Annotated in this window: 55 protein-coding genes (2 of these 55 only partly in view); 19 read left to right on the forward strand and 36 right to left on the reverse strand. The window is 63.3% G+C overall.

Features of this window, described 5'->3' with window-relative positions:
- Positions 1-27: the 3' portion of a transketolase gene (locus ACEN42_RS27960; protein ID WP_371883766.1), read on the forward strand. The gene continues 816 nt to the left of window position 1, outside the view; 27 of the gene's 843 nt are visible here — the last part of the coding sequence; its start codon lies off the left edge, out of view; the stop codon is at positions 25-27.
- Positions 24-1007, forward strand: coding sequence for a transketolase family protein (locus ACEN42_RS27965; RefSeq protein ID WP_371883767.1), 984 nt, complete (start codon positions 24-26; stop codon positions 1005-1007). Before ACEN42_RS27960 ends, ACEN42_RS27965 begins: the two co-directional genes overlap by 4 nt.
- A gap of 41 nt (positions 1008-1048) precedes the next feature.
- On the opposite strand, the gene ACEN42_RS27970 is transcribed toward ACEN42_RS27965, so the two are convergent.
- The 21 genes from ACEN42_RS27970 to ACEN42_RS28070 all read right to left on the reverse strand — a co-directional run bounded on the left by ACEN42_RS27970 (position 1049) and on the right by ACEN42_RS28070 (position 21682).
- A complete protein-coding gene (locus ACEN42_RS27970; protein ID WP_371883768.1) occupies positions 1049-1630 on the reverse strand; it encodes a DUF2894 domain-containing protein in 582 nt (193 codons plus the stop codon).
- Positions 1623-2270 (reverse strand): OmpA family protein, encoded by a 648-nt coding sequence (locus ACEN42_RS27975; protein ID WP_371883769.1) that lies wholly within the window; start codon positions 2268-2270, stop codon positions 1623-1625. The genes ACEN42_RS27970 and ACEN42_RS27975 overlap by 8 nt, the downstream gene beginning before the upstream one ends.
- A complete protein-coding gene (locus ACEN42_RS27980) occupies positions 2267-4513 on the reverse strand; it encodes a DUF802 domain-containing protein (protein ID WP_371883770.1) in 2247 nt (748 codons plus the stop codon). The genes ACEN42_RS27975 and ACEN42_RS27980 overlap by 4 nt, the downstream gene beginning before the upstream one ends.
- A gap of 10 nt (positions 4514-4523) precedes the next feature.
- Positions 4524-5219, reverse strand: coding sequence for a DUF3348 domain-containing protein (locus ACEN42_RS27985; RefSeq protein ID WP_371883771.1), 696 nt, complete (start codon positions 5217-5219; stop codon positions 4524-4526).
- 99 nt (positions 5220-5318) lie between these two features.
- Positions 5319-6404 carry a linear amide C-N hydrolase gene (locus tag ACEN42_RS27990; RefSeq protein ID WP_250485415.1) on the reverse strand — a complete coding sequence of 362 codons (1086 nt, stop codon included), beginning with the start codon at positions 6402-6404 and terminating at the stop codon, positions 5319-5321.
- Positions 6405-6658: 254 nt separating this feature from the next.
- Positions 6659-8128 carry an alkaline phosphatase family protein gene (locus tag ACEN42_RS27995; RefSeq protein WP_371883772.1) on the reverse strand — a complete coding sequence of 490 codons (1470 nt, stop codon included), beginning with the start codon at positions 8126-8128 and terminating at the stop codon, positions 6659-6661.
- A 144-nt stretch (positions 8129-8272) separates the two neighbouring features.
- Positions 8273-8644, reverse strand: coding sequence for a GFA family protein (locus tag ACEN42_RS28000; protein ID WP_371883773.1), 372 nt, complete (start codon positions 8642-8644; stop codon positions 8273-8275).
- Between the two features lie 29 nt (positions 8645-8673).
- Positions 8674-9066, reverse strand: coding sequence for a tautomerase family protein (locus tag ACEN42_RS28005; RefSeq protein ID WP_187604140.1), 393 nt, complete (start codon positions 9064-9066; stop codon positions 8674-8676).
- A 108-nt stretch (positions 9067-9174) separates the two neighbouring features.
- Positions 9175-10341 carry an ABC transporter permease gene (locus ACEN42_RS28010; RefSeq protein ID WP_371883774.1) on the reverse strand — a complete coding sequence of 389 codons (1167 nt, stop codon included), beginning with the start codon at positions 10339-10341 and terminating at the stop codon, positions 9175-9177.
- 9 nt (positions 10342-10350) lie between these two features.
- Complete coding sequence (locus ACEN42_RS28015; protein WP_371883775.1) at positions 10351-11505, reverse strand: ABC transporter permease; 1155 nt, start codon at positions 11503-11505, stop codon at positions 10351-10353.
- A gap of 6 nt (positions 11506-11511) precedes the next feature.
- Complete coding sequence (locus ACEN42_RS28020; RefSeq protein WP_187604137.1) at positions 11512-12204, reverse strand: ABC transporter ATP-binding protein; 693 nt, start codon at positions 12202-12204, stop codon at positions 11512-11514.
- Between the two features lies 1 nt (position 12205).
- Complete coding sequence (locus ACEN42_RS28025) at positions 12206-13360, reverse strand: efflux RND transporter periplasmic adaptor subunit (protein ID WP_255503556.1); 1155 nt, start codon at positions 13358-13360, stop codon at positions 12206-12208.
- A gap of 193 nt (positions 13361-13553) precedes the next feature.
- Positions 13554-14426, reverse strand: a complete 873-nt coding sequence (locus tag ACEN42_RS28030) for an oxaloacetate decarboxylase (RefSeq protein ID WP_371883776.1) — start codon at positions 14424-14426, stop codon at positions 13554-13556.
- A gap of 16 nt (positions 14427-14442) precedes the next feature.
- Complete coding sequence (gene leuD, locus ACEN42_RS28035; RefSeq protein WP_371883777.1) at positions 14443-15060, reverse strand: 3-isopropylmalate dehydratase small subunit; 618 nt, start codon at positions 15058-15060, stop codon at positions 14443-14445.
- Complete coding sequence (gene leuC / locus ACEN42_RS28040; protein WP_371883778.1) at positions 15057-16463, reverse strand: 3-isopropylmalate dehydratase large subunit; 1407 nt, start codon at positions 16461-16463, stop codon at positions 15057-15059. Before leuC ends, leuD begins: the two co-directional genes overlap by 4 nt.
- A 2-nt stretch (positions 16464-16465) precedes the next feature.
- Entirely contained in the window at positions 16466-17242 is a 777-nt protein-coding gene (locus ACEN42_RS28045) for an ABC transporter permease (RefSeq protein WP_238288875.1), read from the reverse strand.
- Positions 17239-17997: an ABC transporter permease gene (locus tag ACEN42_RS28050; protein WP_371883779.1), complete on the reverse strand. Its 759-nt coding sequence runs from the start codon at positions 17995-17997 to the stop codon at positions 17239-17241. The genes ACEN42_RS28045 and ACEN42_RS28050 overlap by 4 nt, the downstream gene beginning before the upstream one ends.
- The gene (locus ACEN42_RS28055) at positions 17994-18854 is read right to left on the reverse strand and encodes an ABC transporter ATP-binding protein (protein ID WP_238211285.1); all 861 of its coding nucleotides are present in this window, start codon (positions 18852-18854) and stop codon (positions 17994-17996) included. Before ACEN42_RS28055 ends, ACEN42_RS28050 begins: the two co-directional genes overlap by 4 nt.
- Before the next feature lie 7 nt (positions 18855-18861).
- On the reverse strand, positions 18862-19812 hold the full coding sequence (locus ACEN42_RS28060; RefSeq protein WP_371883780.1) for an ABC transporter substrate-binding protein: 951 nt from the start codon (positions 19810-19812) through the stop codon (positions 18862-18864).
- 240 nt (positions 19813-20052) lie between these two features.
- On the reverse strand, positions 20053-20757 hold the full coding sequence (locus ACEN42_RS28065) for a GntR family transcriptional regulator (RefSeq protein WP_187604130.1): 705 nt from the start codon (positions 20755-20757) through the stop codon (positions 20053-20055).
- A gap of 49 nt (positions 20758-20806) precedes the next feature.
- Complete coding sequence (locus tag ACEN42_RS28070; protein ID WP_371883781.1) at positions 20807-21682, reverse strand: LysR family transcriptional regulator; 876 nt, start codon at positions 21680-21682, stop codon at positions 20807-20809.
- 123 nt (positions 21683-21805) lie between these two features.
- On the opposite strand from ACEN42_RS28070, the gene ACEN42_RS28075 reads away from it, so the two are divergent.
- Entirely contained in the window at positions 21806-22606 is an 801-nt protein-coding gene (locus tag ACEN42_RS28075) for a glutaredoxin domain-containing protein (RefSeq protein ID WP_371883782.1), read from the forward strand.
- 206 nt (positions 22607-22812) lie between these two features.
- Complete coding sequence (locus ACEN42_RS28080; RefSeq protein WP_371883783.1) at positions 22813-23508, forward strand: GntR family transcriptional regulator; 696 nt, start codon at positions 22813-22815, stop codon at positions 23506-23508.
- Here ACEN42_RS28080 and ACEN42_RS28085 read toward each other — a convergent pair whose 3' ends face one another.
- Positions 23509-24003 (reverse strand): universal stress protein, encoded by a 495-nt coding sequence (locus tag ACEN42_RS28085; protein WP_371883784.1) that lies wholly within the window; start codon positions 24001-24003, stop codon positions 23509-23511. It lies immediately after the preceding gene.
- A complete protein-coding gene (locus ACEN42_RS28090; protein ID WP_371883785.1) occupies positions 24000-24149 on the reverse strand; it encodes a hypothetical protein in 150 nt (49 codons plus the stop codon). The genes ACEN42_RS28085 and ACEN42_RS28090 overlap by 4 nt, the downstream gene beginning before the upstream one ends.
- Before the next feature lie 12 nt (positions 24150-24161).
- Here ACEN42_RS28090 and ACEN42_RS28095 point away from each other — a divergent pair, with 12 nt between their 5' ends.
- The 5 genes from ACEN42_RS28095 (at position 24162) to ACEN42_RS28115 (ending at position 28276) form a co-directional block, all read left to right on the forward strand.
- Positions 24162-25430, forward strand: coding sequence for a LysR family transcriptional regulator (locus ACEN42_RS28095; RefSeq protein ID WP_371883786.1), 1269 nt, complete (start codon positions 24162-24164; stop codon positions 25428-25430).
- An 82-nt stretch (positions 25431-25512) separates the two neighbouring features.
- Positions 25513-26178: an O-methyltransferase gene (locus ACEN42_RS28100; protein WP_238288862.1), complete on the forward strand. Its 666-nt coding sequence runs from the start codon at positions 25513-25515 to the stop codon at positions 26176-26178.
- A 107-nt stretch (positions 26179-26285) separates the two neighbouring features.
- Positions 26286-26927, forward strand: a complete 642-nt coding sequence (locus tag ACEN42_RS28105; protein ID WP_371883787.1) for an anti-sigma factor — start codon at positions 26286-26288, stop codon at positions 26925-26927.
- Positions 26928-27446 carry an RNA polymerase sigma factor gene (locus tag ACEN42_RS28110; protein ID WP_371883788.1) on the forward strand — a complete coding sequence of 173 codons (519 nt, stop codon included), beginning with the start codon at positions 26928-26930 and terminating at the stop codon, positions 27444-27446.
- Complete coding sequence (locus tag ACEN42_RS28115) at positions 27443-28276, forward strand: anti-sigma factor (RefSeq protein WP_371883789.1); 834 nt, start codon at positions 27443-27445, stop codon at positions 28274-28276. The genes ACEN42_RS28110 and ACEN42_RS28115 overlap by 4 nt, the downstream gene beginning before the upstream one ends.
- A gap of 4 nt (positions 28277-28280) precedes the next feature.
- On the opposite strand, the gene ACEN42_RS28120 is transcribed toward ACEN42_RS28115, so the two are convergent.
- Both ACEN42_RS28120 and ACEN42_RS28125 read right to left on the reverse strand, forming a co-directional pair.
- Entirely contained in the window at positions 28281-29858 is a 1578-nt protein-coding gene (locus ACEN42_RS28120) for a SulP family inorganic anion transporter (RefSeq protein ID WP_371883790.1), read from the reverse strand.
- An 84-nt stretch (positions 29859-29942) separates the two neighbouring features.
- The gene (locus ACEN42_RS28125; protein WP_371883791.1) at positions 29943-30590 is read right to left on the reverse strand and encodes a carbonic anhydrase; all 648 of its coding nucleotides are present in this window, start codon (positions 30588-30590) and stop codon (positions 29943-29945) included.
- Between the two features lie 226 nt (positions 30591-30816).
- Here ACEN42_RS28125 and ACEN42_RS28130 point away from each other — a divergent pair, with 226 nt between their 5' ends.
- On the forward strand, positions 30817-31644 hold the full coding sequence (locus ACEN42_RS28130; RefSeq protein WP_371883792.1) for an alpha/beta fold hydrolase: 828 nt from the start codon (positions 30817-30819) through the stop codon (positions 31642-31644).
- 20 nt (positions 31645-31664) lie between these two features.
- Here ACEN42_RS28130 and ACEN42_RS28135 read toward each other — a convergent pair whose 3' ends face one another.
- Positions 31665-32420, reverse strand: coding sequence for a FadR/GntR family transcriptional regulator (locus ACEN42_RS28135; protein WP_187604120.1), 756 nt, complete (start codon positions 32418-32420; stop codon positions 31665-31667).
- A 567-nt stretch (positions 32421-32987) separates the two neighbouring features.
- Here ACEN42_RS28135 and ACEN42_RS28140 point away from each other — a divergent pair.
- A complete protein-coding gene (locus ACEN42_RS28140; RefSeq protein ID WP_371883793.1) occupies positions 32988-33410 on the forward strand; it encodes a hypothetical protein in 423 nt (140 codons plus the stop codon).
- A gap of 30 nt (positions 33411-33440) precedes the next feature.
- On the opposite strand, the gene ACEN42_RS28145 is transcribed toward ACEN42_RS28140, so the two are convergent.
- Positions 33441-33695 (reverse strand): hypothetical protein, encoded by a 255-nt coding sequence (locus ACEN42_RS28145; protein WP_371883794.1) that lies wholly within the window; start codon positions 33693-33695, stop codon positions 33441-33443.
- A gap of 151 nt (positions 33696-33846) precedes the next feature.
- On the opposite strand from ACEN42_RS28145, the gene ACEN42_RS28150 reads away from it, so the two are divergent.
- Positions 33847-36531, forward strand: a complete 2685-nt coding sequence (locus ACEN42_RS28150) for an excinuclease ABC subunit A (RefSeq protein ID WP_371883795.1) — start codon at positions 33847-33849, stop codon at positions 36529-36531.
- Here the strand turns inward: ACEN42_RS28150 and ACEN42_RS28155 are convergent.
- Entirely contained in the window at positions 36511-37050 is a 540-nt protein-coding gene (locus ACEN42_RS28155; protein WP_371883796.1) for an HD domain-containing protein, read from the reverse strand. The two genes, ACEN42_RS28150 and ACEN42_RS28155, sit on opposite strands and share 21 nt — an antisense overlap.
- Positions 37051-37110: 60 nt before the next feature.
- Entirely contained in the window at positions 37111-37827 is a 717-nt protein-coding gene (locus ACEN42_RS28160; RefSeq protein ID WP_371883797.1) for a YdcF family protein, read from the reverse strand.
- A gap of 412 nt (positions 37828-38239) precedes the next feature.
- Between ACEN42_RS28160 and ACEN42_RS28165 the strand changes: the two genes are divergently transcribed.
- The 5 genes from ACEN42_RS28165 (at position 38240) to ACEN42_RS28185 (ending at position 44359) form a co-directional block, all read left to right on the forward strand.
- Positions 38240-38491: an acyl carrier protein gene (locus tag ACEN42_RS28165; RefSeq protein WP_187604115.1), complete on the forward strand. Its 252-nt coding sequence runs from the start codon at positions 38240-38242 to the stop codon at positions 38489-38491.
- Positions 38488-39741: an acyl-CoA dehydrogenase family protein gene (locus tag ACEN42_RS28170; protein WP_035504018.1), complete on the forward strand. Its 1254-nt coding sequence runs from the start codon at positions 38488-38490 to the stop codon at positions 39739-39741. The genes ACEN42_RS28165 and ACEN42_RS28170 overlap by 4 nt, the downstream gene beginning before the upstream one ends.
- A 4-nt stretch (positions 39742-39745) precedes the next feature.
- Positions 39746-40819, forward strand: coding sequence for an amino acid--[acyl-carrier-protein] ligase (locus ACEN42_RS28175; RefSeq protein ID WP_371883798.1), 1074 nt, complete (start codon positions 39746-39748; stop codon positions 40817-40819).
- The gene (locus tag ACEN42_RS28180) at positions 40816-41820 is read left to right on the forward strand and encodes a DUF1839 family protein (RefSeq protein ID WP_187604113.1); all 1005 of its coding nucleotides are present in this window, start codon (positions 40816-40818) and stop codon (positions 41818-41820) included. Before ACEN42_RS28175 ends, ACEN42_RS28180 begins: the two co-directional genes overlap by 4 nt.
- Positions 41821-41893: 73 nt before the next feature.
- Positions 41894-44359 (forward strand): glycosyl hydrolase 2 galactose-binding domain-containing protein, encoded by a 2466-nt coding sequence (locus tag ACEN42_RS28185; RefSeq protein WP_371883799.1) that lies wholly within the window; start codon positions 41894-41896, stop codon positions 44357-44359.
- On the opposite strand, the gene ACEN42_RS28190 is transcribed toward ACEN42_RS28185, so the two are convergent.
- The gene (locus ACEN42_RS28190) at positions 44356-45291 is read right to left on the reverse strand and encodes a Gfo/Idh/MocA family protein (protein WP_371883800.1); all 936 of its coding nucleotides are present in this window, start codon (positions 45289-45291) and stop codon (positions 44356-44358) included. The genes ACEN42_RS28185 and ACEN42_RS28190 overlap by 4 nt on opposite strands.
- 60 nt (positions 45292-45351) lie before the next feature.
- Complete coding sequence (locus tag ACEN42_RS28195; RefSeq protein ID WP_371883801.1) at positions 45352-48888, reverse strand: indolepyruvate ferredoxin oxidoreductase family protein; 3537 nt, start codon at positions 48886-48888, stop codon at positions 45352-45354.
- A 104-nt stretch (positions 48889-48992) separates the two neighbouring features.
- Here ACEN42_RS28195 and ACEN42_RS28200 point away from each other — a divergent pair, with 104 nt between their 5' ends.
- Positions 48993-49898, forward strand: a complete 906-nt coding sequence (locus ACEN42_RS28200; protein WP_238211257.1) for a LysR family transcriptional regulator — start codon at positions 48993-48995, stop codon at positions 49896-49898.
- An 18-nt stretch (positions 49899-49916) separates the two neighbouring features.
- Here ACEN42_RS28200 and ACEN42_RS28205 read toward each other — a convergent pair whose 3' ends face one another.
- The 5 genes from ACEN42_RS28205 to ampC form a co-directional block, all read right to left on the reverse strand.
- A complete protein-coding gene (locus ACEN42_RS28205) occupies positions 49917-51359 on the reverse strand; it encodes an MFS transporter (RefSeq protein ID WP_371883802.1) in 1443 nt (480 codons plus the stop codon).
- Positions 51360-51411: 52 nt separating this feature from the next.
- Complete coding sequence (locus ACEN42_RS28210) at positions 51412-53373, reverse strand: aconitase family protein (RefSeq protein WP_371883803.1); 1962 nt, start codon at positions 53371-53373, stop codon at positions 51412-51414.
- A gap of 93 nt (positions 53374-53466) precedes the next feature.
- The gene (locus ACEN42_RS28215; RefSeq protein WP_371883804.1) at positions 53467-54360 is read right to left on the reverse strand and encodes a LysR family transcriptional regulator; all 894 of its coding nucleotides are present in this window, start codon (positions 54358-54360) and stop codon (positions 53467-53469) included.
- Positions 54361-54450: 90 nt separating this feature from the next.
- Complete coding sequence (locus ACEN42_RS28220) at positions 54451-55419, reverse strand: ferritin-like domain-containing protein (protein ID WP_371883805.1); 969 nt, start codon at positions 55417-55419, stop codon at positions 54451-54453.
- Positions 55420-55699: 280 nt separating this feature from the next.
- Complete coding sequence (gene ampC / locus ACEN42_RS28225) at positions 55700-56869, reverse strand: class C beta-lactamase (RefSeq protein WP_371883806.1); 1170 nt, start codon at positions 56867-56869, stop codon at positions 55700-55702.
- A 108-nt stretch (positions 56870-56977) separates the two neighbouring features.
- On the opposite strand from ampC, the gene ACEN42_RS28230 reads away from it, so the two are divergent.
- Positions 56978-57671, forward strand: partial view of a LysR substrate-binding domain-containing protein gene (locus ACEN42_RS28230; protein WP_371883807.1) — the 5' portion only. The gene runs 188 nt beyond the window's last position; the window shows 694 of its 882 coding nt (coding positions 1-694); the start codon lies at positions 56978-56980; its stop codon lies off the right edge, out of view.

Here is a 57671-nt window from a genome sequence, read left to right on the forward strand (position 1 = left end):
GCACTCGAAGCAGGGAGACAAGCATGAGCACCCGTCTGAAAACTTCCGCGATGATCGCGTCGATTGCAAGCGAAGGACAGCTCACGCGTTCCGCGCCCTTCGGTCATGCGCTCGTCGAACTGGCGCGCACTAAATCGAACGTCATCGGCATGACGGCCGATCTCGGCAAATACACGGACCTGCATATCCTCGCGAAGGAATTTCCCGAGCGCTATTACCAGATGGGTATGGCCGAGCAATTGCTGATGGGCGCGGCTTCGGGCTTCGCGCATGAAGGCGCGCAGCCGTTCGTCACGACCTATGCGGTGTTCGCGACGCGCCGTGCTTATGACTTCATCCATCAGACGATCGCGGAAGACAATCTCGATGTGAAGATCGTCGCCGCGCTGCCGGGTTTGACGACCGGTTACGGCCCGAGCCACCAGGCCGCCGAAGACCTCGCGCTGATGCGCGCGATGCCGAACATGACCGTGATCGATCCGTGCGATGCGCTCGATATCGAGCAGATGGTGCCCGCTATCGCCGCACACAAAGGTCCGGTGTATGCGCGACTTCTGCGCGGCAACGTGCCCGCCGTGCTCGACGAATACGATTACCAGTTCGAATTGGGCAAGGCGAAGCTTATTCGCGATGGCGGCGATGTGCTCGTCATCTCGTCCGGCATCATGACGATGCGCGCGCTCGAAACCGCCAAGGCATTGCAGGCCGATAGCGTCGATGTGGCGGTGCTTCACGTGCCGACGATCAAGCCGCTCGATACGGAGACGATCATCCGCGAGGCGAAGCGTTCGGGTCGTCTCGTGGTGGTGGCCGAAAACCACACGACGATAGGCGGACTGGGCGAAGCTGTGGCGACTGCCCTGCTTACTGCTGGCGTCACGCCGGCATATCGTCAGATCGCGCTGCCCGATGCGTTCCTCGATGCGGGCGCGCTGCCGACTCTGCACGATCGCTATGGCATCTCGACCAATGTGATGTCGAGCACCATTAAAGGTTGGCTCGCATAATGAGTCTGCGCCGCGCGTTCGATGAATCGCGCGGCCCTCTGTCACTTCTTCTTGCGCCCGCTTTTCTTCGCGCCCGCCGCATCTTTCGCGACGACCACGCCCAGGCCGTTCATCGCTTCCATCCACGAGAGTGCATCGGCGTAAGCGAGGAATTGCTGGAAATAGCCCGGCGATACTTCGCGCATGAGCGACAACGCACGATGCACGAGACTGCTCGAATTGAGCGGTCCCGCATTCCTCGGCACTTGCGCGAGCGAATCGCGCAACTGCTTTTCCGCGCTGACTTTCGACCACACCGCGCGGAAGTATTCGAGCAACTCCGCATGCGATGTCGTGTGAGCCGATGACGACTGCGCGATGTCGTCGACGAGCGTGGCAAGCGGCCCGCGTTCATCGTCATTCTGAATCGCGGCGCGTTGCAACACAGCACGTTCGATATCGCTTCGATAAAGATCGAGCAACTGCGCGACGCGTGCATCGAGCATGCGACGCGCTTCGCCGTCGTAAGCAGCCGCGCGTTTGTCGAGCGCATCGATGAGATGAAAGCGCACGGGATTTGCGCGATCGTCGCCATTCGCGCGCCATGCGTCGAGCGTCGAGCGTGCGGGCGCCACCTTATTCATGCGCCTTCACCGCGCCATCCGATGACCGCGGCACAGCGGAAATCTCCACGCGACGATTCTTCGCGCGCCCGACTTCATCGGCGTTGGAACTCACGGGCTGCTCGGAACCGAACGCAGCCGCGAACACCGACGACGACGGCACGCCCGCATCGATCAACGCGCGCGTGACGGTCAGCGCGCGTTTCGCGGAGAGCTCCCAGTTGTCCGCGAAGCGCCGGTTGCCTTCGTGCACCTGCTGATCGTCGGCGAAACCGCTCACCATGAGAATCTCCTCATGCGCATGCAGGTACGAGGCAAGCGGCCCGGCGAGGCTCTTCAGCACATCGCGGCCCTGCGGCTGCAACTGATCGGAATTGAGCGCGAAGAGCACGCTGCCGCTGATGCCGATGCGCCCGTTCACGAGCGTCACGCGTCCCGACGCGAGCGGCCCCGCGAGCGCCTGTTCCAGCGTCTTGCGGCGCTGCGTTTCTTCCTGACGATGCTTCACCTCTTCGTCGAGCTTGTTCTCGAGCTGCAACTGCACGCCGATCACGCCGACGAGTATCAGCACGAACGCGCCCAGCAGCACCGACATCAAGTCGGCGAACGCAGCCCAGATCGGCGCGGCGTGTTCCGCGCCGCCGTCGATTTCCTCGTTCATGCCGCCCGCGCTCCGGCCACGCGCTGACCCGCGATATGCTGCAAGTCCTCGACGATCTGCTTCTGCGACATCATGCTCAAATCGATCACTTCCTTCGCCTGAGCCACGTAATACGCGAGTTGCTCGTCGCTGCGCGCGAGCGATTTGTCGAGCGCGCTTTCGATCCGTTCGAGATGCGCGACGAGCTTGTCGTTCGATGCGCCGAAGGACTGCACGGCCGCACCGAACGCGTCCGACAGGCTCGCCATTTCGACGGCGCTCGCCGTCACTTGCGCGGCCATCGCGCCGAGCTTGCCGGCTTCGGTTTCGACCGTGCCGGTGAACTGCGCGCCGACGCGTTGCAGCAGCGTCGCCGATGTATCGACCAATGCGTCGATCGCGGTGCGTTGCTCGTTCGATGCATGATTCACGGCATCGAGCAGCGTTTCGACCGTCGCGAGCAGACGGCTGCGTTCGTCGAGCATGGCGGTATCGCGGACCATCGAATCGGAGAGCTTCTGACGCATCTCGGCGACGACTTCAGCGGCCGCCTTCGGTGCTTCCGACGCCGCCTGAACAAGACGCTCGATCTCCGCGATGGTCGCGCTCGCGTGCGCCTGCGATTGCGCGGACATGTCGTGCGCGGTCTGCGCGAGCGCGTCGCAAATGTCCTTCTGACGATCCGCCGCCACGGCGCTCGTCTGCTGCCATTGCTCGCGCAACGAGCTAGCGATCGTGTCGAGCGCGCCGCTCCATGTCGCAAGGCGCTCGTCCGCATGTTGTGCGAGTTCTACGCGCAGATCGGCATGCGATCGATCGACCGATTGAACGAACGATGCCGCATGTCGTTCGAAGCTCGCGGCCGCGGCCGTCAATGCGTTCTGGTTCTGCGCGGCGCTTTGCTCGCTTGCGCGCGCGTGCTGTTCGAGCGCATCGCGCCATGTTTGCGACATGTTGCCCGTAGCGGTTTCGAGGCGCGCGGATACATCGTCGATCAGACCGGAAGAACGCGCTTCGAAGGTTTGCGCAAATTGCGCCATCGATGCATCCATGCGTGCGACGAGCGCATCGCTCGATTGCTCGTGCTTCGCAACCGACGCTTCCAGCCCGCCCGACACGCGGTCCATGTGCGCGGACACGCCTTCGACGAGATGCGTCGCGCGCTGATCGAAGGCTTGTGTGAAGCGATAGAGCGATACGCCCATCTCGCCCACGAGCGCCGCATTCGATTGCGCGTGCTTCGAGAGCGACTCGCTCCAGATCTCCGCGACCTTCGCCGACGATGCCTCGAAGCCGCTCGACAAGCCTTCCAGTTGACGCGCGACCGCGTGCTCGACGCTGCCATGCAAGGCGGTGACTTCGCGCGCGATGCCGTCCATCGTCGCCTGCATGACGGGCTGCAATGCGGCGCTCGCGGCACGCGCGCTGTCGGCGACGCTCTGTTTCAGCGACAGTTCCACCGATGTCGCGAGCCGCCTATACGACGTCTCCGCTTTCGCATGAAACGCATCCTGACCGGCGAGCTGGCGTTCGCTTGCCGCGAGGCTTTGCTGCTCGATTGCGATGGTCATCGACTGAAGACGATCGACGAGCTTAGGCATCAGTTCGGTCTGAAGCTGCAGCAGTTTGAACGTCTCCTCGCGTTGATGCGCCTGCGTGAACGCGCGCAGCGTTGTCGCGATCTTCACGTCGAGTTGCTGCGTGACATGCAGGCGCTCGCTGCGGCATAGCGCGGACAACAGGCCGAGCATCGCGGACGTTGCGACACCCGCGATCGACGTGCCGAACGCGAAGCCGAGGCCCGTCACCGGCGCGGAAAGCGACGCGCGGATCGCCGTCAGATCGGATGCGCTCTGCAACGCGGTGCCGGTGCCGCGCAATGTCGCGACCATGCCGAGCAGCGTGCCGAGCATGCCGAGCAGCACGAGCAGGCCAACGAGATACGGCGCGAGCACGGGACCGGGCAACGCCGCGCGCTCACCCTCGACGCGCAGGCGCACCGCATTGCGCAGACTCGGATGCAGGCTGTCGAGCCACACGGCGAAGCTGCGCGGCGCGCTCGCCAGTTGCGCGACGGCCTGTTCGAGCGAGCCGGTGATCTGTTGATAGCGGCGCAATTCCGCCGCGCCCGCGAGATAGCATCCGGCGATCACGAGCGTGACGGCGAACGCGATCGCATTCGATGCGATATACGCGATGCCGATGCCCAGCACCGCGGCGAGGCCAATCGAGAAGACAACGATGTTCAAAAGATTTCGGGGCATAGCGAGCCAGTTAGCGGGGGCGAAGAGCCGCGAGCAAGCCTTCGATCGGTTGAAAACGAACATCCAGTTCGGCGAGCAGCACGCTTTGCAGATCCTTGCGAAACACGTCGAGCCATGCGTTGGCCATCGGTGCTTCCACCGCAGCGTGCGCGCTTTTCAGGCGCTCGAAATGCTTGCCGAGCAAGGTGGGGACGCTTGCGAGCAGACAGCGTTCGCGCGCGCTCAGAGCCTGTTCCATGACGGCATCGACGACGGCGAGCCGCGCCATGTCCGGCGATCGCGCCGCGAGCATCGATCTCAAACGCGTGCGCAGCGCGCCGATGTCGGATTCCATCGACTGTTGCAGCGACACGTAGCGCTGGCGAAAATCCGCGTAATCGGCCGGGAGATCGTCCGGCGACGGCTTTACGTGCGCACGATGCCTGCGGCGCGCGACCGCTTCCTCGCGTGCGAACGCGCCGGCGAGCGAGGTCCGCACGCGCGCGCACTCTTCCTCCACGTCGCGGGGCGCGGATCGCGCGCCGGACATGGCGGGCGGATCGGTCGCGAGCGCGGTGGACAGCGCGATCGCATCGGTCCAGCCGAGCCATTGACTCAGGCGGTCCGCGAGCGATTGAGCGGGTTCGTGAACTTCGAGATCGGCAAAATGTGCCAGCAGCCGAACGAGCGCCGGGCCGCTGAATGCCGTGCGTTTCAAGCCTTGCACAGTATCACCGGGGGCAAAAAGGACACTATTTTACCTGTGCGGGCGAAGTCGCTGCCCCGTTTCTTGTCGATTCGATGCAACGCGGCTGTGAACGCCGCGTCAGGGCGCCTTCGCGGGCATGAACGCGAACGGCTGCGTCGCGACGAAGCTGCCCGCCGTTTCGCCCGAGAAAACCTGGCCCGCGTCGATGGTCAGCTTCATCACCGGCGCGCCGGGGTTCAGGTTGAGTTTTTTCAGCGAGACCCAGAACGTATCGGGCCGCGTCGCGGAATCGAAGTAATAGATCAGGTTCTGCTGATCCGATACGGTGCGCCATATCGTCGATGAAAGATTGGGCTGCTCCGGCGTGCTGATGCCGAGCGGCACGCTCACCGAACGCATCACGCTCATCACGCTCGCCACCGCCTGAAACGCATACGACTTCTGCGGCACGCCCGCCATGTAGTTCGGATCGGCCTGCTTCGGAATCGCATCGAGCAGAAAGGATGCGCGCACGAAGCGGTCCGCCGCGCGGTTCGTGCCGGGCAGGAAACCCAGACCGCCGACGCTCTTCCAGTAAGTATCGATGGCAAGCTGTTCATCGTAGATCGGCGAGTTGGTCATCACCTTGTACTTCTTGCCCTGATGGATGAGAAGCTTGCCATTGATGTATTCGAAGATGGCCGAATCGCCGCGCGCGTCCGAAAGCGACAGATGAATCGTCAGCGGCTTGCCGTTGGGCAGCGGCGGCGCGATGATCTGGAACGGCTCACGCGAAAGCACATACACCGCCTGCCCGACGGTCGCGAAGTTATCGAGCGCATATTGCGCCCACAGGCTGATCGACATCGGATCGCGCTTCGGGTCCGGCTTGCCGTAATCGGTTTCCGCGAGATAGAGCGCATTGGCGACGAGCCCGCGTTCGTTCATGCCATCCACCGTGCCGATCTCATAGCCCGACACCACCACGCTGCCGTACTTCGATTTCCATTTGACCGATCGCGGCCCGGCATTGCCATCGCGTTCGATGCCCGCGGGCATCACCCACAGGTTCGAGCGCATGTCCTCGGACCAGTCCATCGTGCGGCCTGTGATCACGAGGCCTTTGTCGCCGACATAAAGTGCACGCGTGCACGCAAGCGCGAGCGATGTCGAGAGCAATGCCAGCGCGGCGAGGCACGCGATCTTTCGAGTCAGACGGGTCATGGCCGTGTTCCCTCTGTCGTGGGTCGAAGAGCGGGTCTCGTCCTTTCTTGGGCGGTGACAGGAATATCGGAATCCAGCGGCTTTGTAAAGGCGCACGCGGCGCGACAGGCTCATCATGAGCCTGCTTGACTACGAGCTTGACTTCACCTAAAGAACTTCAGTCCATTTCGCGTTCAAGAATTGATTTTCCGATCGTTGCCGATAACGCCGTATTCGGCGGCTATCAGTGTCGATGACGCTGCCAGCGCTTCGCTTCATTGCGCAGGAAATCCCAACGTCGTCGCTTTGGTGCGCAAGTCGGCGAAGCGGCCGCCCGCTGTCGGCGTTTGCGATGCGCCCTCCGCTGCTTTCGCCGTCTGCGATTTATCGACGGTGCCGATGCCCGTTCCGGTGGCTGGCGTGTTCGAGCATGCGAGGCCGAACGGCCCTTGCGCCACCGTGAGCGCCGGCGCGTCGGTGCGCGGCGCGTCGCTCAGGTCGAGCGCGTACGCCATGTTGAACGTGGTCGGATCGCTGCCGCGCGCGCCCAGCGGATCGAGCCCGAAGCGCCACGCGAGCAGTTGATGAATCGAGCTCGGATCGAACGGATAACGCGCCACATTGTTCGCGCGCACACGCGGCCCGAGCAGCATGCAGGGCACGCGAAAGCCGAGGCGGCCATCGTTGCCGAGTTTCTGTTCCGTCGACGACAGCGACCTGACCGGCGGCGCGACATGCTCGAAGAACCCGCCCCACTCGTCATAGACGACGATCATGAGCGTCGTGCTCCAGTTAGGGCCCGTGCGAAGCGCTTCGTAGATTTGCCCGAGCAGCGCCTGGCCATTGCGCACATCGGCATGCGGATGATCGTCGTTGGAGGTTCCGTTCGCCTCGCCGCCGAAACTCGGATCGACCATGCAGAACGACGGCAGATTGCCTCCGGCCCCATCGGAAAGGAAGTCCGCAAAGAGCTTCGAGCGGCCTACGTAGCGCGTTCCATAAAGCGCCGTGAACGGTACGTCGTGGAAGTAGTACTTCGACGAGACGTTCTTCGCGTCGAGCCGATCCCAGATCGTCGATAGCGACGATGTGTCTAGCGTGTCGCTCAGACGGTCCGTCTCGCCGCTATGCAGATAGACGCGGTTCGGAAACGTGTCGGCGAGAATGCCGCTCATGTAATAGTCGCAGACGGTGTACTGCGACACCGCCTGTCGATAGAAGTCGAGATCGCTGCCGGTGAAGTAACCGATCGGCAGCAGATCGCCGCGCGTCTTGTTCGTGTCGGGCGTGAGCAGGAAGCCGTTCATCGCGCCGTTCGCGAGATGCGTGCGGCCCGCGTCGTATTCGTGATCGGGGTCCGCGAACTGGCAGCTCTGAAAGCCGAAGGCCGCGTTGGCGGACAGCGAAAACGTCGGGTGCGCCTCGCCGAATGCATCGGTGAACTGTGTGCCGGCCTGCATGCCTTCGACGCCCGGCACCCAGCCGAGCATGTGATCGAAGGAGCGGTTCTCCATCGTCACGAGCACGATGTGATCGATGCCCGATGTCGCCGGCGCGGGCAACGCGGGACGCGGCAGGTTAGCGCGATCCGGCGGAATGTTGCCGATGGGGCTCGTCGGCGTGATGGTGCCGGAGTTGTCGTCGCTGCCACCGCCGCCGCACGCGGACAGCATGGCTGTGCCGGCGAGCGCGGCGAGCAGGCGGCGGCGTACCGCGTCGGGTTGGTTCGAGGGTTTCTGAGCCATGACGGCGCACCATGTGAGTGTTTTTATCGAACGCCGTTCGTTTGCAAACCCGGTTGCGCATCGGGACATCGAACGCGAACGGCTTGTGGGTGCCGGGGTTTAGCACATGGCGTTCCCGGCGCCCTCACTCACATGGCCGCGCCGTTATGGTTTTTCGACTACCGAGTGGCTCGCGCCGTTCGCGACGGGCGCGTCGAGCGAATAGGCATCGACGCCATCGACGCAGCCGAGGTTCACGCGCCAGTGGTCGGGATTCGAGCGCGTCTGATGGAATGTATAAATTCCACAGTGCTTGCAGAAGAAGTGCCTGGCGACTTGCGTGTTGAACTGATAGAGCGCGAGTTCGCTTTCGCCTGAAAGGATGCGCAGCTTGTCCCTCGTGAACGGCGGCGACATCACCGCGCCGCGCCGCCGGCAAAAGCTGCAGTTGCAGCGCACGGCCGGCTCGGGCGGCGTCTGAACTTCGAAGGTCACCGCGCCGCAATGGCACGCGCCTTTGAGGGTCGTCGGGGTCATCGTTGCTGTGTCTCCCTTACGGTTTTCGTTCAGGCCGCGTCCTCCACGTACTGCGCGAGTCCGCGTCCGAATGACCAGTCTTCGCGTCGATTCGGCGCGAGCACGATCAGCACGTCCTCGGGGCGCAAGCCGGGCGATGTCGCGAGCTTCGTGGCCAGCGTCTTGTAGAACGCCTTCTTGGTCGGCGTGTCGCGCCAGTCGCTCGCGGTGATGTGGATGAACACGAGGTCGTCGCTGCGTTCGACGCCGAGATATCCGGGATCGTAGATGAAGTCGTCGCGATCGTGTTCCTGAATCAACTGGAAGCGGTCGTCGGCGGGAACCTTGAACGCTTCGACGAGCGCTTCGTGGACGCTGTTCGAGATCGCGCGGATATGGTCGCGCGGCTTGCCTTTCACGAGTGAGATTCTGACGAGCGGCATGAGGGGTCTCCTTTCGGATCGAAAGCGATGAATAATGCATTCACTCTACGCCGCACTATGAATGCTGAAAATTCAATAGTTCTGCATCGACCGTTCGGGGAAACCGGATCATCGCGCCCGCAAGGCGTCGACGATGTTCATCCGCGAAGCCCGCATTGCCGGCAGGAAGCCGCCGACCAGTCCCATCACGAGCGAGAACCCGAGCGTCTTCGCGATGACCGAAGGCGTGAGAATGAATCGAAACGACAAATCCGCGAAGGTCTGGAAATTGGTCGTCGAGAACGAAGCGAACTGCATCAGCGCCGCGCAGCAGAGTCCCGCGACACCGCCGACGAATCCGAGCAGCAACGCTTCGAGCAGAAACGCGCCGAGCACATCGAAGCGCTTGAACCCGAGCGCCCGCAACGTGCCGATCTCCGCGACGCGATTCGCCACCGACGCGTACATCGTGATCATCGCGCCGATCATCGCGGCGATGGAAAAGATGACCGACAGCGTGAAGCCGAGAATATTGATGAACGTCGATAGCGCCTTCGACTGATCGCCGTAGAAAATCCGCTCGCGCTTCGCTTCGTCGGCGAGACGCGGGTCCACGTCGATATCGGCTCTGAAGCGATCGAACGCATCGCTGCGCGCGAGCCGCACGACCATCGAGGAAAAGCTCGTGCGCCGGAACGATTGCATCAACTGATCGACATCGCCCCAGATTTCCGAATCGAAGCCGCTGCCGCCCGCATCGAAATGACCGACGACGGTCCAGTCGCGCTGCGCGAAACGCAGGTGATCGCCGATGCGCGTGCCGCCGAATCCCTTCGCGATGCTGCTCCCGACGATAATCTCCGACGACCCGCGCCTGAACATGCGCCCCGCCGTGAGCTGCACTTGCGGACGCAGTTGCACGCCCATCGGCGAGACGCCGCGAATCACGACGTTCGCGGGCGTGTTCGTGCCGAGCTTGGTGAGCGAGATCAGCACGACGGTTTCCTTCGATGCGAGCGGCGCGCCCTCGCCATTCATCGCGACCGAGGGATGCATCTCCATCACGTTCGCCTGATTGCGGTCGATCGCGCTCTGTATCTCCGTCTCCGCGCCCTTGCGGATCACGACGACGTTGTCCGCTTCGCCGGTCGAGACGAGCGTCTTCTTGAGGCCCGCGTCGAGCATCAGCACGGTCGCGAACACGAACACGACGAGCGCGAGGCCGCCCGCGGTCAGCATCGTCGTGAGACGGCGCGCCCAGAGATTGCGTGCGACGTAGGAAACGGGAATGGCCATCGCGCGTCCTCAGCCGATCGCCCGCAGGCCTTCGACGATGCGCACGCGGCTCGCCTGCACCGCCGGCACGATCGCCGCCGCCATCGCCACCACGAACGCGCACGCGGCCTGCAACAGCATGGTTTCGTGCGACACCATGAAGACCGGGAACACGCCGCCCGTCGCGTGCTTGAAGACCTCGGCCATCGGCGGCGTCGCCAGAATGCCGATGCCGCCGCCGATCGCGCAGATCGCCATCGATTCGCCGAACACGAGCATCGAGAGAAAGCCGGGACCGAAGCCGAGCGCCTTCAGCGTCGCGTATTCAGTGGTGCGTTCGCGCGCGCTCATCGCCATGGCGTTCGCCATCACGGCCATGATGATGAGGATGACCACGTAGGACACGACGCGTATCGCCGCGATGATCTGATTGGACATCGCGACGAAGCCGAGCTGAAACGCCTGCTCCGTTTCGGTGAGCGTTTCGGCGAGCGAGTTCTTGAAGACGTTGTCGATATTGCGCGAGACGACGGCGGCGTCGTCCGGGTCCTTGATGCCGACCACATACACGCCGACCTGATCGACGGTGCGTTTGGTCGTCTTGCGGATCGTCTCGTTCAGATAGTCGTAGTGAAAGATCAGTTGCCGCGTGATGGTGGATTCATCGCGCCCTTCCATGATGCCGCGCACGACGAAGTCCCACGTGCCCGGATAGATCGTGCCCTTGAGCGGAATGACGTCGCCGACCTTGAAGCCGTATTGATCCGCGAGTTGCCGGCCGATGAGCGCGCCCTTGCGATCACGCTGATATTCGGCGCGTTGCTGGTCCGGCACGACGAACTCGGGATAGAGATCGAGATAATTGTCCGACACCGCGAACTGCGCGAAGAAGTTCTTCGGATCGCGATAGACGCCGCCGAACCAGTTCGAGCGCGCGACGAGCGTCACGCCATCGACGCCGCGGATGCGGTTCTCGTAGGCGAGCGGCAAGGGAAACACCAGCGAGATCGCATTGCGCGTGACGAGCCGCGCGTTCGACGCCGCCGCCGCGCCCGCATACCAGGCATCGACGACCGTATGCAGCAGGCCGTAGGCGAGCACCGCGATCGTGAGGCCGAGCACCGTCAGCGTGGTGCGCAGCTTGTGCCGCAGCGCGTTGCGCAGGATCAGCTTGAGCACGAACATGATGGTTCAGGGCCTGGTTCCATCGATCAGCTCGCCTTTCTCCAGATGCACGAGCGCCTTCGCCGCGCCCGCCGCGTGCGCATCGTGCGTCACCATGATGATGGTCTTGCCGAGCTTGTCGTTCAGGCGTTGCAGCATCGTGAGGACATCGGCGGCGGAGTTGCGGTCGAGGTCGCCGGTCGGCTCGTCGGCGACGATCAGCTTCGGGTCCGTGATCAGCGCCCGCGCAATCGCGACGCGCTGCTGCTGCCCGCCCGACAGCTCCGACGGATAGTGGCTCATGCGGTCCGCCATGTTGACCATGTCGAGCACCATCGCGACGCGCTCGCGCCGTTCGTGGCGCGTGAGGCGCGTCAGCATCAGCGGCAATTCGACATTCTCGAATGCGGACAGCACCGGCATCAGGTTATAGAACTGGAAGATGAAGCCGACATTCGCCGCGCGCCAGTTGGCGAGCGCGGCTTCGGGCAGGCGCGTGATATCGAGTCCGCCGACGAGCAGCTCGCCGCTGTCGGGCCGGTCGATGCCCGCGATCAGATTGAGCAGCGTGCTCTTGCCCGAACCCGACGGGCCCATCAGCGCGACGAAATTCCCTTCCGCGATGGATAGCGTGATGTCGGTCAGCACCGGCACAGTCTGCACGCCGCGCCGGTACGACTTGGCGACGTGGCTGATCTGAACGAGAGGCGTCGTGCTCACGCTATTTCTTCGCCAGCGTGACTTTCGCGCCGTCCTTGATCTTGTCGCCGGGCGCGAGCACGAGCACGTCGCCGGGCTTCACGCCCTGCACGGCCAGCAGATCGCCGATGCGTTCGCCCGTCGTCACGGGCACTTCGCGCGCGGTGTCGTGCTCGACGGCGTAGACCACCTTTTTGCCGTCGCGCGTGACGACCGCCGTTGGCTGTACCGCGACGACCGCCTTCTTCTCTTCGGGCGGCACGGGCTTCGACAGGAACGCGACCTTCGCGGACATCTCGGGCAGCACGCGCGCGTCGCGATCGACGAAACGCACTTTCACGAGCACGGTGGCCTTGGAGCGATCGACCGTCGGCACGATGCGCGACACGCGGCCCGCGAAGCGCACGTCGGGCAGCGCGTCGAGCTGGATCTCGCACGGCTGTTCGACGGCGATGCGCGAGATGTTCGACTCGGCGACATCGGCTTCGACTTCGAGCGTTTTCATGTCGGCGATGGTGACGACCGCGCCCTTGCTGTCCGACGCCGACGAGAACGGCGTGATGTTGTCGCCGACGTTCGCGTGTTTCTCCAGCACGACGCCGTCGAAGGGCGCGCGGATCACGGTCTGATCGACGGCCACTTGCGCGGCCTGCGCGTTGGCTTGCGCCGACGCGATCGCGGCTTCGTCGCTGTTGATGGACGCGTTGGCCTTGTCGAAGCGGGCGAGCGCGGCGTCGTACTGCGTCGCCGGAATCGCGCCTTGCGGGGCGAGAATCCTGTAGCGCCTGAGATCCACTTCCGCGTTCTTCAGCTCGGCGCGCTGAAGCTCCAGATTGGCTCGCGCGACCTTGACCTGCGCCTGCGCCTGCAAAAGCGACGCGGCCACGTCATTGCTTTCGAGCCGCGCGATGATCTGGCCTTCCTTCACCGGCGTGCCCTCCAGCACGCCGAGCCATTCGACGCGCCCCTGCCCCTTCGACGCCACCGCCGCCTTGCGCTGCGGCACGACATAGCCGGTAGCGTTCAGAAGCGTATAGCTCTGCGACGGATACACGGACGTGACAGTGGCGGTCTCGACGGCCTGCGGGCCAGCGAGACGAAACGCCACGGCGATGAGCGCAACGAGGATCGCCGCGATGACCACATAGCGAAGCCAGTTGCGCCGGCGCCGCGGCATCGCGGCGGACGGTCCCCGGTCGATTTTGAGTTTTTCTAGGTCGTGTTCAGCCAATTTATGGACGTGCGCCGCCGGATGGTCCGGCGGATCGGGATGCGGTGGAGGGATGCTCAGTATAGCGCCGACGCTTGCTGCGCTTACGAAGTCTTTACTTGACTATCGACACCCTCTCGCGCGACGACACATCGCGTCCTTATTGGCCGCCGAAGCGCTTTTCGACATCCACCGCTTTATCGAGCCCGACGAAGCGGTTGTACTCGTCGAACGGCGTCAGACGATCGGCGATGGCATCCGTCGAGCCTTCCCGCATGAACACCTCGAGCATGTCCTTCACCGCCTTGTGCATCGCGAGCATCGGCTCGATGGGGCTCAACGTGTAATCGAAGCCCATTTCGTAGGCCTCGTTCATCGACACATAAGGGCTCTTTCCGGTGCGTGCCTGATTGAAGAGAATCGGCTTGCCGAGCGGCTTCAAACGGCGCGTAAGTTCGCGCATATGCTCGATGCTTTCGGGCGCATCGGCATAGAGCCCGTCCGCGCCCGCTTGCGCATAGGCTTCGAGCCGCGCGATGGCGTCCTCGATACCCGTGACTGCGATCGCATCCGTGCGCGCCACGATAAAGAAATCCGGATCGCGCCGAGCTTCGATCATCGCGCGCAGTTTGAGCACCATCTCTTCCTTCGACACGAGCTGCTTGCCTGCATAGTGCCCGCACTTCTTCGGCAGCGCCTGATCTTCCAGATGCAGCACCGATGCGCCCGCTTCTTCCCAGAGACGCATCGTGCGCTGCACGTCGAGGATGCCGCCGTAGCCCGTGTCGGCATCCGCGAAGATCGGCACCGAGGTCACGCGGCATATGCGGCGAATATGCTCAAACATCTCCGTCTGCGACAGCACGCCGACATCGGGCTGTCCCGCGACGACACCCGACGCGACGAAGCCCGATACATAGATGGACTTCGCGCCCGCCTGCTCGGCGAGCATCGCGGTGATGGCGTCATGCGCGCCCATGCAAACGAATGGACCTTCCTTGAACAACTCGCGAAAGCGTGCGGAACGGGTCAAGATGAGTCTCCGGAAGTCAGGCAAGATAAGCCCAGCCGCGCGCCTTGCGATCGTCGGCGCGAAATTGCGCGATCTGTTCGCTCATGCGTCGCGTCTGGTCGATTTCATCCAGTCCTTCGAGCAGCGCCGCGCGTGGCGCTTCGTCGAACTCGAAGCGAATCGGATCGATTCCAGGTGCGCGTATTTCGAGCGCGCGCAAATCGACTTCGACATTCGCTCCATCGCGCGAAGCCGTCGCGATACGCTCGATAACTTCTGCATCGAGCCGCACTGCCAGCAAGCCGTTCTGCAGGCAGTTGCTATAGAAGATATCGCCGAACGATGGCGCGATCACGCAGCGAATGCCCGCTTCCTCCAGCGCCCATACGGCCATTTCGCGCGAGCTGCCGCAACCGAAGTTCTTTCCGCCGAGCATCGTGCACGCATGACGAAACGCCGGCTGATTCAACACGAAGTCTTCGCGCTCGCCGCTTTCCGGTCCATTGCCGCGATAGCGCAAGGTCTCCAGCAGACAAGGTCCGAGCTGACCGCGCTTCAGTTGCGAAATGCGTTCGATGCGAATGATGAGATCCGTATCGACGTTATCGCGCAGGAGCGGCGCGGCCGGACCGATGATCGTCGTAACGGCTTTCATCGCGATGCTCCCGTTTCCGGCGCGGCGATATGCCCTGCGATCGCGCTTGCCGCCGCGACAGCGGGACTCGCCAGATGCGTGCGCGCACCCGGTCCCTGCCTGCCGATGAAATTGCGATTCGACGTCGATACGCAACGCTCGCCACGCCCGACGACATCGCCATTCGCACCGACGCACATCGAGCAGCCCGGCTCGCGCCATTCGAAACCCGCCGCGCGAAAGATATCGTCGAGGCCTTCTTCATGCGCCTGACGTGCGACCGTGAGCGAACCCGGCACGACCCACGCCTTCACGTTGCCCGCCACATGACGACCATCGACGATACGCGCGGCCGTGCGCAAATCCTCGATGCGGCTGTTCGTGCACGAGCCGATGAACACGCGATCCACGGCGAGTTCATCGAGATGCTGTCCCGCACGGACGCCCATATAGTCGATCGCGTTCTGCGCGGCCTGTCGACGCGATTCGTCCGCGAGCGACGCCGGATCGGGAATCGTGTCGTCGAGCGCGATCACATGCTCGGGGCTCGTGCCCCACGTAACCTGCACGCGTATCGCGGAAGCATCGACGATCACTTCGCGATCGAAGTGCGCGCCCTCATCCGTCGCGAGCGCTTTCCAGTCCGCGAGCGCGGCATCGAACTGCGCGCCGCGCGGTGCATATGGTTTGTCTCGCAGATACGCGAAGGTCGTCTCGTCGGGCGCGATCAGCCCGAACTTGGCGCCCAGTTCGATGCTCAGGTTGCACAGCGTGAGGCGTCCTTCCATCGACAGGTCTTCGATCGCATCGCCTGCATATTCGACCGCATACCCGGTGCCGCCCGCCGCGCCGATCCTGCCGATCACATACAGGATCATGTCTTTCGCGCTCACGCCTTCGCGCACGCGGCCGTCGAAGCGCACGCGCATCGTCTTCGGCCGCTTCTGGCGAATGGTTTGCGTCGCAAGCACATGCACCACTTCCGTCGAACCGATGCCGAATGCGAGCGCGCCCATTGCGCCGTGCGTACAGGTGTGGCTGTCCGCGCACACGATCGACGTGCCCGGCAGCGACAGCCCGAGTTCCGGCCCGATCACATGCACGATGCCTTGCCGGCCATCGTTGCCGATATCGAAGATGGGAATCGCATGATGCGTCATTTGTGTGCGCATCGCGTCGACCATTTCGGTGCTCCAGTCGGCGTCGCCTGCACTTCGGCCCGGCATAGTCGAGATCACATGATCCAGCGTTGCGAACGTCAGTGCGGGACTGTCCACTTGCAGACCGCGCCGTTCGAGCACGCGAACCGCTTCGACGCCCGTAAGCTCGTGCATCAGATGTCGATCCACTTGCAGAAGATCGATGCCGCCGGCGAGATGCGCGATCGCGTGACTGTCCCACAGCTTGTCGAAGAGCGTTTTCATGATCAGTCGCTATGCGTGAGATGGCGCTGCCAGGCGAGGAACAGCATGTTGACGAGCGTCGCGAACACGAAGAGCATCAGCGCGAGCGCCATGATGGTGCTGGTTTCGTTGCGGTTCATCGCGATCATCAGCAAGCGTCCGATGCCGCTTTGAGAAGCGAACATCTCGCCGATCAGCGTGCCGAGCAGCGTCAACGAAAAGCCAATGCGCAAGCCTGAAACCACTTCCGGCACGCACGCGGGGAGCAGCACGTGACGCGCGAAATCGCCCGGGCTCATGCGATAAGTTCTGGCCGCGCGCGCGTAGATCGGAGGCATGTTGCGCACCGCGTTCATCGTGAAGAGCGTGATCGGCACGATGCCATGCATCACGCCGAAGACGATCTTCGCCCACAACCCGAGGCCGCACGCGAGCAGCACGACGGGATAGAGCGTGACCTTGGGGATCGAGTAGAAGCCCATCATCAGCGGTTCCATCACGTCGCCGGCCATGCGCCGCGCGCCGAGCAGCAAGCCGAGACATACGCCCGCGATAGCCGATATCGCGAACGCCGATGCGAACGCGAGCGAGGTCACATAAAGACTCGCCGGGAAATCCGCATCGCTCACGATATGCACCGCGCGCTGCACGGTATGCAGGGGCGTGGTCAGCACATCGGGCCCGAGCACTTCGCTCAGGATCTGCCATAGCGCGACGAGCACGACGATCAGCACGAGCGCATCGGTCCAGCGCTGCGCGTGCCGCGTTCTCGTGCCGTGCGTGATGACGACGGTGCTCATGCCGCCTCCCTTCTGATGCGCCGGTACAGACGCCTTTCGGCCTGGCGCAGCAAGCCGTTGATCGTCGTGACGAAGACCAGCATCAGGACCATGAGACCGTACATCGTCGGATTGTCGAATGCGTTGTATGCGAACGCGATCTGATAGCCGAAGCCCGATCCCGACAACACGAACTCGCCCGCGACGACCGCGATGAACGCATACACCACGGTCAGCTTGATGCCCGTGAAGACGAACGGCAGGCTCGCGGGCAACGTGATCAGGCGAATCTCGTCGAGCGTGCTGAGACGGCATACGCGCGCGGTGCGCAGCAGTACGCGCGGCACACGTTCGAGGCCGTTGAGCGTGTTCACGGCCATCGCGACGACCGCGAACAGAAAGCCGATGCCGATGAGCGGCCATCGATTCAGCCCGAAGATCACGATGAGAATCGGATACAGCACGAACACGGGCACCGCATAGTACGAAAGCAGCAAGGGATCGAGCACACGGCGCAGTCGCGGCAAACGGTAGAGCAGCACGCCGCCGACGAATCCGACTATCACGGCCAGCGCCACTGCGGCCAGCGCGCTGCCGAGTGTCTGCACGATATCGACCGTGAATTGCCCGGACGTCAGAATGTCCCACGCGCTCACCGCCATGCGTGAAGACGGAATGAACGATACGGGGTTGATCCACGCAAGCCGCGTGGCGATTTCCAATAGCGCGATCAGCCCGACGACGAGTCCGATGCGCCAGCGCGCCGCCTCGTTCACGGCTGGCTCCCGAGCGCTTTCAACGCTTCGTCGCGCAGCAGACCCCACACTTGCGCCGTGAGTTCGCCGAAGCGCGCATCGAGTGCGATCTTGCTGTCGCGCAGACGCGGCCAGCCTGTTTCGATCGTCGCGATGAAACGGCCCGGACACGCCGACATCACGCCGATGCGATCCGACAGCAGCACGGCTTCATCGATCGAATGCGTGATGAGCATCACGGTCGCGCCGGTATCGCGCCAGAGCTTCAGCGTTTCATCGCCCATCAGGAGACGCGTTTGCTGATCGAGCGCGCCGAAGGGTTCGTCGAGCAGCATGAGACGCGGACGCACGACCATCGCGCGCGCAATGCAGACACGCTGACGCATGCCGCCCGAAAGCTGCGCCGGATACGCGCGTGCAAAGGACTTCAGGCCCATGAACGACAACGCGTGATCCACTCGCTCGCGCACTTCGTTTTCCGCCACGCCGGCGCGGCGCGCGGCGAACGCGGCATTGTCGAACACGTTGAGCCACGGAAAGCTCGCGTCTTCCTGAAACACGACCGCGACGCCGTCTGGCACTTCGCGTCCCACCGGTTGCCCTTCGAACTCGACCGTGCCGCCGCTCGCCGGATTCAGACCCGCGAGCACGTCCAGCAAGGTGGACTTGCCGCATCCCGAAGGGCCCACGACCGAAAAGAATTCGCCCGCGCGCAATTCGAGACTCACGGGCCCGAGCGCATGAAACGGCGGCTTGCCCGCGATGCCGGGATAGATGCGCGTGACATCGGTGAGTCGCGCCTGCACGCGCTCCGTATCCTGCGCGGCGGGATCGCGCGATACGACCGATATCTTCGTGCGACGTGACAACACGCTCATCGCGGCCTCACTTCTTCGTTTGCAGATCGGCGGGAAGCAGCGATTCGTCGACGATCTTCGACCAGTCGAACGGACCTTCCGGAATCGCCTTCACCAGTATCAATCCCTTCAGCACTTCGTCCATGCCCTTGCGATCGAAGCTGCCTTCGCTCCAGTACTTCGGATCGGACTCCAGCACGTTGTTCAGCGCGGAAGCCGCCACCGCCGGATCCATCTTGTACTGCTTCGCCAGAATCTGCGCGGACTCGTCGCGATGCGCGGCCATGTATTGCACAGCCTTGCGGCGCGCCTTGATGATCCCCTTGATCACTTCGGGATGCGTCTTCAGGTAATCGGTTCGCACGATGCCGACCGTCTGCGTTTCATTGGGCACGATATCGGTCGAACGAAACGCGATGCGCAACTGATCCTTCTTCGCGCTGTACGAAGGCTCCGTCATGTAAGCGACATCGACCGCGCCCTGCTGCAATGACGTGAGCATGCCGCTCGAACTGCCGACGGGCTTGCGCTGCACTTGCCCCGTCAATCCTGCACGATCGAGCGCGATCGTGACGATGGTATCGGTCGTCGATTTCGGACTGCTATAGCCGATCGTCTTGCCTTTCATCTGCTGGATGCCGGTGATCGTGCCGTCCTTCTTTTCGACCCAGACGAGATCGGCGAGGCTTTGCACGCCGCCATGCACGATGGTCAGATCGACGCCCTGCTTCACCGCGGAGATCGCCGCGGGCAATGCGACTTCGCCATAAGGAATCTCGGAGGCCATCGCGTTGCGCACCGTGGTGCCGCCGCCTTCCGACGTGATGAAGCCCGACACGTCCACGCCTTCTTCCTTGAAGAAGCCCTTCTCCATCGCGACCGCGAAGGGCACGCCGTACATGCCGTCGCCCCAGTGCGTGACGGTGAGCGGCGCGGCGCGCACGCTGGCGCCGCAAACGCAGGCGGCGGCGAAAGACATGAGACAGGCACCGCGCGCGAAGCTCCCGATTTTTTCAAGCGCAAACATGTAGGGTCTCCATCCATGATCGGCGGTCTCGCAGCGTGCTCGGCGCATGCGGCCGCACTGTGGTTTTACGGACCTGCTCTGGACGTGCTGCTTGCCAAATAACCGTGCAAGTTAATGTATGCATTAAACGCGCGAAAGTCCAGACTCGCCGAGGGCGTACATACCCTCGTCGCATCGGGCGCAACTCTTGTATCAGGCTTGCTGGATGCCGTATTGCTGCAGCACGTTGGTCTGGTCGCGCCAGCCGCGCTCGCGGTGAGCGCGATACAGCTCGCTCGCTTTCGCTGCATCGCCGCAACGCATCGCGTCGATGATGTCGTAATGCTCTTGTATCGACTTCGACGGCTGGGGATGCGCCTTCACCATCTGCGTGAAGCGGCGCACGCGATGCACCTGATCGCGGCAATTCATGACGATGCCGTGAAGCCGCGCATTGCCGCTCAACGCGATGAGCGTCTCGTGAAAGACCTCGTCCGCCGCCGCCCACGCAAGCATGTCGCCGCGTTCGAGTGCGGCGGTCATGGCCTCGCATGAGTGAACGAGCGGCGCGAGCTCTATGTCCTTTCTCGACGCGACGAGCGCCGCCGCCGTCGATTCCAGGCTGATCAGCACCTGATAGATGTGTTTGATATCGGAGATGGACGTCGGCACGATGCGAATGCCGTGACGCGGCACGATCTGCACGAGGCCTTCGCCTTGCAGACGCAGCGCTGCCTCGCGAATCGGCGTGCGGCTGAAGCCGAGCATCAACCCCAGTTCCTGTTCCAGCAGATACGAACCGGGCGTCAGTTCGCTTTCGATGATCCGCCGGCGCAGTTCGCGATAAGCAAGCTCGGTCGTGTTGCGTCTCGCGGGTCTCGCGCTCTCGATGGATTTGTCGTTCAATGAAGCGGCCATGCCTGAGCTCCCCGATCAATCTCCGTCTTGCGCCGATGGTAACACCGCGTCAAACGCTGGTGAGATGCGCGACGAGCTTGCGGCATGCCTCGGGCAACGCATCGAGCGAACGCACGCCGATCAGCAATTCGCGCGCGGCCCATGCGTCCGTCAATGCGACGACGGCGAGCGCGTGTTGCTTCGCCACTGCTTCGGGCATCACGCCGAGACCCAATCCCGCTTCGATCATCAGACATTGCGCGTCATAGCTCGACACCTGAATGCGCACGCGCACCGGGCGTCCGAGTTCGTTCGCCGCGCGCGTGAGGCACTGACTGATCGCGGTATCGGCCGGCAATGCGACGAACTCTTCATCGAGCGAATCGGTGAACGCAATCGAGCGTGCCTGCGCCAAAGCATGCCCCGGCGGTGTCGCGAGCACGAGGTTGTCGGTGCGATACGGAATCGCGTGAATCGCATGACCGTGAGGGACGGACGTGAACACGCCGATATCCGCCGCATTGTCCGCGACTGCGCGCACCACTTGCGCGCTCGGCTTTTCATCGAGCACGATGCGCACGTTCGGATGGCGCGCCGCGAACGATTGAATGTCGCGTGGCAGAAACTGGACGATCGACGATATGTTCGCGGCAATGCGCACGATGCCGCTCGTGCCGCTCGCGAAGTCGCGCATCTGAATGGCGATGTCGTCGAATTGATGCAATGCACGATGCGCGAGCGCCGCAAGCCGTTCGCCCGCTTCGGTCGGCTCGACGCCTTTATTCGTGCGGCGCAATAACGGCACGCCGAACATGGCCTCGATCTCGCTGATGCGTCTGCTCACCGCCGCGGCCGCGATATGTTCGCGCTGAGCGGCTGCGGCGATCGTGCCAGCATCGACGACGGCGAGGAACAGTCTCAGCGAAAGCGGATCGATCGGCGGCATGGAAGGCGGCTTCTCTCGTAAGACACGTCCGCAGTGTACTTAAAGAACGCTTGCCATCGCAGACGGCGATGACGGCATGACGAAGCATAGCTTTGCCACATAACCCGGCGCGCGGAAAATGCCTTGAATCAGGCACTCGCGAGGGGAACCGTCATGCAGGAAGCCGCCGCCGCAACCCGAATCCGCGTGTTCTGGCAACCGGGATGTTCGTCGTGCCTGCGCACGAAGGAATTCCTTGCACGCCAGGGCATCGAGTTTGAATCAATCGACGTGCACAACGATCCCGAGGGCCGCGCCGCGCTCGCGGCGCTCGGCGCGCGCAGCGTGCCCGTGGTCGCGTTGGGATCGAAATACACGCTATGCCAGTCGATCAACGATGTGATCCGCTTCCTCGATCTCAAGACCACGCCGACGCCGCCCTTGCCGCCCGCCGAGCTCGTCGCCAAACTCGCGCATGTGCTCGAATCCAATGCGCGCTACACGCGTCAATTCGGCGCCGATTATTTTCGCAAGCCTTTTCGCAATCGCAATCGCACGCCCGCCGGTCTGACGTTCCATGTGTTTCGCGTGGCCGAAATGGGCGTTCAGGCGGCGCATCAGATCGAGTTGCGCTTCGAAGGCTTCGACGATCAGCCGCCGGATGAATGGCAGGCGGAAGATATCGCGCGCTGGGGCGAAAGCGTGCGGGAGAAGCTTCTCGACTGGTGGGCGAATGAATCCGACCGCACGCTCTCGTATGACGTGCCGACCTACTACGGCCGCCGCTCGATGCACGAAGTGCTCGAACGCACCGCATGGCATAGCGCGCAACACACGCGGCAAGTCATGCTGATGCTGGAGAGCGACGGCGTGACGATCGATCGTCCCTTGACGGCGGACGACCTCGGGGGCTTGCCGCTGCCGGAAGAAGTCTGGGACAAGTGATCGATCCTCTGTCGGTCGCACGGCAGGCGCGCAAGTCCGTTCAAGCCGCCCTTCATCGGGGCGGCTTCTTTTTAACGTGCGCTAACGTATACGTTGAGCAATACGCCGAATTTCTTTTCATATAATGAAGGCATTCCATCCGCCTGCGTCTGGCCCGGCGGATATATCGTCCGTGCATCGACGGCAACGTTTTCGGAATGCCCATCATGGCTCCAGCCCCGACCGCCGAAGCGATTACCAGAACGCGCGAGAAATCGACCGACACGGTTTATCAGGCGCTGCGCGAAAAGATCCTCAGCAACGAACTGCGCCCCGGCACGCAGATGCTCGAACAGGAACTCGTACAGTTGTTCGGCGTGAGCCGTACGCCGGTGCGTGAAGCGCTCATTCGTCTACAGAACGAACATCTCGTGCAGATCGTTCCGCGCCACGGCGTGCGCGTGCGCAATGTGTCGATGACGGATATCGAAGAAGTCTTTCAGGTGCAGACGAGTCTCGAAGCGACAGCGGCTTCGACCGTCGCCGCGCGCAAACCGGGCGCGCGAGAACTGAAAGCGCTGGAGAAAGCGTGCACGGAAATGGAGCGCGCCTTCGCGAAGAACGATCGCGAAGCATGGTCGGCGGCGCGTGAAGCGTTCTACGCGCGGCTCGTCGAAATGAGCGATAACCCGCGACTCACGCAGATCGTCGGCGAGTGCTCGGATCAGGTGCGCCGCGTGCGCGAACTGACGCTACGGCTGATCGATCCCGACGAATCGCAAGCGCGCGATCTGCACGCGATCATTGACGCGCTGCGGCAGGGCGATGTGTCGGCGGCGCAAGCGCTTTGTCGCGAGAATCGCGCGCGCAATCTCCAGATGCAAATCGAAGCGCTGCAACGCTTCCGGATTCTGGACGTCTGATCACGAAGCGTGCAAGGCCGTATCGCGCAAGGCGATCACCGGCGCCTTCCGCGCGACGCCTGTAGTTGCGATCAACACCTCTCGATTCGTATGCCGGCACACCACATTGCGCACGTGGTTCACGCTCCAGTTCAAGAGGCCGGGCTTTCTTGCGCCGAGCACGATGAGGTCCGCATCGAGGCGCTCGGCTTCATCGGCGATCACGCGCCCGATGCGGCGGCCGTCTTCGGGCAGCGTGCGCGTTTGCCAGTCCGCTTCGATGCCCGCGCGCGCAAGCATCTTTTCGCTATTGCGGCGAATCACGAGCGCGAGCTGATTGACGAGCGCGGGCATGTCGCAAAGACATTCCATCTGCCAGCCCGCCCAAGACGGAACCGATTCGATCACATGCAGCACGGTCAGACGCGCGTTGTTTTCACGCGAGCGTGCAATGGCGGCCGACAAGGCGGCTTCGCTGAAGCTCGGTCCCACGGCGACGAGAATATGCTGGTTCATGGCGCAACCCTCCGATCATTGGACAGCGCCGTTTGCGGCGGCTGTCGTTTATTCATGACGTCATGATCGGCGCCGACAATTAGCGCAAACTGAGCGCGCGCTTCGGAAGGCGTTACGATGCGATAAATCAAACTGATGGCATCCATTTACCTTTCATCATGGACAATCGCGAACTGCTCAACCTCGCGTACCTGCGCGCGTTCCGTCTCGTCGCGCAGACGGGCAGCGCCACGCGCGCCGCCGCTGCACTATTTCGCGCGCAATCGGCGGTTACGCGTTCGTTGCAGGAGCTCGAAGCGGCCGTCGGCGAGACCTTGCTGGAGCGCCGTCCGTCGGGCATGCTGCCTACCCCTGCCGGGCGCGCCGTGCTGTTGCGCTGCCAGCGCATCTTCGCGGAACTGGAAGAGCTGGCGCAATGGTGCGCGACGCGACAGTCGCGCCGCCGAACCGCGTCGGACGGCACGCTTCCCGCCTTTCTGCTTAACACGCGGCGGCTGCAATTGTTCTCCGCGCTCGCGCGCCATCGTCATATGCCGAGCGCGGCGCAGACCCTGGGCCTCAGTCAGCCGGCCGTCAGCAGCGCGATCCGCATCATGGAGACGGGCGCGGGGATGCAACTGTTCTATCGCAGCCCGCGCGGACTGCTGCTCACGAGCGAAGGCGAAACGTTCGTCCTGCACGTGCGCCGCGCGTTGAACGAATTGCGCCATATCCCCGATGATCTCGCGGCATTGCGCGGCACGATTCAGGGCTATGTCACGGTCGGCGCGCTGCCGCTCGGCAGAACGCTGATCTTGCCGGGCGCCATCGCGCGCGTCGCCGCGCAATATCCGGGCGTGCGCATCGTGACCGACGAAAGCGCCTACGAAACACTCGTCGCGGGACTGCGCTCGGGCGATATCGATTTCGTGCTCGGCGCATTGCGCCAGAACGATGCGTCGAGCGGTCTCGTCAATGAGCGCATGATGTCGGAAGACATTGTCGTACTCGCGCGTCGCGGGCATCCGCTCGCGAGTGAGAGCGGATTGACGCTCAAGGATCTGATCGCCGCGCAATGGATCCTGCCGCGCAGTCAGGCGCCCGCGCGCGGGATGTTCGAAGCGCAGTTCAAGCGAGGGAAGCTGAAGCCGCCGATGCCGACCGTCGAGACCGCCGACCTCGCGGTCATTCGCGGCCTTTTGATGCATACGGATATGCTCGCCGCCGTATCCGCTCAGCAGTTGCACTACGAATGCGAATTGGGGCAACTCGTGGTGATGGACATTCCTCTGCACAACACGCGGCGCGAAATCGGACTCACGATGCGCGCGGGCGGCACGCCATCGCCGGCGGCACGCGCGTTGATCGATGCGATCCGCCTGACCGTCGATCAGCTCGGGCATGAACTGCGCCGCGAATCGCCCCGCATCGTCAGGACCGTCGGCTGATAGCCGGGCTATCTAAATCGTTTATCGCGATAACATTTTATGGTGCCGTTAGCGCGATCACTGCAACGAACAGGGAGAAGCAATGAACGAGCAGCAATGGATTGCGATGGACGAGTACCTGTGCGACCGGACGCAAACGCCGGACGAAGCGCTCGACGCGGCGCTCAAGTCCAGCGTCGAAGCGGGACTACCCGCGATCAACGTCGCGCCGAATCAGGGCAAGCTGCTGCAAATGCTCGCCCGTCTGCGCGGCGCGCGCCGCATTCTCGAACTCGGCACGCTCGGCGGATATAGCACGATCTGGCTCGCGCGTGCCTTGCCCGCCGATGGCACGTTGCTCACGCTCGAAGCCGTCGAGCATCATGCGGACGTCGCGCGAAAGAATATCGAACGCGCGGGTTTGTCGGGCGTGGTGTCGATCTTCGTGGGCGATGCCGCCGATACTCTGGAAGGCTTCGTGCGCGATGGCATCCCGCCTTTCGATTTCATCTTTCTCGATGCCGACAAACAGAGCTATCCCACGTATCTGCAACTCGTGTTGCGTCTGAGCCGCCCGGGCACCGTGATCGTCGCGGACAACGTGATTCGTCAGGGTCGCGTCGCGGATGCGGGCAGCAGCGACCCCGACGTGATCGGCGTGCGCGCATTCCTGGATATGCTCGCCGCGGATGCGCACGTCTCCTCTACCGCAATTCAGACGGTCGGCAGCAAGGGATGGGACGGATTCTCGCTTTCGATCGTGTCGTGATCGGCGGCTTCGGCAATCCGCTGGCAAATATTCCAGGCAACCGATGGAATAAAACGCTCGTTTAGAAGGTTAGCGCATCGAGAGCCCAAAAAAATCGATGCGCCAACATGGACGAGCCGATTACCGAACCAGACATTCAAGCCTTCGCGAACGGCGTGCTGTCGTCCGCGAGGGCGGCGCGCGTCGGCCGATATCTCGGCGCGCGGCCGGAGAATCGGCGCTTGCAACGTGCCATCGATCGCGCCGCATCGCACGATGCCACGCGCACGAGAAGCGTCGTGCGCCACGCATTCGTCGCCTTGTGCATCGCTATGGCCGTCGCCGGCTGGTGCGCTGCAACGCACGTCTCTGCGGATATGCTCGATGCCGTCGCCGTGATGGCCTTGATGGAGACTTCGAACCAGCGCGGCACGAATGTGCGTCCGCTCGTGTCGCACGATCCGCACTTCATAGAACTTACGCCTGTCGGCCTCGAACTGATCGCGACCCGGACGCGGCGCGGCGGCAAGTTCGCGCATATCGACGAATACGATTATCGCAACGTGGAAGGCGAGAGCGTCGTTCTTCTGATCGCGTCCGCGCCATTCACGAGCGATGCGCCGCACTGGAGCGCGCGGCGCGTCGGCGAAATCCGCCTGCTGACATGGGTTATCGGCGGCACGCGCTATGTGCTCGCGGGACAAGCGGGCACGCGCGGTGTCATGCGCGCCGCCGACGCCTTGACGCTCGCGACGCGAGAGGCGGAATAAATGGATATCCGCGACGACTTGACGGAACACCTCCCGAGACTGCGCCGCTATGCGCGCGCGTTGCTGAACAATCGGGAGCTCGCGGACGATCTCGTGCAGGATACGATCGAGCGCGCCTTGTCGCGCGCGCAAGGATTCGAAGCGGGCACCGATCTGCGCGCATGGCTTTTCACGATCATGCACAACGTATTCGTGAATCAGGTAAGCAAGGCGTCGGCGCGTGCGATTCACGTATCCGTCGACGATGAAGACTTGAGCGAGCGCGAGTTCTCGACACCGGGCGGCCAGATCCGCTCGCTCGAAGTGCGCGATCTCGACTACGCCTTGCAGCGTCTGCCCGCCGAACAACGTGAAGTCGTTCTCCTCGTCGGGCTGGAAGAAATGAGCTATGCGGAGGTGGCGGTCGCGCTCGATATTCCCATCGGCACCGTGATGTCGCGCCTGTCGCGCGGACGCGAACGCCTGCGCGCGTTGATGGCCGGCACGCAACCCAGTGCGAAGTTGAAGGTGGTGCGATGAACGACCAACAGACTCCGATCAGCGAAGAAGATCTGCACGCTTACGTCGATGGTGCGCTTTCGGCCGCACGCCGCGAACAGGTCGAGCGCGCCATCGAACTGAATCCCGCTCTGGCCGCGCGCGTGAGCGATTACTTCTCGCTCAATAACATGTTCCATGAGCGCTACGATCGCGTGCTCAACGAACCCATCCCCGCGCGTTTGCGCACGCTGAAGAAAGCGCGCTGGCTCGGCGCGGCGAACTGGCCGCGATTCGCGGGTATGGCGGCGGCGCTCGTCGCAGGCATCGGCATTGGCATCGGCACGAACATGGGCCGCGATGCGCTGTCGCTGCCGGGCACGAGCGCATCGAGTGCATCGAATACGCGCGACGTGAGCGCCGAAGGCATGGAAGCGATGGCGCGTCAGGCCGCGCTCGCACATGTCGTGTACATGCCCGCCGTCGATCGTCCCGACGATATCGGCAAGGACCGCGAGCAGGACTTCGTTCAGTACCTGTCGAACAAACTCGGCACCGACGTGCATCCGCCGCTGCTCACGAAAAGCGGCTTCGAACTGATGGGCGGACGCATTCTGCCCGGCGACAACGGCCCGACCGCGCAATTCATGTATCGCGACGCCAAAGGCGAACGTGTGACGCTCTGCATCGCGCGTCGCAAGACAAGCACGAACACCACTGCGTTCAAGCTGTATCGGGACGGGCCCGTGAACGTGTTCTACTGGATCGATGGCGATTTCGGTTACGCGGTATCGGGCGGCATCGATCGCAAGGTGATGCTCGAACTCGCCCACGATGTGTACGCGCAACTGACGCCATCGACGCCCGGTTGATCGCTTACTCGGAAGGGATCTCTTGCCTGCTCAGACCGGGCCATCTGCCGCGCATCGCAGCCATGCCCGTTTGCGATGACGCAGGCGGCAGTTTTCTGCATTCGACATGCATGCCGCGCGCAGACGCAGCCGTCACGAACTTGTCGATTTCCTCGCGCACGTCGGGATCGACATAGTCCGCGCGCGATGCATCGAAGATCACGGTCGCGCCATCGGGAATGGTGCGCAGATGATGCTTCAGCGTGACCTTGCCGAGAAACGAAACGTCCTTGCGGAACGACACCAGGTAATGATCGTCGTGCTGCGTCATCGTGATCGGGCGCTTGAGGTTCGCGCGGATCGCGAGCAGGAGACTGCACCCGATGCCGAGCAGAATGCCCATCAGCAGGTCCGTCAGCAGCACGCCGGCAATCGTCACGATGAACGGCGCAAAGCGTTCGATGCCCTGCTTCGCGACGGCCGCGAACAACGAAGGCTTGGCGAGCTTCAGGCCTGTGAAGATCAGGATCGCCGCGAGACAGGCAAGCGGAATCAGGTTGATCACGCTCGTCAACGCGAACACGCTCACGAGCAAAAGCGCGCCATGCACGAACGACGACCAGCGCGTCTGCGCGCCCGCATGCACGTTCGCCGAACTGCGCACGATGACCGACGTGATCGGCAACGCGCCGATCGCACCGGCCATCATGTTGCCGATGCCTTGCGCTTTCAGCTCACGATCGGGATGCGCCGTGCGCTTCTTCGGATCGAGTTGCTCGACGGCTTCGAGACTCAGCAACGTTTCGAGACTCGCAACGATGGCGAGCGTGAAGGCGAGCCGCCATACATCGGGATTCACGAACTGCGAGAAGTTCGGCAACGCGAGCGCATGGGTGAACGCGGCGAACGATTCGAGCGACGGCAACGCGACGCGATGTTGCGCGGGCGGTGCGAAACCCGGCGCGAACAGGTCGAGCAACATCGTCGCGCCGATGCCGAACGCGACCACCGCGAGCGGCGCGGGCACTGCGCGCACGAGCGCGAAGCGGCGCATCGCGCGCGTTTCCCAGCTTGCGAGCATCGCGAGCGATACGACGGCGACGATGCACGCCGCCGCGGAGACAGGACCGAAAGGCGTACCGAGCATGCCGGGCCCGCTCGCGGACGGCGCGCCTTCATTGGCGAAGCCCGCGGCGAGCGGAAGCTGCTTGATGACGAGCAGCAGGCCGATCGCGGCGAGCATCCCCTTGATGACCGACGAAGGCACATAGGCCGCGAAGCGCCCCGCCTTCAACATGCCGAAGCCGAACTGGATCGCGCCCGAGAGCAGCACGGCGAGCAGGAACGCGGAGAAGCTGCCGAGCCCGGCGATGCCATCGACGACGATCACGATCAGGCCCGCAGCCGGACCGCTCACGCTCAGTTGCGAGCCGCTCAGCAATGCCACGACGAGTCCGCCGATGATGCCCGACAGCAGCCCGGCGAAAGGCTCGACGCCGGATGCATTGGCAATGCCGAGGCATAGCGGCATCGCGACCAGAAACACGACAGTGCCCGCGAACATGTCGCGCGGGAAAGTGGCGATACGGTTACCAGAGTTCATGATTTTTCTTGGAACGAGTTGGGGCCTGCGAACGTCGCGAAAGCGACATCGCATCGTCAGGCGATCGATTGGAAAAGAGCGGGCTTAGGCGGCCCGCAGCGATGTGGCCTGCGCGTGCGCAGTGGCCCGCGTTTCGCCTTCGTCCGCATAGCCGGACGCGAGGACGTTGATGAGGCCGTCGTGAAGGCCGAAGATCCAGCCGTGAACGAGCGGTGGCTCGTCTCGCTCGAAAACGATTGCGTGCTGCCGCAAGAGACGCACTTGTTCGAGCACGTTCAGCTCGGCGAGGCGGTTCGCGCGCGCATCGAGTTCATCGAATGCATCGAGCTCGTGCCGATGCCGCTCCCCCAATGCGCACAGCGGCGCGATCCGGCGATTCACGTGCGGCAAGTCGCTCGACTGCGGCAGGAGCGAGGCGCGCACGCCGCCGCATCCGTAATGCCCGCATACGATCACGTGATCGACTTTCAGCACGCGCACCGCGTATTCCAGCACGCTCATCGTGTTGTCATCCGAGGCAGAGAACAGGTTCGCGATGTTGCGATGAACGAACAGATCGCCAGGATTGGCGTTCGTCACCGTCTCGGCCGGCACGCGGCTATCCGCGCAGCCGATCCACAATACCTTCGGGCTTTGGCCCTGCGCGAGACGGGGGAAGAATTGCGCATCGGCGTGCGCGGTCTCGTGTGCCCAGGCAATGTTTTCCAACAACATTCGTTTCGGTCGATTCATGCATTTCTCTCCAGAACGGGCGCGTCTTTGGTGCATGACGCAAAGAATCGAAAAGGGCCGCATCTACGTTGCAGTGCAGCGAGTTCCTTACGAATAACTTTCGCAGAAAAAGTTCAGCGGCGTCCAGAGAAAAAAATATGACGATATGAATCCCGCGTTTTGTTCAGCGCTTCGGCGCGCGACGTCTGATAACCTTGAGCGCTTCAGATTCAGCTTTCGCGAACACATGACCGATTCAGCAGCAAGCATCGACACGACACGTTTCATCGAATGCAACGGCGGCGCTTATCCAGTATGGATCGAGCATCAATGGTTGAATCCGGAACGCGTCGATGCGCCCATCGCGTTGTTCCTGCATGAAGGGCTGGGCTCGATCGCGCTATGGAAAGGCTGGCCGCAGCAGCTTTGCGATCGCCTGAATTGCCGGGGTCTCGTGTATTCCAGGCCCGGTTACGGGCGCTCCACTCCACGTCGATCCGGCGAACAATGGCCGGTCGAGTTTCTGCATCGGCAGGCGCAAGAGGTGTTGCCCGCATTCCTCGATGCACTCGGCGTCGGCATTGAAGAACGCTCGCGCATGTGGCTCATCGGGCATAGCGATGGCGGCACGATCGCCCTTCTTTACGCAAGCGCGTTTCCCGAAGCGCTCGCCGGTCTCGCCGTCATGGCGCCGCATTTGTTCGTGGAACCGATGACGGTCGAAGGCATCGAAAAAGCGCGCAGCACGTATGAAACGACATCGTTCAGAGACAAGCTTCAGGCTTATCACGACGATGTCGATTCAGCCTTCTACGGATGGAACGATGCGTGGCTTAATCCCGCGTTTCTGCAGTGGGATATCACGGAAGAGTTATCGTCGATCAGGCGGCCGTTGCTCGCCATTCAAGGTTATGACGACGAATATGCGTCGATGCTGCAAATCGATAAGATCAAGACGGCTGTCGATCACGCGCAACTCGTCAAGCTGACGCAGTGCCGGCATTCACCGCATCGCGATGCGACCGATGAAGTGAACGATGCGATCGCCGCTTTCGTGCGCGCGCATCGAGGTTGAAGCAGCATCGGCCGCGCGAGTCAACCCGCGTCCTGCGCCTTCGCCGACGCCTCCTGCGCCCGCCTCAACCGCTCGCGGCTATTCGACAAATGCATGCGCATCGCCGCGCGCGCCGCTTCGGGATCGCGACGCTCGATCGCATCGTAAATATCTTCGTGCTCGCGATTCACGCGATCGAGATACCCGGCGGGATCGTTGTGTGCCAGCGCCGCCGAATTCACGCGCGTGCGCGGGATAATGGTGTTGCCAAGCTGGCTCAGGATGCTGTGGAAGTAGCGGTTGCCCGTGGCCTTCGCGAGTTCGAGATGAAACGCGACGTCCGCGGCGACGGCGTTGCCCTCGCCCGCTTCGATGAGCCGCTCGAAGTCGTCGAGCGCGCGACGCATCTGCGCGAGATTTTCATCCGTGCGGCGCATGGCGGCGAGACCCGCCGCCTCCGCTTCGAGGCTGATGCGCAATTCGAGAATCGCCATCACATCGCGCACGGTGAGATCGCCCGCGGCCTCGATCTGAAAACGGTCCTGATCGCTCGCTTCAAGCACGAAGGTGCCGATGCCGTGCCGCGTCTGCACGAGCCGCCCCGCCTGAAGCCGCGAGATGGACTCGCGCACGACCGTGCGGCTCACGCCGAGCTGCGCCATGATTTCCGATTCAGTCGGCAGCTTGTCGCCGGGTTGAAGCGCGCCGCTCCGAATCCGTTCCGACAACTCGGCGACGACTTCCTCGGTGAGGTTGCGGGAGCGGCGAAGCGCGCCGGACGCGAGGGCTTGGGACATTGAAAGACCGGTCTTTGTGTGCTCGATGGGTCATTATAGGGCGCGCGCCACAGCTTGTACGATGACTATTGACTCGCGCTGCATCGCTGCGAGAAGCACTAGACGCAGGACTCGCTTTAATGGGAAGCGAATGCCGATTCGCACGGCGCGCATTCGACGCCGCGCCGGCCATGATGGAAAACCCCATCAAAATCATGCGATTAGGGCCAAAACAAAGCGTTGATAAACCGTCTGTTGCGGCGTAAAGTTCAAGTACCGCATGAAGTGAAATCGCGCCAGCTCGGCGGCATCAGCCGCGCGCCGGCGGCGCGATCGTTTTGAAACAAGGCTCGCGAATCCATGCCGCATCCGTTGGATTCGCCATCATCTCGCGCAGTCGCGAGCCTGATACAGCGGATCACCGGCTCGTCGCCGCGCGTGTCTATGCGTTACACCACGCGCCTTGCGTCTCTCGCGCGTCTCGCTCATCGATCAGGCGAAAGCCGGTGCACATCCGTATTCACAATCGCAGATTTCGCGGCGATACTGATGCGCGGCATCGAGGTTGGCAGGCAAGGAGACGAGCAAATGATGCGTGAAGTAATCGGAGCGTTCCACGGCTCCCGTAAGCTGGATGAAGCACTTGAAGACTTGCGCGCGGAAGGCATCGCGGCCGATCGCGTGCGCGTGGCGAGCATGAGCGGTTTCGCCGATTTCCACGCTTCGCAGATACAGAGCAACAACGCGCAGACGCAGTGGATCGCGGCGGAATACGCGGGGCACGGGGAGCATCTGGGCGTGGTCGACACGCATGACTACCCGTACGGGCTGGACGCTTCGAGCGACGACATCCTTCCCTCGTTCGGCGCGGATGGCGGCGACGCGGACCTCGCTTGCAGCATCACACGCGTGATCGTAAGCATTCGCGACGAAGCGGAGATGCGCGCCGTGTGCGACATCTTCTCTCGCCTCGGCACCGACGATATCGACGTGGAAGGCGCCGCGGCCTGATCCGCGACGCGCGAGGCTCACATCGTCGCGTCACTGCGTCGGCGTCGTCGCGGGCTTCGCTTTCTTCTTGTGCTTGAAGTGATAGCCGCCCTGGTGCGTGCTGCCGGCCGCGGACGTATTGTCCCCGCCGACGGTCGGCCCGGCCGTCGCCGCTCCGTGGGCGTTGCCGCCGCCCGAACCGCCATTGCCATTGCCGCCGCCTGACTGCGCCATCGCCGCGCCCGTCACGCCTATCGTTGCGCCCGCCGTCAGCGCGATCAAAACCCTCAATCCAGTCGTCCTCATTTTTCCCTCGTCGATCAGGTTCATCACCGGTCGGCGCGCATTTCGCATTCAAGATGCGTAACGCAAAATGCCATCTGGTATATGGCATGCTGCATGCTCGCCCTTTGACTTCCATTGCCGCACACGGCCATCAAATTCGCCCTCGTTACTCATGGATTTCCGAAAAACCACTCGCAAGTCAGCCGAACGCGACGAAGCCGCATCTGCATCGAGAGCAGGTTTCGTGCGCGTTCGCGGCGCGCGTGAGCACAACCTGAAAAGTGTCGATGTCGACGTGCCGCGCGATGCGCTCGTCGTCTTCACCGGTGTGTCGGGTTCCGGTAAATCGTCGCTTGCATTCGGTACGCTTTACGCCGAAGCGCAGCGGCGCTATTTCGAATCGGTCGCGCCGTATGCGCGGCGGCTCATCGAACAGGTCGGCGTGCCGCAGGTGGACTCGATCGAGGGCTTGCCGCCCGCCGTCGCCCTTCAGCAGCAGCGCGGCTCACCGAATGCGCGCTCGTCGGTCGGCAGCGTGACGACGCTGTCGAGCCTCGTGCGCATGCTGTATTCGCGCACCGGCAGCTATCCGCCGAAGCAGCCGATGCTCTACGCGGAAGACTTTTCGCCGAACACGGTCCAGGGCGCGTGCCCCGTGTGTCACGGCCTCGGGCGCGTCTACGAAGTCACGGAAAAGTCGATGGTGCCCGACGACTCGCTCACGATCCGCGAGCGCGCCGTCGCAGCGTGGCCGCCCGCGTGGCACGGCCAGAATCTGCGGGACATTCTCGTCACCCTCGGCTACGACGTCGACACACCGTGGCGCGACCTGCCGAAGAAGGACCGCGACTGGATTCTCTTCACCGAAGAGCAGCCGACCGTGCCGGTGTATGCCGGCCTCACGCCGAAAGAGACGCAGGCCGCCCTGAAGCGCGGCGCCGAGCCCAGCTATCAGGGCACCTTCACCGGCGCGCGCCGCTACGTGCTGCATACCTTCGCGCACACGCAAAGCGCGCTCATGAAAAAGCGTGTGTCGCGCTTCATGGTCGGCAGCGATTGCCACACGTGCCACGGCAAGCGGCTCAAGAAGGAAGCGCTGTCGGTGACGTTCGCGGGGCTCGACATCGCCGAATTCGCGCGGCTTCCGCTGAGCCGTCTCGCCGATCTGCTCGCACCCATCGCACGCGGAGAGTGGCCTTCGCACGACGACGCGCCGAGTCCCGCGCTCGCGAAGAAAGACCGGATCGCGGCGACGGCGAAGCGGGTTGCCGCAGGCGGCTCCGCGCACAAGGCCGCGCCCGACGTGCGCCGCACGGCCAATCTCTCCGACGAGAAACGCGCCGCCGCCGAACGCATCGCCACCGACTTGCTGGAGCGGCTCGGCACGCTCATCGATCTCGGCCTGGGCTATCTGTCGCTCGATCGCGCGACGCCCACGCTCTCCTCTGGCGAACTGCAGCGCTTGCGGCTCGCGACTCAACTCGCATCGCAACTCTTCGGCGTCGTGTACGTGCTCGATGAACCGTCCGCGGGCCTGCATCCCGCCGACAATGAAGCACTCTTTGCCGCATTGCAGCGCCTGAAGGCCGCGGGCAATTCGCTCTTCGTCATCGAACACGATCTGAACACGATGCGACGCGCGGACTGGCTCGTCGATGTCGGTCCAGCCGCGGGCGAACAGGGCGGGCATGTGCTCTATAGCGGACCGCCCGAAGGCCTCGCATCGATCGAGGCATCGCAGACGCGCAAGCATCTCTTCGCGCCGGCACAAACGATCGAGCGCACGGCGCGCGAGCCGCGCGGCTGGCTGCGGCTCGAAGGCATCACGCGCAACAATCTGCATGGCATCGACGCCGCTTTTCCGCTCGGCGCCTTTACGACCGTCACCGGCATTTCAGGCTCGGGCAAGTCGAGCCTCGTGAGTCAGGCGTTGCCGGAACTCATCGCGGAGCGACTCGGACGCGCACTCGACGAAGCCAGCGAAGACGAGCAGGACCCGCTCTTCGCTCAAGCGGACACATCGGCTGGCGGACGCATCGTCGAAGGCATGGAGACGATCCGCCGTCTCGTGCGCGTCGATCAGAAGCCGATCGGCCGCACGCCGCGCTCGAACCTCGCGACGTATACGGGTCTCTTCGATCACGTACGCAAGCTGTTCGCCGACACGCCCGCCGCGCGCAAGCGCCGCTATGGCGCGGGGCGTTTCTCGTTCAACGTCGCGCAAGGGCGCTGCCCGACATGCGAGGGCGAAGGCTTCGTGAGCGTCGAGCTGCTGTTCCTGCCGAGCGTCTATACGTCGTGCGCGACCTGTCACGGCTCGCGTTACAACCCGCAAACGCTGGAGATCACATGGCGCGACAAGAACATCGCGGATGTGCTCGACATGACCGTCGATAGCGCATGCGAGTTCTTCGCCGATGAACCGAACGTGATGCGCGCGCTCGCCGTGCTGCGCGACATCGGCCTCGGTTATCTGCGGCTCGGGCAACCCGCGACGGAACTCTCCGGCGGCGAGGCGCAGCGCATCAAGCTCGCGACGGAATTGCAGCGCGCGCATCGTGGCGACACGCTCTATATCCTCGACGAACCGACGACCGGCCTGCACCCTGCCGACGTCGACCGGCTGATGGCGCAACTGCAAGGCCTCGTCGATGCGGGCAACACGGTGGTCGTCGTGGAGCACGACATGCGCGTCGCCTCGTTCTCCGACTGGGTCATCGATATCGGTCCGGGTGCGGGCGAGGATGGCGGCCGGATCGTCGTGACGGGCACGCCGCAACGCATCGCCGACCATGCCGCGAGCCGCACGGCGCGTTATCTGACGGAAGCGCTTGGTTCAGGCGAGCGCGTGCCCTGAAGCCACGCCTTTGCGATACGTCTCGTCGAACGCGGCTTCGAGTCCGGCGTGCGCGCCGCGCAAACCATCGACGACACGCCTGGCCCACTCGAAATACTCGCGCTTTCTTTCCTCGTTCCAGTTCGCAGGCGGCATGGCGAGAATATCGCGCAGATTGCAAATCTTGTCCGCGAGCTTCACGAGCTGCGCGGCATGACTGATATGCGCCGCATGTTCGATCTGCAGGCGCTTTCTCTCGGCCTTCGGCAAGGACTTGTCGTCCGTCACTTCTGCGACGATGCGCGCGACTTCCGCGCCGAACCATTGCACGAGTTCGTCGTGCGATGTGTCCGTATCCTCGATCGTGTCGTGCAGAACGGCGGCGAGCAGCACGCGTTCGTCGTCGATGCCGCCTTCATTGGCGAGCACGTTGGCAAGCGCGATCGGATGGTTGATATACGGCGACGCCTCCGCGTCCTTGCGGCGCTGATTGCGATGTTTGTCCGCGGCAAATGCGATGGCCCGGATCAGTTGATTCATTGGATGGTCTCCTGTGCGGCGGATAAGGAAAGTATATGCGCCGCGCGAACGCCCTCCATGTCAATACAGCCCGATCCATCGCCACACGTAAAAGCGCGCGATGCCGACCAGTTCATGCAACGCGCTGTTCGAATCGAACCATCCTTTGCGGCGCGGCAGCCACCATGTCAATGCCGGACGGATGTACGCAACCGCGGGCTGCGGATGCAGATCGAACGCATCGAACGCGAGCATCGCACGGCGCATATGAAGCGACGACGTAATCAGCACCGACGTATCGTATTGCCGCGCACGTAGTATTTTCTCGGTATTGCGCGCGTTCTCGTAGGTGTCCAGACTCTGGTTTTCGAGGATCAGATCCTTTCGCGCCACGCCGGCGTCGAGCAGCAGAACGCCATACACATCCGCTTCGCTTTGCTCGTGATGCTGCGGGTTGCCCCCGCTCACGATGACGTAGCACGCCTTCTCCATCTCCTCGCAGCGCTTGTAGAGCGATGCCGCGAGATCGATGCGCGTTGTCGCATCGCCCTTAGGCACCAGACGCCGCTCGCGATCGTACGACGTCCCACCGCCGAGCACGACGATCGCCATGCGAGGGCCGAAGCTCGGGTCTTTCATCGACGCATACGTGTCGTTCGCGAGCCGCACGAGCGGCCCGGGAAGCACACTGCCGAGCAACCAGAACACGATAACCGCAACGAGCAGGATCGCACTGCGCCGCCTTTTCCAGACGACGAAAAGCGCAACGAATATCGCCAGCAAAGAGATCAGTACCAATTACCTCACCCCGTTCCTTGTTTTTCAAAAAGCTTTCGGGCGCGCATAGTTTTTGCAGCGTTCTCAATCGACTATGCGCAGTAGTTACCTGCTCACCGTACATGCGCGGCTGGCGTCGAGTTTGAATTATTGCACCGGACAGAGACATGCTCGTTATCGCACAGAGCGCCGATTTGTCTTCGAAGCCCTCCGTGCGCCATCGCACGGACGCATATGGCCGCAAATTCGTTAAATACGATCAAACAAAATTCATAAGAAGACAGTGCGTGCGAGGGCGCTCGTGGAATCGTCTTCACGAGACATAACAACACCGCTGCCGATTCGCCCCGGAGTTAGCGACATTCGATAAGAACTCATCGTCGCAATCCGGATTTATTGCGCCGATGGCCGGGTACAAGGGAAAACACAGAAAATGAAAACTGAATTGCGTCGCATCCTCGCCGAGTCCGCTCGCCTCGACGTGCCTATCGACACGCTTGCCGACAACGACGATCTCTACGCCGCCGGTCTCTCATCGCTCGCCACGGTCCACGTGATGCTGGCGATCGAAGACGAATTCGGCATCGAGATTCCCGATAACATGCTCACGCGCCGGCTCTTCTCGAGCGTCGATTCGCTCGCATCGGCCGTCGACGGACTGCGTCGTTCGAAGGCGGCCGCATGAACGCGCCGGCTCAGGAGCTTGAAATCGCCGAGCTCGCGCAAAGCGCGAGCGCGCGCAGCGAAAGCGAGTTGATCGAAGCCGCGAAGCGCGTGGCGGCCGTCGCGGCAAAGCACGCCGATGCGGTCGATCGCGAAGCGCGCTTTCCCGCCGAAGCCGTTGCTGCGATGCGGGAAGAGCGCCTCTTCTCCGCGATGATCCCGAAGATGTACGGCGGCGACGGCCTCACGCTGACCAGCGTCGCGCGTTTGTGCGAGGCCCTGGCGCAAGGCTGCGCGTCCTCCGCGATGATCTATGCGATGCATCAGAGCCAGGTCGTGTGCATCGTCGATCACGGCGCGAATGTGCCCTGGCAGCGCGACTTCCTTGCGCGCATGGTCAGCGAGCAGTTGCTGCTCGCATCGGCGACCTCGGAAGAGAACATCGGCGGCAACATGCGCACGAGCGCATGCGCGGTCGATCTCGTCGACAACGCATTCAGCATCGAGAAGCTCGCGCCGACCATCTCGTACGGCAAGTATTCCGACTGCATTCTCGTGACGGCGCGCCGTCATCCGGATGCGCCGCCCTCCGATCAGGTGCTGATCGTCGCGCCGCGAGATACGTTCACGCTGGAGCAGCGCGGCACGTGGGACACGCTCGGCATGCGCGGGACGTGCAGCGAAGGACATCGGCTCGTCGCGAGCGGTATCGCGGAACAGATCCTGCCGGCGCCGTTCTCGCGCATCGCCGACGAAAGCATGCTGCCCGTGTCGCATACCTTGTGGTCGTCGGTATGGTGCGGCATCGCGAGCGACGCGGCCAATCGCGCGCATCAGTTCTTCCGCAATCAGGCGCGCGGCAAGCCCGCATTGCCGCCATCGGCCGCGCGGCTTTCGCAAGTGCTCACGCTCATCAAGATGATGCAGGCGCGTCTGCGCGAATCGCTCGCCAATGTCGAAGCGGCTCAGGCCGAGCGCGCGCTGCGCAAGGCAAGCCAGAGCAACGACGACGACGCGCCGCTCACCGCGTCGATCGGCATCAATGCCGACCTGAACATGCTCAAGCTGGCGATTTCGCAATCGGCGGTGCACGTCGTGCAGGAAACGCTGATGATCTGCGGCATGGCGGGCTACAAGAACGACACGCCGTTCAGCGTGGGGCGCCATCTGCGCGATCTGCACTCGGCGCCGCTCATGATCAGCAACGATCGCATCGAATTGAACACGGCGAATCTGCTGCTTGCGCAGCGCGCCGCAACGGGGACCCTTTGACGATATGAACATGCCGACGGAACAGGCCGCCATGATGCAGGCCGAAGCACAAGCACAAGCACAAGCACAAGAGACTCAGGCACCTTACGACAAATCGGACTTGACCTTGCGCGATCGCCTGATCGAAGCGGGCATTCTGCTCGACACGGGCGAAGATGGTCTTTACGGCCGCAGCGAAGTGTTCGAGGACGTCGTCGAGCGTCTCAATCAGGCGATCACGATGCTCGGCGCGGACCAGCACGCGGAAGTGCTGCGCTTTCCGCCCGCGATGCGCCGCCGCGATTTCGAGGACAGCGAGTATCTGAAGAGCTTCCCGAATCTCGCGGGCACGATTCACTCGTTCCAGGGCAACGATCGCGGGCATCATCGCCTGCTCGAAGCGCTCGACAAGGTCGTGCATATCGGCGAGGAAGAAGAGCGTTCCGATGAATGGATGGATCAGCAAAAGCCCACGCGCCTCGTGCTCACGCCGGCCGCATGCTATCCGATCTATCCGCTCGTCGCGAAGCGCGGCAATCTCGCTGAAGACGGCGCGACCTTCGATGCGTTCTCGTACTGCTTCCGTCACGAGCCGTCCATCGATCCGGGCCGCATGCAGATGTTCCGCATGCGCGAGTACATTCGCGTCGGCAGCCCCGAGCAGGTAATGGCGTTCCGTCAGAAGTGGATCGAACGCGGCTCGCTGCTCGTGAACCTGCTCCAACTGCCCTTCGAGATCGACCTCGCCAACGATCCGTTCTTCGGGCGCGGCGGCATGATCGTCGCGGATAGCCAGCGCGCGCAGCAACTCAAGTTCGAACTGCTCGTGCCGGTGGCGACACCCGACCGTCCGACCGCGTGCCTGTCGTTCAACTATCACCAGGACCATTTCGGCGAGCTCTGGCACATTCGTCAGGCGGACGAGCAGGTCGCGCATACCGCATGCGTCGGCTTCGGCATGGAACGCACGACGCTCGCGCTCTTCCGTCACCACGGACTCGATGTCAAGGCGTGGCCCGAGAAGGTGCGTCAGTTGCTGTGGGGCGACAAGGCGCCGCTCATCGACGAAGGTCTCGCGAATCTGGGAAGCCAGACATGAACGCACGCTCGCCGGCAGAAGCCGTGACCGCACCGTCCGCGTCCGCGGACGGCGCGTACCGCCAGCACCTGCTGCATCGTGAAGAGCGCGTGTGGCTGGAGACCAACTGTTACGTCGACTTGTGGATCGAGTTGCTGCATCACTACGGTTGCGATCCGCATGCGGCGCTCGGCTTCACGGTAACGCAGGCGTTCGAGGGCGATCAGTTCACGTTCCCGAAGTTCTCGCTCGACGATATATCGCGGCTCTATGGCCTGCAGGCGCAGGAGCTCGCGATCTACGACACGCTGGAAGCGCATGTGCGCGAGCAGACGCGGCGCGGGCAGATGGTGGTGGTCGAAATGGATTCGTACTATCTGCCCGATACGCGCGCGACCGCGTATCGGCAGACGCATACGAAGACGACCATCGCCATCGATGCCATCGACACCGACGCGAAGCGCATCACGTACTTCCATAACGCGGGCTATTTCGCGTTATCGGGCGAGGACTACGATGGCGTGTTCCGTCTGATGCCGGGTCTCGCCAGCGATGTGCACGCGCTCTTCCCGTACGTCGAGTTCGTGAAGCGCGCGCGTGCGCCGCTCGAAGGCGATGCGATGGTGCAACGCTCGGTCGAACTGCTCGCATTGCGGCTCGCGGATCGTCCTGCGACGAACCCGGTCGCGCAATGGCGCGCCGCATTCCCCGAGCATTTGCGCGCGTTGCTCGAACGTGATCCCGCGTACTATCACCTCTACACGTTCAACGTGATGCGTCAGCTCGGCTCGAACTTCGAGTTGCTGTCGAAGTATCTCGGCTGGCTGAAGTGTCACGGCGTGGACGTCCCGAGCGACATCCAGACGAGCGCGCAGGCACTCGCGAGCGAAGCGATGGTCATGCAGTTCCGTCTCGCGCGCGCCCGCATGCGCTCGCGCACCGACGCGTGCGAAGATTGCCTCGATTCGATGCAGGCTTCGTACGACAAGGTCATCGAGCCGCTCGCCGCGCGCTTCCTCTGAACGCCAAGGCCGCGCGGTCAATCGCGCGGCTTTGGCGTCGCTCTCTTTCGAATCCCATCGACGAGGTAGGCACATGCACGTCCTGTCCGCGCACGCGCCGCGGCGTCTCTCCGAAGGCTGGCAGTGCGTGAGCACGCCCGCGGGCGCATGCACGACACCCGCATCGCTCGATACGTTCACGCAGTGGATCGACGCGCCCGTGCCCGGTACGATCGCGTCCGCCTTGCGCGCGAGCGGCGTCAGCGACGAAGCGCTCGCGCAGCCGTTCGCGCATTCGGATCACTGGTATCGCGTGAAGCTGAGCGGCAACGGCAGGCGGCGTCTGCGCTTCAACGGGCTCGCGACCATCGCTGAGATATGGCTCGACGATCGCAAGCTGCTCGAATCGGATTCGATGTTCGTCGCGCATGATCTCGATGTCGATCTCGATGGCGAGCACACGCTTCATCTGTGCTTTCGCTCGATCGCGCCCGCGCTGGCGGCGAAACGCGGACGCGCGCGCTGGCGTCCGAAGCTCGCGCAACCCGCCACGTTGCGCAACGTGCGCACGACGCTGCTCGGGCATATGTCCGGATGGTGCCCGACGATTCAACCGGCGGGACCGTGGCGCGCGATCGACGTGATCGGCGAATCGCGCGCGTGCATCGACAACGTGGACATGCGCACGAGCGTCGATGGCACCGATGGCGTTCTCGATGTCACCGTGCGCTACTTTCATGCGCAGGAGCAAAACCCGGTTCGGCTCGGATGCGGCGAAGCGCAAGCCACGATGCAATGGCAGGACGCGCACACGCTCACGGGCCGGTTGCGCGTGCCGGACGTGGACTTGTGGTATCCGCATACGCATGGCGAGCCGTCACGCCATACCGTCAAGCTCGGCGATATCGCGCTCGGCGAAGTCGGCTTTCGCACGATCGAAGTCGATCGCGGCGCGGACAAGCAGGGCTTTCAACTCGTCGTGAACGGCGTGCCCGTGTTCGCGCGCGGCGCGTGCTGGACATCGGCGGATATCGTCGCGCTCGATGCGCCGCGCGAGAAGCTCGACAAGATTTTCGGACTGGTTCGCGATGCGGGACTCAACATCGTTCGCGTGAGCGGCATCACGCTCTACGAGTCCGACACCTTCTACGAACTCGCCGACAAACACGGCGTCCTCGTATGGCAGGACTTCGCGTTCGCGAACTTCGACTATCCCGACGACGAAGCCTTTCGCGCCAGCGTGCAACGCGAAGCCGAGCAGTTCCTCGCGCGCACGCGGCGCTTCGCGTCGCTCGCGGTGCTGTGCGGGGGAAGCGAAGTGCATCAGCAGGCGGCCATGCTCGGCCTTCCCTTCGACGCGTATCAGCAGCGCCTCTTCAACGAACTCTTGCCGAATGCAGTCGCGATGCAACGGCCCGATGTCGCGTACGTCGTGAACTCGCCGAGCGCGGCGCCCGGCGATACGGTATCGATGCCGTTCGGTACGGGCGGCGGCATCACGCATTACTACGGCGTGCCCGCTTATCAGCGTTCCTTCGATGATGTGCGCCGAGCGCAAGTGCGCTTCGCATCGGAATGTCTCGCGTTCGCCAATGTCCCCGACGATGTCGCGCTGCACGCCATGCCGAACCCGCGCGCGCATGAACCGCGCTGGAAAGCGGGCGTGCCGCGCGATCCCGGCTCGGCGTGGGACTTCGATGATGTACGCGAGCACTACATGCAATCGCTCTATCGCATGGACGTGCCGCGCTTGCGTTATGAAAACCCCGAGCGTTATCTGGAGCTATCGCGCGCCGTCGTCGCCGATGTGATCGGTGCGGTGTTCTCGGAGTGGCGTCGCGAAGGATCGACGTGTGCGGGCGGCATCGTATGGAATCTGCTCGATGTGCGTTCGGGTGCGGGCTGGGGCGTCATCGACGTGCTCGGTGCGCCGAAGAGCGCGCTGCATGGACTCGCACGCGTGCTGCAACCGGTGCAGGCGCTGATCCTCGATGAAGGACTCGACGGCCTCGACGTGCATCTCGTCAACGAGACCGCGCGCGAGATTCGGGCGCGCGTCGAACTGACCTGCCTGCGTGAAGGCGCGGTCAAGGTCGTGGGCGGTTCATGCGATGTCGTATTGCAGGCGCGCAGCGTGCAGCGCGTGTCGTCGAATGCGCTGATCGGCGCGTTCTTCGATATCGCCTATGCATACCGCTTCGGCCCGCGAGCGCACGACGCGACGCATGTCGTCCTGCGCGATACGGACACGGGCGACGTGCTGTCGGAAGCGTTCCATTTCCCCGATCCGTCGATCGGCGAGCGTCGCGATATCGGCTTGAATGCGACCGTCGAGAAAGACGGTGAAGACTGGAGTCTCGTCGTCGAAACGGCGCAGCTTGCGCGCTGGGTGCATGTGGTCGATCCCAACTACTTCGCGCGCATCGACTGGTTCCATCTCGCGCCGGGCAGCACGCGGCGCATCCCGCTCGTTGCGCGGCATGCGAACGTGAGCGCCGCGCCCGAGGGCGATGTGTCCGCGATCAATGCGATAAGAAGCGCGGCATATCGCGCCGCCTAGCGCCCGAATGCTTCGGTTTCGACACGCCTGCCGTTGAGAAATGCATCGGCGACGAGTTGCAGCGGACGCACATCGACATCGCTCGTCTTCGATTCGATGAGCGCGTGAAAGTGCTCGTATAGCGCGGGATATTCGCGCTCGCGTCCGAGATCGATCTCCTTGCCCGCGATGGAGAGGCGCTTGCCGCCTTCGCGCATCGACAAACGGCCCGCGTCCGTGTCGATGTCGATATCCCATTCCTCGACCGGACCGTGACGCCAGTCGAAGACCGCGCGCACCGGCGCGCCGTTCGTCGCGATGCAATCGAGTTCCGCCGCGATCGGCGTGGACGTATCGCTCGGCACGGTGAGCGTGGCCCCGCGCAACGCGACCTCATGCGGCAGGATGCGCGTGACGATCGACAGCGCGTTGATGCCCGGATCGAACACGCCGAGGCCGCCAGGTTCCCAGATCCATTGCTGTCCCGGATGCCAGCGGCGCACGTCTTCCTTCCAGCGCACTTCGACGGACCGAATCGCGTCCGCATTCTTCGCGAGCCATTCGCGCGCCGGTTCGACTGCGCTCGCCGCACGCGAATGCCACGACGCGAACAGCGTGCAGCCGCGCGCCCGCGCGATCTCGTCCAGGGCGGCGACTTCGCTCACGCTGGCGCCGGGCGGCTTTTCCAGCATGACGTGCTTGCCCGCTTCGAGCGCGGCCAGCGCCTGCTCGTAACGAACCTGCGGCGGCGCGCAGAGTGAGACGGCTTCGATCGAGGGCTCGGCGGCGAGCAGCTCGCCGATATCCCGATAGTTGCGCACGCCATCGACGCTCGCATTGCGGCTCGCGCACGCGACGAGTTCGAATCCTGGCTGCGCGGCGATCGCGGGCAGGTGCTGATCCCGCGCGATCTTGCCGATGCCGACGACAGCGAGCTTGCATACTCCATTCATGCGATGTCTCCTTACGCTTCGAGTGTGTCCCCGAGCGTAAAGATACCCTATCGCCTCCGATCAGGCCGTCGCGGCCATCTTCACCGTCGCCCGATAACGCTCGATCAAACGCTCGCGCTTCGTCGCAACCGCCGCCATATTGCGCTCCTTCACATGGCCGAAGCCCCGGATTTCATCGGGCAGCTTCGCGAGTTGCAGCGCGGCGTCGAAGCGGTCTTCATCGAGCGTGGCGCAGAATTCATCGACGAGCGCGAGGTAGTCCGCGATCATCTTGCGCTCCGTGCGGCGCTCGGCCGTTTTGCCGAATATATCGAGCGATGTGCCGCGCAAGCCTTTCATCTTCGCCAGCACGCGGAACGCGGGCAGCATCCATGCGCCGAAGGTCTTCTTCACGAGATGACCGTGCTCGTCGCGCTTCGCGAATAGCGGCGGCGCGAGATGGAACATCAGCTTGTAATCGCGGCCCGGTTCGCCTTCGAACTGCGCGCGCAGCTTGTCGAGATACGCGGGATCGGCGTAGAGACGCGCGACTTCGTATTCGTCCTTGTAGGCCATGAGCTTCGCGAGGTTCACGGCGACCGCGCGCGTGAGCGGCAGCTTAGCGTTCAAGGCCTTTTCCTTCTCACGCATGCGCTCGACGACACTGCGATACGAGCGCGCATACGCTTCGCCTTGATACGCGGTCAGCAAGGCTTCACGCGTTGCGATCACGTTTTCGAGCGACTCGGGCATCTTCACGACGATCGCATGTTGCGTGGACTTGAGCAGATCGCCCGCGCCGTGTTGCGCAACGTAGCGGCCCCAGTCGAACGCGAGCCAGTTCTTCTCGACCGCGACGCCGTTCAGTTCGATCGCGCGTTTGAGGCTTGCCAGTTCGAGCGGCAACCAGCCCTTCTGCCATGCGAAGCCGAGCAGCAGCGGATTCGAATAGATCGTGTCGCCGAGCAGTTTCAGCGCGAGCGCGTAGGCATCGATGAATGCGCAGCCCGCGCCGATGCTGTCCGATAGCGCCTGCTCCGTCTGCGCCGCGGGAAAGGTCCATTGCGCATTGGTGACGAACTCGGCGGTCGGCGTCGCGCCGCTGTTGATGGCGGCCTGCGTGATGCCATGCCGCGTGCGCGAGAGCACGTCGTTCGATGCCGACACGATCGCATCGCAGCCGATCACGAGCCGCGCTTCGCCCGTCGCGATGCGCGTCGCATGCAGCGCCTTCGGCTCCGGCGCGATCTGCACGTGGCTCAGCACCGCGCCGCCCTTCTGCGCGAGACCGGCCATATCGAGCACCGTGACGCCCTTGCGCTCGATGTGCGCCGCCATGCCGATCAGTCCGCCGATCGTCACGACACCCGTTCCACCGACACCCGTCACGAGAATGCCGTAAGGCTTCGACAGTGCGGGCAATGCCGGCAACGGCAAGCTATCGAAATCGGGCTTCGCGCCGCCTGCCGCTTTCGGCTTTCGAACCTGCGCGCCTTCGGCGGTGACGAAGCTCGGGCAAAAGCCCTTCACGCACGAAAAGTCCTTGTTGCACGACGACTGATTGATCTTGCGCTTCGTGCCGAGCGGCGTGTCCATCGGTTCGACGGACAGGCAGTTCGATTGCACCGAGCAATCGCCGCAGCCTTCGCACACGGCATCGTTGATGAACGCGCGGCGTGCGGGATCGGGATACGTGCCGCGCTTGCGGCGGCGGCGCTTTTCCGTCGCGCAGGTCTGGTCGTAGATCAGAATGGTCGTGCCTTGCGTATCGCGCAGCTCGCGCTGAATGCGATCGAGCTCGTCGCGATGATGCACGCTCACGCCTTGAGGCAACGCGACGTTCGCATCGTATTTCCGCGGCTCGTCCGTCACGATGACGATACGCTTCGCGCCTTCCGCGAAGACCTGATGCGCGATCTGCGGCACCGTCAAGACGCCGTCGACGGGCTGGCCGCCGGTCATCGCGACCGCGTCGTTATAAAGAATCTTGTACGTGATGTTCGCGTTCGCCGCGATCGCCGCGCGCACCGCGAGCAAGCCCGAATGGAAATACGTGCCGTCGCCGAGATTGACGAACACGTGCTTGTCGCCCGAGAAATGCATCTGGCCGATCCACGCGACGCCCTCGCCGCCCATCTGGCTGAAGGTCTCGGTCTTGCGGTCCATCCACATCGACATGTAATGGCAGCCGATGCCCGCGAGCGCGCGCGAACCTTCGGGCACGCGCGTCGACGTGTTATGCGGACAGCCCGAGCAGAACCACGGCTTGCGCTCGACATCGACGCGCGGCTTGATCGCCTCGCGCTCTTTCGCTTCGATCGTTTCGACGCGCGACAGCATGCGGGCGCGCACATCGGCGGGAAGATCGGCGCGTGCGAGACGTCGCGCGATGGCCTTCGCGATCAGCGCCGGCGATAGCTCGTAATGCGCGGGCAGCAGCCAGTCGCCGCGCGGCACGGACCATTCGCCGCCTTCGTTGTCGCGCTCGTCGAACTTGCCGTAGATGCGCGGACGCACGTCCTCGCGCCAGTTATACAGCTCTTCCTTCAGCGCATATTCCAGAATCTGCCGCTTCTCTTCGACGACGAGAATCTCTTCGAGACCGGTCGCGAATGCGCGTGCGTCCTGCGCATCGAGCGGCCACACGCAGCCCACTTTCAGCACACGCAGGCCGATCTGCGCGCAGGTTTCATCGTCGAGACCGAGATCGACGAGCGCCTGACGCACGTCGAGGTACGCCTTGCCCGCGGTGATGATGCCAAAGCGCGGCTTGTCGGAATCGATCACGACGCGATTGAGCTTGTTCGCGCGCACATAGGCCAGCGCCGCGTACCACTTTTCGTCGAGCAGACGCGCTTCCTGCGCGAGCGGCGAATCCGGCCAGCGGATGTTGAGGCCGCCTTCGGGCATCGCGTAGTCGGCCGGCGTGACGATCTCCACGCGGTCCGGATCGAGGTCGATCGACGCGGTGGATTCGACAACGTCGGTCACGCATTTCATCGCGACCCACAGACCCGAGTAACGGCTCATCGCCCAGCCGTGCAGGCCGTAGTCGAGATACTCCTGCACGTTCGACGGATACAGCACCGGAATGCCCGCCGCGATGAACGCATGATCCGACTGATGCGCGACCGACGACGACTTCGCCGCGTGATCGTCGCCCGCGAGCACGAGCACGCCGCCGTGCTTGTCGGAGCCCGCGGAATTCGCGTGCTTGAAGACGTCGCCGGTACGGTCCACGCCGGGGCCCTTGCCGTACCACATGCCGAACACGCCATCGCGCGTCGCGCCCGGCCACAGATTGACCTGCTGCGTGCCCCAGATCGAAGTGGCGGCGAGATCCTCGTTCACGCCCGGCTGGAACACGATATCGTTGTCCTTCAGATGCTGCTTCGCCTTCCACAGCGACTGATCGAGCGCGCCGAGCGGCGAGCCGCGATAGCCCGAAATGAAGCCCGCCGTATTCAGCCCGGCCTTGCGATCGCGCGCCTTTTGCAGCATCGGCAGACGCACAAGCGCCTGCGTGCCGCTGATATAGACGCGGCCTTTCTCCAGCGTGTATTTGTCGTCCAGGGAAATGGTCGCGGCTTCTAGCGCGGCGCGGTCGGGTGCATTCATCGGGGCTCGTCTCCGGGATAGGGAATTTTGTTTTTTGCCGAGTATAGAAAGCCGATTCGACATCGTAAAATCACGAATAAACAACTCTGGTATCTGAAAATCAGATGGCCTTCGATCTCACGCTCCGGCAATTGCGCTATTTCGTGGCCGCCGCGCAAACCGGCCAGTTCTCGATGGCGGCGGCCAACGAGCACGTATCGCAATCGGCGATCACCAACGCGGTGCTGGCGCTGGAAAGCGCGCTCGGCACCAAGCTGTTCGAGCGCATGCCGCAAGGCGTGGCGCTCACGCCCGATGGCCAGGACTTCCATAACCACGCGCGCCGCGTGCTCGAAGCCGCCCGCGACGCGATGCACATGCCGCCGTTTCGCGCGCACGACATGCGCGGCGTCGCGCGCATCGCGGCGTCGTATACGGTGCTCGGGTATTTTTTGCCGGAGTTGCTCGCGCGCTTTCGTGCGACGTATCCGTTCATCGATTTCGATCTGCGCGACATGGAGCGGCCGCAGATCGAGGAAGCGGTGGCAAGTGGCGATGTCGATATCGGCGTCGTGCTGCTATCGAATCTGCAGCGGCCGAATCGCTTCGACACTCAGGTGCTGATGCGCTCGCGCCGGCAGTTATGGGTCGCGCCGTCGCATCCGCTCGCGCAGCAGCAGGCGGTATCGCTGAAAGATATCGCCGCGCATCCTTATATTCTCATCACCGTCGATGAAGGCGAGCAATCGACGATGCGCTACTGGCACAAGAAGCGCCTCGAACCGAACATCGCGTTTCGCACGAGTTCGATGGAGGCGCTGCGCGGACTGGTGGCGCACGGCTTCGGGGTCACCGTGCTGTCGGACATGGTGTTTCGGCCGTGGTCGCTCGAAGGCAAGCGCATCGAGGCGCGGCCCGTGAACGACGCCATTCCTCACATGGAAGCGGGCATGATCTGGCGCAAGGGCGCGACGTTGAGCGCCCCGTCGACCGCCGTGCAGCAGTTCCTGATTCACGCGTGCGGCGCTTGATACAACCGCGATGCGCGCTCAGTGAGAGATGCTTTCGAGCGATCTTCCGAGCGTGCGCGGTCCCATCAATCCAATGGACAGCATCACGAGCAGCATCGCGCCCGCGATGAAGCCGAACACGCCGGTCACGCCCGCCTCTTTGAGCACGAACGCGATCACGAACGAACTGAACACCGCCGACAGCCTGCTCCACGAATACACGAAGCCGACGGCACGGGCGCGAATCGCCGTCGGATAAAGCTCCTGCTGATACGTGTGATAAGTGAAGGAGATGATGTTGCCCGCGAGCGTGAGCAAAACGCCGAGCGTGACGATCATCACGGCCGCCGACGCCTGACTGAACAGAAGGCCCGCGACGATATTCACGCCCGCCATGAACACGATCACATGCTTGCGCTCGAAACGATCGGCGATCCAGTAACCGAGCAATGGTCCGATAGGCGCGGCCAGTCCGATCACGGTGGTATAGAGCAGGCTCGATGTGACCGTCACGCCCTGCTTGACGAGCAAGGTCGGCACCCAGTTCGCGAAGCCGTAGAAGCCGACCGTCTGGAAGATATGAAACACGATCAGCATCAGCGTGCGCTTGCGGTATGGCGGATTCCACATGTCCGCGAAACCGGCCTTCTTCGCGATCGGGTCGGACGGGCCCGGCTCTGGCAGCGTCTTGCCGTACTGAAGCGAAACCTTGTCTTCGAGGCGGCGCAGGACTTCATCGGCTTCGTCGAATCGTCCCTTGCTCGCAAGCCAGCGCGGGCTTTCCGGCAGATTGCGCCGGAAATACCACACGAAGAGCGCGCTCACGCCGCCGACCAGCGCGACCCAGCGCCAGCCGTCGAGGCCGAACGGCGCGCGCGGCACGAGCAGATACGAAAGGAACGCGACGACCGGCACCGCTGAAAAGCCGACAGCCTGACACACCGCGAACGCCCTGCCGCGCAGATGCTTGGGCGAAAGCTCCGACAGGTAAGTCCCGATTGTCACCAGTTCCACGCCGATGCCCAGCCCCGACACGAAGCGCCAGAAGTTGAGCCAGAGCGCGGTGTCCTGAAACGCCATCACGGTATTCGCGGCGACATACCAGAGCAGCGAATACGTGAAGATCGCGCGACGTCCAAAGCGGTCCGCGAGAAAGCCGCAAGCGATCGTGCCGATGAAGAGCCCGCAGAACAACGCCGCGATGAAGCTCGCGACGCCCGTCGTGCCGAACAGGCCCGCGGTCGTCGCGGTCAGGATGCCGCTCTTCACGAGACCCGGCGCGATATAGCCCGTGAAGAGCAGATCGTAGAGCTCGAAGAAGAAGCCGAGGCTCAGGAGGAAGATGAGCTTCCATATCGCGCGCGTCGCGGGAAGCCGGTCGAGGCGCGCCGAGATGCCCGCCGTATCCGCGATGGCGGGCGCATTCGATAGCGCGTGGACCGCGGCGTCGGGCAGACCCGAGGTGCCCTGCATGATGGCCATTGTCGTCTCCTGTATGTATTTTGATGCCGCATCGATGGCGGCTCGATCGTGCTTACTTCGTGAAGCGCTGCTGCAACTCCGCGAACGATGCGATGCGGCCGAGCAGCGCGCTCGCCGCGACCGTCGGCGGGCTCGCGAGCCATACCTTACCCGGACCGGACCGGCCCGGAAAATTTCGATTGATCGCGCTGATGGTGACTTGTTCCGCCTGTGTCGATGAACCCGGCCCGCAGTTCGCGCACGCGCCGCACGAAGGCTGAAGCAGAATCGCGCCGACGCGTTCGAACGCATCGACATAGCCTTGCGCGACGCAATAGTCTCGCACGTCCTGCGTGCCGAACTGCAAATAGAGCTTCACGTTGTCGGGCACGCGCAGGCCGCGCTGTGACGCCCACGAGAGCACGTCGTGATAGTGATCGAAGTCCTCGCGCTTGCCCGCCGTGCATGATCCGCCGTAAGCGATATCGACGCACGGCCGTTCATCGAGCGCGGCAAGCGCGATGCCATTGCCCGGATCGCCGGGCGCGGCGAGCATCGGCGAGAGACGCGCGCAATCGATCGCGATGACATCGGCGTAGCGCGCGCCTTCATCGCTCTTCATCCACGGCTCGATCGTGAAGTCGATGCCGCGACGTTCCTTCAGGAAGCGCACGGTTTCATCGTCGGGGGCGACGATGCCCGTGAAGCCGCCGAGCTCGGCGGTCATGTTGGTGAGCGTCGTGCGCTCGTCGGTGGACAGGCTCGCGATGGCCGCGCCCGCGAACTCGAACACCTTGCCGACGCCCGCGCCCGCGCGAATGCGTGCGTCCGCGAGCAGATGAAGCACGATATCTTTCGCCGTCACGCCCGGGGGAATCGGACCATGCAGATCGATACGCAACGATTGCGGCACGGTCATGCGGACCGCGCCGGTGACGAACGCGTTCGCCATGTCCGTCGTGCCGACGCCGAACGCGACGCAGCCCAGCGCGCCGCTATGCGGCGTATGCGAATCCGTTCCGACGACGACCTGTCCCGGCAACGCGTAACGCTCGGCCATCATCGCGTGCGAGATGCCTTCCGAGCCTTCATCGATAGCGCTGTTCGCTTCGTTCAGATAGCCGTGATTGCGCACATCGTAGTCATGCGCGAAAGCGCGATGCGCGTCGGACAACTCGCGCACGTTCGGCAGCAGGCCGTTACGCACATGCAACTCGCTGCGATGCGAATACGAAAGATGATCCTCGAACGCGAGCATGCTTCGCGAGTCGTGCAGCGCGAGCGGGCGCCCGAAGGTCGCGTGCAGCATGTGCGCGGCCATGCCGGTGTAGTACTCGTGGATGAAACGCCAGTCGGCGCGCACGAAGATGCCGTTGCCCGGTTCCAGCGACGCGCTCGTCACATCGGTCGTCAAGGCATGGCGCGCGAGAATCTTTTCGACGAGCGTACGCGGCGTGTCATGGTTCGATAGTTCGCCAACGCTAACCCGCTGCATGTGCAGCTTTCCATAGCGCAGCAGCCCGCCGCTCTTCAGGATCGCCGCCGCCAGCGGATCGCGATCGGCGACGAGTTCATCGATATCGATCGCCTCGCCGCGCCGGATGCGCTGGATCAAACCGAAATCCGTCGATGTGAAAAGCCCGAGATTGTCCGCGTTCTGCCGATAAATTCGCTCGAAGCTGCGCGCGATCACGAGCCGAATGCCCGCGTGATATTCCGCGAGCGGGCTATGTTCGCGCGATGAACCCTTGCCGTAGCGCGTGCCCGCCACGGTCACCTGAAAGCCGCCTGCACGCACGCCATCGATGCCGACAGGATTGCGCCCGCCCGCATGAAAACCGACGTAAGGACACTGGCCGAGACGTTCGTCGAAACGCGTGAGCACGCTGATCGGCGTGATCTCGTCGGTGGAAACGTCGTCGCGCAGCGCGCCTGCTTCATCGGGCGTCAGGTCTTCGCCCGCGAGTTGCCGGTCGATCTTCGCCGGGTCCGCGCAAAGAAACAGCATTCGCCCGCTTACATCCAGTTTGGCCATCGCATTCTCCTCCGATGCCAATCTAGACGCACTCGCGCGCGTTTGCGAAGTGTTGGTTCGGCACAGGGGGCATCGCGAGATGCGACGTCCGTGTTAACCCTCGAACGCAACGAGCGTATCGATGAGCGCCTGCACGGCCTTCAGGCGTGTGGATTTGCGCGGCGCATGCACATGCAGACTGCGGCCGCTTCCCCAGCTTTCGGCGAGCGGCACGCGCACGAAGTTGCGCGAACCCGCGAAGGCGGAAGCCGCGCTCGTCGGCACGATGCCGATACCGAGACCCGCCTCGACCATGCGGCATTGCGCGTCGAAGCTGTTGACGGTGACGGTCACGTTGAGCGGCACGCGCGCGGCATCGGCGTGTTCCTTCAATGTCTGATCGAGCGATCCGCCCGCCTGCAACGCGACGAGCGGAAAGCGCGCCACTTCGGCGAAGCTCAGGCGCTGCGCCTGCGCGAGTTCGTGAGCGGGCGGCAGGACGACCATCAGCGGATCGTCGGCGAAGTGCCACGTGTCGAGTCCCGCATGCGTCTTCGTGCTCGCCGATATGCCGACGTCCGCGCGATCGTCGAGACAGGCGCGAATCACTTCGTCGCTGATCTGTTCCGTCAACGCGATCTCGACGAGCGGATAGCGCGTCTTGAACAGCGTCAGCCGTTCGGGCAAAAAACCCACGATCGCCGATGCATTCGCGTGCAGGCGCACGACGCCCGCGATCTGGCCGCTCATCGAGCGCACTTCGCGAGCCATGCCTTCGAGCTGGCCGTGAATGGAACGCGCGCTCGCATAGGCGTGCTGCCCCGCCTCGGTCAGTTGCACGCCCGCAGGCGAGCGGATCAGGAGCGCGACGCCGATGGCCGCTTCGAGATCCGCGATGCGCCTGCTCAATGCCGACGGTGCGATGTGACTGCGGCTCGCCGCGCGCGCGATCGATCCTTCCTCGACGACCGAGATGAAGAGTTCGAGACTGTAGGGATCGATCCGCATTCGCGTGACATGCAAAGGCCAATGGCGAAGTATGTCATGAGCCGTTGCGAATCACGATGCATCGGCGGGGGCATGCCCCGCTCCTTCGCTCTACGCGCTCATCTGCAACGTGCCGTTGACGCCATTCGGGAAGAAACCGCCCTTGGTCGCCGACGTGCTTGTCAGATACACGATATTGAGCACGTTGGCATAGTTGCGGCTGAACGCGAGGCCGTTGCCGTCGAGCGGCACGATATTGGACGTGCCCGGCGTCGCGCCGGTGATACCCTGATCGTCGGTGCCGACATGATCGATACTGCCGCGCGCTTTCGATATCGCATTGGCTCCCGCGACGAGGCCGGCCATCTCGATACCTTTTGCATAGAGCACGGTGCGCACGAGACCTGCGTGATAGGCCTCGGCGGCCAGAATGCCGGCGGCCGCCTCGAGATAGGTCTTGTTGCTGATGAGCGGCGCAGCGCCCTTGTACGCGGTCACGCCGACATCCTCGAAGATGAACGCGCCGAGCAGAAAGTTGTTGTCGTTCTGATAAGGATTGAACGCGACGCCCGCGCCGACCAGACCCGCCGCGCGCGCGGCCATCGAGAACGCGCCGTTCGGATCGGTCCCGCCGACATCGATCGCAGGCTGCGCGACCGCCGAACCGCCGAGAGCACTACGCAGGAACGTCACGTGTTCGAGTTCGTCCTTCGCGATCTCGTTCGCATAGGCCTTTACGACAGGGTCCTGAAACGGCACTTGCTGTCCGCCGATGACCGTGCCCGCGGTCCCGACACCGGCCGTCATGCTTGCGGGCAAGCCCGCTCCCGTCGTCGCGAACGAATAGAACTGCGATTCCAGGTATTCGAGATTGAGCGCGAAGTTGAGGATCTCGGCGTCGGTGGGCGCGGTGGGACTCGCGTTCGCGTTATTGCCCGAGCCGCCTCCGCATGCGCTGATCAATGTGCCGCCGACCAGTCCCAACCCGAGCCCTCCCGCGTTCCTGAAAAATTGACGGCGATGCTCGCGCCGCTCGACGCGGCGATCCAGTGTGTCGATAAGAAGCTTCGCATTCGGCATGACCTTTCTCCCATAACTTTCGGATGAATCGAATAAGGCGCGGGCGAAAGGCCAAAGATGCCGTCCGACGATGCGCTCACGCTGGCGATATGCAAGCGGAGGCCGGATCGAAAGACCTGTTTGAAGGCATGAGGGTGCGGCGTCCAAAGCTACATACGGCGCGACGAAAAAGCCGGATGCATGTGTTGCGGGCTATTTCGATGTGCGGTCGCACATTGCCTGATCGCCGGAGACACGCCGCACGTTTTACTGCATGGACGAATCAGCGCATGGCTATCGGCTATCGGCCATTGACGAGCGACGTGATGATCGCGTACGCGGCCTTCACGCGCTCTTCGTTCGGGATGTTGCGGTTCGCCAGCATCACGATGCCTACGCGCTCTTTCGGCACGAACGCGATGTAAGTGCCGAAGCCGTTGGTCGAGCCTGTCTTGTTGATCCACACGTCATCGCGCGGAGCTTGCGCCGGATCGATGCGCGTGACGGGCGTCGCGTTCATGATCATCGCCGCTGCGTTTCCGTCGAGCAGAGACTGCAATCCGACTGGATACGGATACTGCTCCCAGATGAGATCCTGTGTCATCGGACCGGCCTGGAAATAGCCCGTGTGCGTCGCATCGACGGCGCGCTGGTACGCCGGATCGATGCGGACCATGTTCATGTTGATCTGCAGGAAGCGGGTCATGTCCGCGGCCGTCGATCTCACGCCGTAGGCCTCGGAAGACAGCACGCCGCCTTTCATGCGGATCGGCGCGTCGTCCTTCGCATAGCCTTGCGCATAGTCGCGCTGCTTCGAAGCGGGCACGTCGATATAACTGTGCGTAAGCCCGAGCGCGGGAAAGAGGCGCGTTTGCATCAGCGTATCGAAGTCCGCGTTCATGCTCTTCGCCGTGATGAGCCCGAGCGTGCCGATGCCCGGATTCGCATACGTGCGGATCGTGCCGGGCGGCTGAGCCGGACGCCACGTCCTGAAGTACTGCATCAATTGCGCATTGTCGTGAATCTCGTCGGGCACTTGCAGCGGCAAACCGCCCGGCGTATGCGTGCCGAGATTCAACAGCGTCACCTTGCCGAACGCCGTGCCATCGAGCGACGGCAGATGTTTGCTCACCGGATCGTTCAGCGAAAGGTCGCCTTCGATCTGCGCGTAGGACGCGAGCGTCGCGGTGAACGTCTTGCTGACCGAGCCGAGTTCGAAGAGCGTATCGCGCGTGACGGGCTGCTTCGTCGCCTTCGACGCCACGCCGTAATCGAACACGTACGGCCTGCCGTCCACGACGACGCCCACGGCCATGCCCGCGATGCCATTGAGCGCCATCAGCGGCCTGATCGTTTCATCGACCGTGTGTCTGATCTTCGCGGTATCGCTATCGGCTGCGAACGCGGCGCCGGACATCGCGCCGAAAGAAAAAATGGCTGTCGCCAAAAGACTCAGCGCACGAAACTTCATCGTCTTGATCCTTCGTTCTGGTTTGCTTGTCTGGAACGAAGCGAAATATCCGCTCTTTTGCGCGCTTCGACAATCGAGGATAATTTGCCGCACGCAATAGAAAATCTTATGCGAACCATGCGCCCTCATCTTCCCCTGAATGCGCTGCGCGCGTTCGAAGCATCGGCGCGGCACCTGAGCTTCACGCGTGCCGCGCAGGAACTGAACGTGACGCAGGCAGCCGTCAGCCAGCAAGTGCGCGCGCTTGAGGAACGGCTCGGCACGCCGCTCTTCAGACGCCTGCCGCGCGGCCTGAACGTCACCGACGAAGGCCGCGCGCTGCTGCCCGTGCTGAGCGATGCGTTCGGCCGCATCGAAGCCGTGCTCAAGCAGTTCGAAGGCGGGCACTTTCATGAAGTGCTGACGGTGGGCGTCGTCGGGACGTTCGCGGTCGGCTGGCTGATGCCGCGGCTCAAGGCGTTCCGCGAGACGCATCCGTTCGTCGAGTTGCGGTTGCTCACGCATAACAATCTCGTCGATCCGGCGTCGGAGGGGCTCGACTTCGCGATCCGCTTCGGGGCGGGCATCTGGCCCGCGACGCACAACGCGCTGCTGCTCGATGCGCCGCTCGCCGTGCTGTGCGCGCCCGATATCGCGCGGCGCCTCTTCAAGCCATCCGATCTCGCGAACGAAGTGCTGCTGCGTTCCTATCGAGCCGACGACTGGACCAACTGGTTCGACGCCGCCGGTCTCGATGCATGGACGATGAACGGCCCCGTCTTCGATTCCTCGCGTCTGATGGTGGAAGCGGCGGTGCAAGGCG

The sequence above is a fragment of the Caballeronia sp. S22 genome (genome assembly GCF_964261745.1).
Lineage (GTDB): Bacteria > Pseudomonadota > Gammaproteobacteria > Burkholderiales > Burkholderiaceae > Caballeronia > Caballeronia jiangsuensis.

Excerpts from the sequence above, each read along its gene's own strand:
- ACEN42_RS27965 (WP_371883767.1), top strand. The coding sequence starts at position 24 with ATGAGCACCCGTCTGAAAACTTCCGCGATGATCGCGTCGATTGCAAGC.
- ACEN42_RS27970 (WP_371883768.1), bottom strand. The coding sequence starts at position 1,630 with ATGAATAAGGTGGCGCCCGCACGCTCGACGCTCGACGCATGGCGCGCG.
- ACEN42_RS27975 (WP_371883769.1), bottom strand. The coding sequence starts at position 2,270 with ATGAACGAGGAAATCGACGGCGGCGCGGAACACGCCGCGCCGATCTGG.
- ACEN42_RS27980 (WP_371883770.1), bottom strand. The coding sequence starts at position 4,513 with ATGCCCCGAAATCTTTTGAACATCGTTGTCTTCTCGATTGGCCTCGCC.
- ACEN42_RS27990 (WP_250485415.1), bottom strand. The coding sequence starts at position 6,404 with ATGACCCGTCTGACTCGAAAGATCGCGTGCCTCGCCGCGCTGGCATTG.
- ACEN42_RS27995 (WP_371883772.1), bottom strand. The coding sequence starts at position 8,128 with ATGGCTCAGAAACCCTCGAACCAACCCGACGCGGTACGCCGCCGCCTG.
- ACEN42_RS28000 (WP_371883773.1), bottom strand. The coding sequence starts at position 8,644 with ATGACCCCGACGACCCTCAAAGGCGCGTGCCATTGCGGCGCGGTGACC.
- ACEN42_RS28005 (WP_187604140.1), bottom strand. The coding sequence starts at position 9,066 with ATGCCGCTCGTCAGAATCTCACTCGTGAAAGGCAAGCCGCGCGACCAT.
- ACEN42_RS28010 (WP_371883774.1), bottom strand. The coding sequence starts at position 10,341 with ATGGCCATTCCCGTTTCCTACGTCGCACGCAATCTCTGGGCGCGCCGT.
- ACEN42_RS28015 (WP_371883775.1), bottom strand. The coding sequence starts at position 11,505 with ATGTTCGTGCTCAAGCTGATCCTGCGCAACGCGCTGCGGCACAAGCTG.
- ACEN42_RS28025 (WP_255503556.1), bottom strand. The coding sequence starts at position 13,360 with ATGCCGCGGCGCCGGCGCAACTGGCTTCGCTATGTGGTCATCGCGGCG.
- leuD (WP_371883777.1), bottom strand. The coding sequence starts at position 15,060 with ATGAAAGCCGTTACGACGATCATCGGTCCGGCCGCGCCGCTCCTGCGC.
- leuC (WP_371883778.1), bottom strand. The coding sequence starts at position 16,463 with ATGAAAACGCTCTTCGACAAGCTGTGGGACAGTCACGCGATCGCGCAT.
- ACEN42_RS28045 (WP_238288875.1), bottom strand. The coding sequence starts at position 17,242 with ATGAGCACCGTCGTCATCACGCACGGCACGAGAACGCGGCACGCGCAG.
- ACEN42_RS28055 (WP_238211285.1), bottom strand. The coding sequence starts at position 18,854 with ATGAGCGTGTTGTCACGTCGCACGAAGATATCGGTCGTATCGCGCGAT.
- ACEN42_RS28060 (WP_371883780.1), bottom strand. The coding sequence starts at position 19,812 with ATGTCTTTCGCCGCCGCCTGCGTTTGCGGCGCCAGCGTGCGCGCCGCG.
- ACEN42_RS28065 (WP_187604130.1), bottom strand. The coding sequence starts at position 20,757 with ATGGCCGCTTCATTGAACGACAAATCCATCGAGAGCGCGAGACCCGCG.
- ACEN42_RS28070 (WP_371883781.1), bottom strand. The coding sequence starts at position 21,682 with ATGCCGCCGATCGATCCGCTTTCGCTGAGACTGTTCCTCGCCGTCGTC.
- ACEN42_RS28080 (WP_371883783.1), top strand. The coding sequence starts at position 22,813 with ATGGCTCCAGCCCCGACCGCCGAAGCGATTACCAGAACGCGCGAGAAA.
- ACEN42_RS28085 (WP_371883784.1), bottom strand. The coding sequence starts at position 24,003 with ATGAACCAGCATATTCTCGTCGCCGTGGGACCGAGCTTCAGCGAAGCC.
- ACEN42_RS28090 (WP_371883785.1), bottom strand. The coding sequence starts at position 24,149 with ATGGATGCCATCAGTTTGATTTATCGCATCGTAACGCCTTCCGAAGCG.
- ACEN42_RS28095 (WP_371883786.1), top strand. The coding sequence starts at position 24,162 with ATGGACAATCGCGAACTGCTCAACCTCGCGTACCTGCGCGCGTTCCGT.
- ACEN42_RS28100 (WP_238288862.1), top strand. The coding sequence starts at position 25,513 with ATGAACGAGCAGCAATGGATTGCGATGGACGAGTACCTGTGCGACCGG.
- ACEN42_RS28105 (WP_371883787.1), top strand. The coding sequence starts at position 26,286 with ATGGACGAGCCGATTACCGAACCAGACATTCAAGCCTTCGCGAACGGC.
- ACEN42_RS28110 (WP_371883788.1), top strand. The coding sequence starts at position 26,928 with ATGGATATCCGCGACGACTTGACGGAACACCTCCCGAGACTGCGCCGC.
- ACEN42_RS28115 (WP_371883789.1), top strand. The coding sequence starts at position 27,443 with ATGAACGACCAACAGACTCCGATCAGCGAAGAAGATCTGCACGCTTAC.
- ACEN42_RS28120 (WP_371883790.1), bottom strand. The coding sequence starts at position 29,858 with ATGAACTCTGGTAACCGTATCGCCACTTTCCCGCGCGACATGTTCGCG.
- ACEN42_RS28125 (WP_371883791.1), bottom strand. The coding sequence starts at position 30,590 with ATGAATCGACCGAAACGAATGTTGTTGGAAAACATTGCCTGGGCACAC.
- ACEN42_RS28130 (WP_371883792.1), top strand. The coding sequence starts at position 30,817 with ATGACCGATTCAGCAGCAAGCATCGACACGACACGTTTCATCGAATGC.
- ACEN42_RS28135 (WP_187604120.1), bottom strand. The coding sequence starts at position 32,420 with ATGTCCCAAGCCCTCGCGTCCGGCGCGCTTCGCCGCTCCCGCAACCTC.
- ACEN42_RS28140 (WP_371883793.1), top strand. The coding sequence starts at position 32,988 with ATGATGCGTGAAGTAATCGGAGCGTTCCACGGCTCCCGTAAGCTGGAT.
- ACEN42_RS28145 (WP_371883794.1), bottom strand. The coding sequence starts at position 33,695 with ATGAGGACGACTGGATTGAGGGTTTTGATCGCGCTGACGGCGGGCGCA.
- ACEN42_RS28150 (WP_371883795.1), top strand. The coding sequence starts at position 33,847 with ATGGATTTCCGAAAAACCACTCGCAAGTCAGCCGAACGCGACGAAGCC.
- ACEN42_RS28155 (WP_371883796.1), bottom strand. The coding sequence starts at position 37,050 with ATGAATCAACTGATCCGGGCCATCGCATTTGCCGCGGACAAACATCGC.
- ACEN42_RS28165 (WP_187604115.1), top strand. The coding sequence starts at position 38,240 with ATGAAAACTGAATTGCGTCGCATCCTCGCCGAGTCCGCTCGCCTCGAC.
- ACEN42_RS28170 (WP_035504018.1), top strand. The coding sequence starts at position 38,488 with ATGAACGCGCCGGCTCAGGAGCTTGAAATCGCCGAGCTCGCGCAAAGC.
- ACEN42_RS28175 (WP_371883798.1), top strand. The coding sequence starts at position 39,746 with ATGAACATGCCGACGGAACAGGCCGCCATGATGCAGGCCGAAGCACAA.
- ACEN42_RS28180 (WP_187604113.1), top strand. The coding sequence starts at position 40,816 with ATGAACGCACGCTCGCCGGCAGAAGCCGTGACCGCACCGTCCGCGTCC.
- ACEN42_RS28185 (WP_371883799.1), top strand. The coding sequence starts at position 41,894 with ATGCACGTCCTGTCCGCGCACGCGCCGCGGCGTCTCTCCGAAGGCTGG.
- ACEN42_RS28190 (WP_371883800.1), bottom strand. The coding sequence starts at position 45,291 with ATGAATGGAGTATGCAAGCTCGCTGTCGTCGGCATCGGCAAGATCGCG.
- ACEN42_RS28195 (WP_371883801.1), bottom strand. The coding sequence starts at position 48,888 with ATGAATGCACCCGACCGCGCCGCGCTAGAAGCCGCGACCATTTCCCTG.
- ACEN42_RS28200 (WP_238211257.1), top strand. The coding sequence starts at position 48,993 with ATGGCCTTCGATCTCACGCTCCGGCAATTGCGCTATTTCGTGGCCGCC.
- ACEN42_RS28205 (WP_371883802.1), bottom strand. The coding sequence starts at position 51,359 with ATGGCCATCATGCAGGGCACCTCGGGTCTGCCCGACGCCGCGGTCCAC.
- ACEN42_RS28210 (WP_371883803.1), bottom strand. The coding sequence starts at position 53,373 with ATGGCCAAACTGGATGTAAGCGGGCGAATGCTGTTTCTTTGCGCGGAC.
- ACEN42_RS28215 (WP_371883804.1), bottom strand. The coding sequence starts at position 54,360 with ATGCGGATCGATCCCTACAGTCTCGAACTCTTCATCTCGGTCGTCGAG.
- ACEN42_RS28220 (WP_371883805.1), bottom strand. The coding sequence starts at position 55,419 with ATGCCGAATGCGAAGCTTCTTATCGACACACTGGATCGCCGCGTCGAG.
- ampC (WP_371883806.1), bottom strand. The coding sequence starts at position 56,869 with ATGAAGTTTCGTGCGCTGAGTCTTTTGGCGACAGCCATTTTTTCTTTC.